Origin of the sequence: Marinobacterium sedimentorum (assembly GCF_024267675.1) — a bacterium.
In the GTDB taxonomy this organism is placed as follows: domain Bacteria; phylum Pseudomonadota; class Gammaproteobacteria; order Pseudomonadales; family Balneatricaceae; genus Marinobacterium_A; species Marinobacterium_A sedimentorum.
Map to the genome: position 1 here is coordinate 1 of NZ_JALDYX010000011.1, position 57671 is coordinate 57671.

A 57671-nucleotide genomic window follows, 5' to 3' on the forward strand; every position below is an offset into this window, starting at 1 on the left:
CTGGGCTGGAAATAGTCGGCATCGTCAACTCCACCCGGGTGCTGTCCCGCAGTGGCTCTATTCTGGAAGATGTGAGCGGATGAAGCGCCGGCTGATCCTGTGCACCCATTCGAGTCTCTATTCGAGTCTGGTACTGGAGGCACTGTTGCAGGCCCCTGGGCTGGAAATAGTCGGCATCGTCAACTCCACCCGGGTGCTGTCCCGCAGTGGTTCTGTGCTGGGCGATGTCCGGCGTCTGCTGCGACGCTCGGGTCTGCGTTATGCACTGCACCTGCTGCTGGCGACCTCGGGTTTCGAGCTGCTGGCACCCAGGCGGCGCCTGCATGCCCGGGCCCGGGCCCTCGATATCCCCCTGCTTGATACAAGGGACATCAATGCCGCCGACGCAGTGAGCTTTATCCGCCGCCTTGAGCCTGATGTCTGTCTATCAGCCTATTTCAATCAGATTGTGGCAGGGCCTCTGCTGGACCTGCCCCGGCTGGGGTGCATCAATATTCACCCATCGGTATTGCCACATAACCGGGGTGTCGATCCGCTGATCCATGCCCGCCTGCGGGGTGAAACAACAATGGGTGTAACGGTACACCGGCTTGATGCCCAGCTGGATACCGGCCCTATACTGGCGCAGCAGAGCAGGGTGCTGAATCCGGATACCAGCCTGATGGCCGGTTACGCCGAGTTGTTTTCCTGTGGCGCGCAGCTGGCCATTGCTGAGCTCGCCCGGCTGGATGACAACCAGAGCGGCGAGCTGCAGCCGGGCGGCGGGAATTACGATGGCTGGCCCCTGGCGCGGGATGTGGCTAGGGTTACCGGCGTGCTGGGCTTGGGTGACTACCTGCGGCTTGTGCGGGCGCCACGGTTGTATTAAACCGGTGGCATTTAACGTCTGTAGAGCCGGTTTAATACTGTGGCGCAGGATGCGCCGCCATTGGCCAATGGCCAATGGCCAATGCGGGCCTTGAAAGTCCAGGGATTTCACAAATTCGCCCGATTTTCAGGGCGATGATGAAACAGGGCGGGACGACCTATTGCATCGCCAGGTTAATAGCGCCGTCCCTGAGTTTCTATCCTACCCTTTTTTCGGCGGCCGCCGCGTGTGCCGCTTCGATGGCAAAAGCCCCCGCCCGGCGCACCGTTTCCAGGTCTATGTACTCGGCGATATCGTTTGGTCGATGGTAGTTGCGCGGTACCTGATTGGCTTCCAGTGACACCAGCGAGACCGCTTCATAGCCGCGTCTTGCCGGCACCCGGCCATCCGTGCCAATCATCAGCTCAATCGGCGTAATCGGCCCCTGGGGGCTGTGTTCAGCCAGTCTTGCTGCGAAGCTGATCGAGGCATCGGAGTAATGTGTCTTTTTGCTGGCGCCTTCGTTGACCGCAAAGTGCAGGTGGGTGCTGCCAACGCTCTCGAAGTTGATAAACAGGCAGCGCTCCCTGGGCCAGTGCTGATGGCGGTTCATGAAGGCCTGCATGCCACGGCTGCCAATTTCTTCGGCTCCGGTGGCGACCACCCAGAGTTCGGTATCGTCCGGAAGTTCGCGGTTAAGCGTTTCGGCGGCCTGCAGCATGGCCGCCACGGCTGAGGCGTTGTCGTTGGCACCGGGCGTGGTCTTGGCCAGTGCCCACTGCAGCCCCAGCGCGCAGACTACCAGCAGTACCAAGCCGATGAGCCAGCGCGCGAGCAATAGCGGCGTTGATGCCGGAAACAGCAGCGATAATCCAAGCATCAGACAGGCCACAATCGCCAGGCGGATAGGAATGCTGTTGGGGCCTTTGGGCGGTTTGCCCCGGTTCTTCGCGGTGGCACGCGTCGCGAAGGTGTTCGCCATCCAGGGATGGAAGATTAGTCCGGCCTGGTTGGTATCTATATGGGCCGACAGAATGATGCGAAAAGGTTCCTCGACGCTGGCGGCCCGGTGGCCGACGGCATTGAGCGAGGTGATGGCGGGCAGGAGCGCTCCTATATTGAACCAGCGTGGTCCGCGTATGGACCAGGCGGCGAGCAATACCAGGCCGGTGCCTATCCAGCCGCCAAGCAGGCAGCCGATGCCGGCGATCAGGGTATGCAGGGCCAGCAGGTAACCGGAGCGCCCCGAGCGTTTGGGTGGTTGGAAGGTTTCGAGGTTGACCTCGGGCAGTCCCTGTTCCCGCATCCAGCCGGCCACCAGTTCAGCACTTTGTCGCTCGCCTGCGGAGCCGGCGTAGCGTTGCGGTACCTGCTCGAGCCCCTTGATCCAGTCGAACAGGCGTTGCTGCTGCGGGCTGCGCGGTTTGTCAGTCAATCCAGAATTCATCAGCACGGCTCCTTGGTGCAACGGGCTGCGCGGCTTGTCAGTCAATCCGGAATTCATCGGCACGGCTCCTTGGTGCATTATTGGGTGGCGTCAAGCAGGCGGCCCGCCAGTGTTTCGACCGTTGACTCGATCGGCTGGCACGGGTTTTGGTTGGCACTGTTTGCCGACCAGATGAGGTAGTCGGTGCAGGGGTCTTCATAGTTGCGTGTCTGATAGATATCGGGCATGCCGGGCACATGGTCACCGTACCAGGCCAGTACTGCGGCTGGATCTTCGTCTGTAAGGTAGCCGGTGAGCCGGTTCAGCATCTGATCGGCATTGTTGAGATGGCGCAGGTAAATGGCGAGATTGTTGTCCGCTGCTGTTGTGGGCTGGCTGAAAAAAGCATTGCGCTCATCTGCGGTAATGGCTTCCAGGTGCAGTGGACCGTGGTTTTCCATGGTGATGGCAAAGATAAACAGCGGTTGGGTCGAGCCGGAAAGCTCGCTGATAATGCGCTCGCAGACAGCGGCATCCGAGGTGTAGGGGCCGGTGCGGTCGGTGGCAGAAAAGCTGCGAATATCAATAAACTCATCGAACCCCAGCTCCGGGTAAATACGATGGCGTGCGAAAAATTCCACCGGGTAGGGATGAATGCAGATGCAGCGATATCCCTGCTGCTTAAGGCTTGCCGCCAGTGATCCCGCTCCGGAACTTTCCACTTTTCCCTGAAAATAACGCAGCGGGTCAAACCGACCGAACCCCAGTGCGGAGTTGGCCTGGCCGGTGAGAAAGGCGAACTCGCTACGCATGGTGTAGGCGCCCCATGCCGGCACCTGCAGACGGCCGAATGCCTGTGCCTGGGTGCACAGGCGGTCAAAGTGCTGCAGTAGATCGCGGCGGATACTGGGGTCCAGGCGCCTTGCATCGAAAAAGGATTCGCTCTGGATAGCGATCAGGTTGGGTCGCGATGGCAGTAACGCAAAGGATCTTGGCTCAAGTAGCGGGGTCTGGCTGGCCTGGCTGGCGTAGATTGCCAGGGTCGGCAGCAGGCCATACTGCGCCGTATCACGGTTGGCGTCCAGGGTCACAGGCCGGCGGGCCGCGAGCTTGATCATCAGTGCAATCAGCAGCGCGGCAATCAGTACAGCGGCAAGGCTGTCGAGCCAGGCTGAGCGGGCAAACAGGGCGCTGGGTGCCTCATAGAGGGTGGCCAGCGTGATACTGCCAAGAATGGCCACTGTCCCGCCAATGGCGGGTCCTGCGCCAAGAAAAGGCAGGTACAGGCGAGGAAAGCGAATGGCCTGCGAATAGAGCGCAAAGTCTGCGAATACCAGGGCTTCGCGCAAGAAACGGACCTTGGCATTGTTGACGATGATCACGATCAGCTGAATACAGACTGCGCTCAGCAGGGAAAAATAGAAGCGTCGTGTCAGGCCATAGGCCGTGAGAAACAGGCTAAGCATGATCAGCAGATGCAGGGTCATTGCGCCAGGGCCCGGGCTGGCAGGCTTGCGCAATCGCTCAAGATTGACTGAGCAGAGCGCTGTGATCATCAGAAAAAAAAGCTGGGTAAACGTCATGATCAGTGCGGGCTCTTGGCTTGTCAGCGGCTGCGGCCATAGCTGATCTGTTGCAAAATAAGGTCCGCCAGGACGGCCGGGAGCATGGCCAGCAGCCAGGTGCCAAGATTGAGCGGAAACGGGAAGGCTATCCTGGGTCTGTTACGGGCCAGGCCTTTGCGGATGATCATGGCGGCCTGGTCGGCGCAGATCATAAAGGGTTTGCGACCGGGAAACGCCCGGCTCATGTCGGAGTCGACGAATCCGGGGCAGATAACCGATACGCCGACACCATCCGCCGCCACCAGGGCGCGCAGTGCTTCGCCATAGGCCTTGACCGCCGCCTTGCTGGCACAATAGGCCGGTGTGATGGCCATGCCGCGATAGGCTGCCAGTGAGCTGACCAGGGCAATCTGGCCCTGGCCGCGGCGGCGCATCGGGGCAATCAGGGGGATTACCGTGGCCAGGGCGCTGTCGACATTGACCGACAGCAGGGCTTTGGTATCGGCCCAGCTCTCTTCTTCGCCGTTAGGGCCTACATTCAGCGTCTTGCCGGCATTGGCGATAACCAGGTCGATGGGCTGCTTGGCATCCTGATCCAGTATCCAGCTCTGCAAGGCATCGATATCGGTTACATCAAGGCTGCTGAATTCGACCCTGGCGCCTTTTTCCGTGCAGGCATGGGCGACCTGCTCGAGCTTCGCAGGGTTGCGTGCGCAAAGGCTCAGCCGCACGCCGTCACAGGCATAGGCGCGGGCCAGCGCCGCGCCTATGCCGCCACTGGCGCCGGTAATCAGCACATGCCCGGGATGGGTTAGCCTTCCCACGAAGGCACGCCAGTGTAGTTCGGTTCGGCTTTGGACAGCGGATTCTGATGAGTCAGACGCCGTACCGAGCCTGCAATTGCCAACTCGATACCACGGGTATTGTAATAGCCGCCGTTGAGCTGAGTGCGGTGAATCACGGTATTGCGAAACGCATGAAACAGCGCCCTGTCAGGCTTTTTCTGCTGTTTCCAGAATGCGTCCAGCGAGTCCTGGAAGCACAACCCCGGCAGGTTGTAGATCGACTGTCCCAGCGCAATTGTCGGCCTGCCATGGTAGAGCGCCGAGAGGCCGACGGTACTGTTGATGGTAATCACGCCGCGGCAGTGGTGCAGTAGCGTTGGCAGGTGGCCGCCATCAATGAAGACGACTCGATTGCCCAGATCAAGCTGTGTTGCAAGCGTGCGAATGTGGGCCCGATAGTTGATCAGGCCGGTATCAAGCGGGTGGTTCTTGATCAGCAAAACAGCATCAGCTGCGGCCTGACTGGCAAAAGATTGCATAACCTCGCTAATGGCCTGGCTGATACCGTCGAAGCGAGAATGCACCTTGATCTGATAATCGGCATCCAGCTGCAGGGGAAACAGATAAAATGGGCGGCGGTGCGCCTGTATCTGCGCAAAGCTGTGTTGCGCTTTGCGTTCACGCCAGGGCAGTTGTGGAAAGCGTCGCGCCCAGCCCAGGTATTCGATATGACTGGCATGGGGGCGATGGGTCCGGTAATGCGGGAATCGCAGTGCATTGGTGATATTGGCCAGATGATAAGCCATATCCTGTCCTGCACGCGCTTTCAGAGAGCCGCCAACGGTGTCGCCATCGGCATAAACGGGAATTTCTTTTGCCTGCTTCAGATACCAGGCAGGATCCCGGGGCAAACCGGAGAACGCATTGGTACCGCCCGCCTCAAGGGTAATCCAGTTCGGCCGGAAATAGCCCTCTTCATAGACAAAAAACGGTATTGAACGCTGTTTTAAGCGGACAATAGCCTGCATATGCAGTGGTCGGCAGTCGCCAAACAGCAGAACGCGGTCTATGCCATGCAGCTCCAGCAAGCCGCTGAGAAAGCCGTCCCATTCGTCAAACGGGCGGTTAAACGCAACAGAAGTCGCCTGGGTTCGAAACAGGGCGTCACCCGCGCAGAAATTGACTTTGCATACCCGATGGCCCTGCTCAAGCAGGGTATCGGCCAGGCGGGCAAAGAAGGGCGTTGCCGGTCCCTGGAGCAATAGAAATGAAAGCCTTTTCATAGCGGGTAATAGTTGCCCGAAGCGCAGAAAATGAATCGGCGATCATAGCAGAAAATCGGTGCGATGGGACCGCTGCCTGAGACAGGATTTCAGTTAAGCAGACGATCCTTGGCTTCGTTGATGCGGGCAGCCAGGTAATTGCTGCCGCCCCGGTCGGGGTGCAGCTTTTGAATCAGGCGGCGGTGGGCGCTGACAATGTCGCTTTCACTGGCGCCGGGTTCGAGACCTAGAATATCGTAGGCTTCATTTTCACTCAGCGGCCCCGCCTGATTGGTGTGGCTGTCTTTGCCGGCGCCGGGATCATCTTCGCGCCAGCTGTCACCAAAGCGCTTGTCGAGATAGGCTTCCAGCAGCTGGGTCGATTCCTGATCATGATCGCGGCAGTACTGCAGCAGTTCAATAAACTGGTCTTCACTCAGCCCGTCCAGCGTCTGGCCGGTTAGTGGTCCCTGCAGTACGGTGCCATGCATGGCGCCAGTATCGTGATCAAGGCTCATTTCCAGAATGGCGCTCTGCACGCGCGAGCGGTTGTTGCTGTTGCCAGGCGGCTGTTGGCGGCGCTTGTAGAGCTGATGCAGGAAGGGCAGGTAACGCAATAGCGGGATAAGCCTGCGGCTGAAGGGCAGCATTACCGCGACCAGGGCTGCGAGCCAGTGCAGGCGCCCGGTGACGCTCAAGTAAAGCAGGAACAGGGCGCACAGGATGATGACAAGCTGCCACTTGGCACGCTCGCGCAACTGCGGCGGCCGTGACTGTATCCACATCATGCCCGCCAGGGCAACCGCACTCAGAATGATCAGGCCAAAAGGATTCAACGCTTACCTCGTTCGTGTCTGGTTTGATTTCAGTTTCGCAGCTGCTGAGTGAGGCGCAGCAGTGCCGCACTCTTGCCCTGGCTGAAGTGTTCCAGCGCCTTGTGGCCGCCGGATGCATAGACCGCGACGGCTCCCAGCAGTTCGCGCATCAACTGTGGACTGTGCTGATCGAACTGGCAATAAGCGCCGCCTGAGAGCTGACTGATCTGCTTGAAGGCCCGTGCTGCAGTGCTTTCCTGGCCTTCATGGAAGATGAATACGGGCACCTGCAACAGGCCCAGTTCACCGGCCAGCGCACAGAGGTTATCTACGGGTTCTTCCACGCAGTCACCGATAAAGATGACCGCCTGGACTTTTTTAAGCCGGGTTTCCTGGCGCACATGGGTCAGCAGACGGGCAATCTGGGTGTGGCCGCCGAGGCAGCGCACGGCGTTCATCTGTTGCATCAGACGGTCGGTATTGCACAGCCAGTCGGTGGCGTGGAACTCGCGGTAACCGCGGTAGTAGCACAGCTGGACGGAGAGCCCGCCGAGGTTGCGGGTCTGCTCGAACATTTCGCTCTGCAGCTGGCAGGCGTGATCCCAGGTGGGTTCCCGGCTGGCAGTGGCATCCAGCGCGAATACCAGCCGACCGCCGCCGCTGGCGGGTGTTTTCGCCAGCTGATGCAGGAACTGGTCAATTTCCCGATGGCTGGAGCGTTGGCTGAGGGATTTATGATCGTCGCCCATGGTGCACTCCTTTTCCGCTCAGTATAGGAGAATACAGTGTTGGAGTGCGCGGGGCGGAAAAAGTTGACGCCGTGCTTGCGGTGCCTGGACGGAATATTCAGGCAGCAGGGCTTTGGCGCAGTGAGGTCGCCTGAGTCTGGCCCAGGTAGCGTTCGCGCTTGCGTTCTTTCAGGTAGTCCAGATCCACCAGAACCAGGCCGTCAACACAGTAGTTGAAGGCGGCATCGACGCCAAAATCGAGAAAGCGCACGCCACCCTCTTCACAGACGTCGCTGTATTGTTTGTACAGCGTGGGCACGGATACGCCGATGAATTCCAGCTGTTCCTTCAGAATGCGAAAGTCGGCGCTGTAGTCGCTACCACTGAATAACTGGCTCAGGTGCTCCCGACTGGCGGCGTCAATGGTGAAAGGGCTCAGGGAGCGGCCCAGGTTGTCATTGTCCGGGAAGTAGTGGCTGTAGAACCAGACCACCAGGTCTCTGGCAGCCTTGGGGTAGCTGTTGCTCAGGCTGACCGGGCCGAACAGATAGCGGATCTCGGGGTGGCGGCGCAGGTAGGCACCGATGCCGTACCAGAGGTAGTCCAGGCTGCGCCGTCCCCAGTAGCGTGGCTGCACAAAGCTGCGGCCAAGCTCGATGCCGCGGGCAAACACCGGCGCCATGGCATCGTTGTAGCGAAACAGACTGGCGCTGTAGAGCGGGGTGTTACTCCTGTCCTCTTGGCCAAGACCCGCGGTTTCGGCCAGCCGGTAGGCGCCGGCAATTTCCAGATCCTCTTCGTCCCACAGAATCAGGTGCCGGTAGTGGCGGTCATAACGATCCAGATCGCGTTTTTCACCGGTGCCCTCGCCAACGCTGCGAAACGCGATCTCGCGCAGACGCCCGACCTCCCGCATGACGGCCGAGTCGGAGCGGTAGTCGAACAGGTAGATTTTCTTGCCATCGCCGGTTTCCCCCAGCAGTTCGGAGGCCTTGAGTTCCTTTTTCAGGTTGCTGCGATTCTGCGGGTGATCGATGGTCTTCTCGGTAATGAACAGTGGCGACTTGTTGCGGGCGATGCGGTACAGGTGCTTTTTCAGAATGCGGGCTTTTTCGCGGGTCGACAGTGGCAACGCATCGATCTGGCTGAAGGCAATAGGCTCCCCGACCCGCACCTCAATGGTGACCGAGCGCTTGTTGAACATCTCCCGTGCCAGCAGCAGGGTCGACAGCGAACGGTTCAGTGCGGATACGCTGTAAAACAGTGACGAGTTCTTGCCGCCCACAAAGACCGGCAGTATGGGGGCATTGGCCTTGCGGGCAAAGTGCAGAAAGCCGCTGTTCCATTTGCCGTCGCGGATACCGGTCAGGCCTGCGCGGGACACTTCGCCGGCGGGGAAAACAATGACCGCCTGATCATCCTGCAGGGCCTGGGTAATACGGGCGATATCCCGCTTGCGGGTGGCCTTGCCAAGGTTGTCCACGGGCAGGAGCAGGGGCTCTAGCGGGTCAATGCTGGAGAGCACATCATTGGCGACGATGCGTACATCGCGCCTTATTTCCCCGACCAGCTTCAGCAGAGCAAGGCCATCCAGCGCCCCCAGCGGATGATTGGCGACGATCAGCACGCGTCCGGTGGCCGGAATGTTCATACGATGCTGATGGCTCAGGGCATAGCTGAAGTTGAAGTAGTCCAGTACCCGGTCAATAAACTCGAAGCCGGTACTGGCGCTGTGTTCGGCCAGGAAATGGTTGATTTCCCGCTCCCTCACCAGGTGGCGCAGGCAGAACAGGGTTGAGCGTTTTACCGGCGCGGGCTTGGCGATAAAGGCGGGAAATTTCTGGGTGACGACCTGCTCTACATTCAGCTGCATCAGGGGTGTCCTCTGTCGGAGGACTCACACTTTATGGCTGGAATGTGACCGGAGCTTGAAAGCAGGGTGACAGCAATATGACAGTCAGGCGCAGGATCGCCAGTCTCGGGGCGGAAAAGGACGGTGGGGGCATCCGGGCGGGGAGCCTGATAAAGCTCCCCGGAAGGCTTTCAGGCCGGTTCAGACGTTGCCTTTGCTCCAGGGATCCTGATCGACCGTGCGGCGGCCGCGGTTTTTGCGCCGGTCGGGTTTGCCGGGTTCGAACCTTACTTCGTCACGGCGGTCGTTTTTCTTGCGTCTATCGGTACCTGAGCGCTGTTCATTACCATTCCAGTTGTTTTTATCTTCATCCGTCATTGTAGGCTCCGTGACCGGGATGCTTTATGGGTATTCGGGTTAAGATTAGCAGTCAGGCTCGATATTGCATCGGGTATTCCCGCGGGTCAATTTCTCGGGGTCGTGACGACAGCTATTCGCAGAGCACTATGGACAGAGAGTTCAACGTGGATCGAAAAATCATTCATTGCGACTGTGACTGTTTCTATGCCGCGGTCGAAATGCGCGACAATCCGGCCTTGCGCGCTGTTCCGCTGGCCGTGGGTGGGCGTGCCGACCAGCGTGGCGTGGTGGCCACCTGTAACTATGAGGCGCGGGCTTTCGGTGTGCATTCGGCCATGTCCACGGCCAGAGCCCTGGCGCTCTGCCCGGACCTTGTTGTGGTGCCTGGCAGCATGGAGAAATACCGTGAGGTGTCGGCCCGGATCATGGCGATCTATGCCGATTACACCCAGGTGATTGAACCCCTGTCGCTGGATGAAGCTTATCTGGATGTGACCGGTACGCAGCGCTGTCAGGGCAGTGCCACGCGCATGGCCGAGGAAATCCGCCGACGCGTGTTCGACGAGGTGGGCATCCGGGTGTCGGCGGGTGTGGCTCCCAACAAGTTTCTGGCCAAGATCGCCAGTGACTGGAACAAGCCCGATGGTCTTTTTGTGCTGCGACCGCAGCAGGTGGAGGCCTTTGTGCAGGCGCTGCCGGTGAAAAAGCTGCATGGCGTGGGGGCCAAGACGGCCGAGAAGCTGGAGCGCATGGGGGTGCACAGCTGTGCGGATCTGCGGGGGCAGGGGGCTGCAGTGCTGATCAGTCGCTTTGGTCGTTTCGGTCAGCGTCTGTGGGAACTGGCCTGGGGACAGGATGATCGCCCGGTACGCACCAGCCGGGAACGCAAGTCGGTGAGCGTTGAGCACACCTATTCCCAGGACCTGCCCGACCTTGATGCCTGTCTGCAGCAGCTGCCGTCACTGCTGGAGTCCCTGGCGGTGCGCTATGGCAGGCTGTCGCGTCCGGCGGATATCGCGGGGGCAGTGGTCAAGCTGAAGTTCCACGACTTTAGCCAGACGACGGTGGAGCAGGCAACCCGGGTTCAGGCCGCGCTGGCGCCGGATATCCTGCTGTACGAGCGGCTGGTGCGCGAAGCCTTCGGACGCGGTGCTCGGCCGGTGCGGCTGCTGGGTGTGGGTTATCGCCTGAGCGAGCACAGCGACAGTGCGCAGCCCGATCAGCTGGCACTGTTCTGAATCGTGTTATTTGGCCTGGCGGCGGGGTCAGCCCTTGCGCGTCAGGACGGCGGCATCGAAGGCCACGCCGTCCCAGCCGGTCGCCATAAAGGCACGAATGTTGCCGTGGTCGGTGCCCTGGGGAGCGTTCAGTACATCGCGGTAAAAGCCACCAAAGCAGGCCAGTGTCTGGGCTTCACTCAGTGCATTCAGCTTGGCGAAGGCGAAAATCTTGCAGCTGCCTTCATTCTGGCCCGCTTCATTACGTATCTTGCCATTGGTGAAACCGCTGGGCTGGTAATCATAGTGGGCCTGAATGACCTCCATGCTGTGCTTGAAATCCAGGCTGTCGTCCTGTCCGATAGCGGCGAGAAAAGAATTCAGGTCCATTGTTGAAACTCCAAAGAAAGGCAAACAGGCTTTCTAACATCTGTTGTCCCGAGGGTAAAGCCTGATGGGTAAAGGTACTGGCCTGAAAGGGAGTGGTGCAGGGGCGGTGCAAGGAAGCAGGCGAGGCAAGTGCCCGTTGAATGCGCTGCGGCGCAGGCATTGAACGGGCGGGTTATGCGGCTCAGTGTTGCAGGATCTGGCTCAGGAACAGCTGGGTGCGTTCATGCTGCGGATTGTCGAAGAATTCATGGGGATTGTTCTCCTCGATAATCTGCCCGGCATCCATGAATATGACACGGTTGGCCACGGTTTTGGCAAAGCCCATTTCGTGCGTCACGCACAGCATGGTCATGCCTTCGTGCGCCAGCTCGATCATGACATCGAGCACCTCCTTGATCATCTCCGGATCCAGTGCCGACGTGGGTTCATCGAACAGCATGACATCGGGGTTCATGCACAGGCTGCGGGCAATGGCCACGCGCTGCTGCTGACCCCCCGACAACTGTCCGGGAAACTTCTTCGCCTGCTCGGGGATGCGTACGCGTTCCAGATATTTCATGGCGTTCGCTTCGGCCGCTTTGCGCGATTCCTTGTTGACCCAGATGGGGGCCAGCACGCAGTTTTCCAGCACCGTCAGGTGCGGGAACAGATTGAAGTGCTGAAATACCATGCCGACATTGCGGCGGATATTCTCGATCTTTTTCAGATCCTCGGTCAGCTCTATGCCGTTGACGATGATGTCACCCTGCTGGTGCTCCTCAAGCCGGTTAATGCAGCGGATCATGGTGGACTTACCGGAGCCCGACGGGCCGCAAATGACGATACGCTCGCCCTTCTGAACCTCCAGGTTAATGTTTTTCAGGACATGAAAATCGCCGTACCACTTGTTCAGATTGCGCAGTTCGACGGCCAGGTTCGCCTGCTTGATTTGTGGCTCAGTCATGGTAATTAGTCTCCAAACGCATTAGTTACGGCCGCCATGACCGGTATGCAGCAGCCGCTCGAGGTGCTGGCTATAACGGGACATGCCAAAGCAGAAAACCCAGAACATCAGGGCAATAAAGATATAACCTTCGGTGGCGTAGCCGATCCAGTCGGGGTCGTTGCTTGCCGCCTGCACAATGGCCAGCAGGTCGAACAGGCCGATAATCACCACCAGACTGGTGTCCTTGAACAGGGCGATAAAGGTGTTGACGATTCCCGGTATCATTAATTTCAGCGCCTGGGGCAAAATGATCATGATCATTTTTTTCCAGTAGCTCAGGCCCAGGGCATCGGCCGCTTCGTACTGACCCTTGGGAATCGCCTGCAGGCCGCCGCGCACGACCTCCGCCATATAGGCTGACTGGAACAGGATAATGCCGATCATGGCCCGCAACAGCTTGTCGAAGTTGATGTCTTCGGGAAAGAATAGCGGCAGCATGACCGATGCCATGAACAGCACCGTAATGAGTGGCACGCCGCGCCAGATCTCGATATAGACCACTGACAGCGAGCGCACGATCGGCATATCCGAGCGCCGCCCGAGTGCCAGCAGTATACCGAACGGCATGGCGGCGACAATGCCGACCACTGCCAGCACCAGGTTCAGACTGAAACCGCCCCACAGATGGGTTTCGACCGCGGGCATGCCAAAGGCGTCGCCGGCCAGCAGGTAGAACGTCACTATCGGATAGATCACCAGGGTGAAGAAGGACACCCAGCCCTTGAAAGGCAGGTTGGGCAGCATGAGCCAGGCAATAAGGATCGCCAGCATGACAAAGGCCAGATTAATCCGCCAGTATTCCTCGGAGGGATAGAAGCCATACAGGAACTGATCTATGCGGGTGATAATGAACACCCAGCAGGCGCCACCGCTGGTGCAGGCTTCGCGGCTGTCGCCGAGCCAGTCGGCATCGATGAACATCCACTGCAGCACTGGTATCAGCCAGTAAACGGCGAGGAATCCTATCACCAGGGTGGCCACCGAATTGATCGGGCCATTGAACAGGTTGCGCCGCATCCAGCCAATAATACCGACCGTACTGGACGGTGGTGGCAGGGCAGCTTCGAGTTCATATTTCATAACGAGATGCTCTCCGGTAATTGGCTAGCGTTCAACCAGCGCCATGCGCTTGTTGTACCAGTTCATGAATAGCGAGGTGAGCAGGCTCAGTGTCAGGTATACCGCCATGGTCATGGATATCACCTCGATGGCCTGGCCGGTCTGGTTCAGCGTTGTGCCAGCAAAGACGGAGACCAGATCGGGGTAGCCGATGGCGGTCGCCAGTGACGAGTTCTTGGTCAGGTTCAGATACTGGCTGGTCAGCGGCGGAATGATGACGCGCATGGCCTGGGGAATCACGATCAGGCGCAGGGTGCGTGTCTTGGGCAGCCCCAGTGCCGAGGCGGCTTCGAGCTGTCCCTTGGGTATGGCCAGGATACCGCCGCGTACCGTTTCTGCGATAAAGGTGGAGGTGTAGATGGTTAACGCGAGCCAGAGTGCGACCAGTTCAGGCAGCAGGGTCATGCCGCCGACGAAGTTAAAGCCCCGCAGTTGCGGCGTATCAAATGACAGTGGCGCACCCATAATGATGAAGGCTAGCAGTGGCAACCCCAGGATCAGGCCGGTACTGGCCCAGCCGCTCGGAAATATCTGCCCGGTCGCGTCCTGGCGCCGGTGAGCCCAGCGTGTCAGCACAAAGCTCAGAACAATGGCGGCAACAAAGGCCCAGAACACCATGCCCAGGCCGTCTTCGGCAATCGGGCGGGGTACGGACAGGCCGCGCACGTTGAGGAAGCTGCCGAGAAACTCGATGCTCTCGCGTGGCGAGGGCAGCGAGCGCAGTACCGCGAAGTACCAGAAGAACATCTGCAGCAGCAGCGGTATGTTGCGAAATATCTCGATATAGATGGTCGAGAGCTTGGCGATCATCCAGTTGTCGGACAGGCGTGCGACCCCGAGTACGAATCCCAGCAGCGTGGCTGCGATGATGCCGAGTACCGACACCAGTACAGTGTTGAGCAAGCCGACAAAAAAGGTGCGGCCGTAGCTGTCGGCTGCGGTGTAATCAATCAGGGAGAGGGGGATGCTGAAGCCGGCTTCTTCGGACAGAAAGCCAAAGCCGGTGGTGATGCCGCGGGTTTCCAGGTTGTTGAGGGTGTTGCTGACGACGGAAAAGAGGAAAAAGCCAATAATGCCGAGCAGAAGCGCCTGGAAGATAAGCGCTCGCTTGGCGGGGTCATTCCAGAAACGGGTCCCGCTGGCAGGTGCGCGCTTGTGGCCCGGCTTGTCGGCCTTGGGTGTGTCTTCGGACATGCTGTCCTCCGTGGGAGCCCGGCCGGCATTGTGTTGTAACGCAATACCGACGGGTTCAGGGACCGATAGGTGTTAATCGCCGGCGAGGCCGGTGACCTTCAGTGCCGGGCACGAATGCCCGGCGTTGTCTGCGGCTTGATTAACGCATCGGTGGCGCGTACTGGAAGCCTCCCTGATTCCAGAGGGCGTTAATGCCGCGGTCGATTTTCAGCGGCGAGTCCTTGCCGACGTTGCGGTCAAAGGATTCAGCGTAGTTGCCCACCTGCTTGATGATCTGGTAAGACCAGTCATCGGCGATGTCCAGCCCCTTGCCCTTGGGGCCATCAACGCCCAGCAGGCGCTTGATATTGGGGTTTTCGCTGGACTTCATGTCGTCGACGTTGGCTGAGCTTACACCCAGTTCTTCGGCGTTGAGCATGGCGTAGAGCGACCACTTGACGACGTTGAACCACTGATCGTCACCCTGGCGAACCACGGGGCCCAGGGGCTCCTTGGAAATGACCTCCGGCAGTGCCACAACTGCATCCGGATCGCTCATGCGGGTACGCAGACCGTAGGCCTGGGAAAGGTCGGTGGTAAAGGAGTCGCAACGGCCGGTATCAAAGCTGGTAGCAGCCTGTTCGTTGGTATCGAATACCACCGGTGTGAAGGTCAGGCCGTTGGCACGGAAGTAGTCGGACAGGTTAAGTTCGGTGGTAGTGCCGGACTGAACACAGACGGTAGCGCCATCCAGCTCCTTGACGCTGGTCAGCCCCAGCTCTTTCTTGACCAGGAAGCCCTGGCCGTCGTAGTAGGTCACGCCGGTGAAGTTCAGGCCCAGCTGAGTGTCGCGGGTCTGGGTCCAGGTGGTTACGCGGGAGAGAACGTCGATTTCGCCGGATTGCAGCGCCGTGAAACGCTCCTTGGCGGTAAGAGGGATATATTTTACCTTGCTGGCATCGCCCAGGGTCGCGGCTGCGACACTGCGGCACACATCAACATCCAGGCCTTTCCAGTTTCCCTGCTCATCCGGTACGGAAAAGCCGGGGACTCCGCTGGTAACCCCACACTGCAATACGCCGCGCGCCTTGACGGCTTCGAGCGTACCTTCCGCTGCAGCCAGTCCCGAGATTGCGGCAGACATGACTATGGCTGTTGCGAGAGTTTTCTTCATCATGGAATGATCCTCCTGAGATCAGGCATGTAATTCTTATTGTCTTCTGTGGATTACCGGACGCTATCCTCATGACAGCGCTAGACTTTAAAGGCCTGCAATGGCCGTGCCACAATCTGTCTGAATTGCCCGGGTTCTACGCTGCTATCGCCTCCTGTTGTCGCCTGATTTATAGACTTAATCGTTCTAACGATAGACCATGCTTTTTGGCCTGTACATGGACTCACGGTAAAGAATTAAGCTTATAGGTACAATTGTTTATTGATCGGATCGTCAATAAAAACGCGGGTGGAACTGGCGTGCCAGTAGCGCGCAACCCGGTTGTTTAAACTGTCCTATTTCCCTGTATTTCGCCTGCCGCCCCGTGCCCGGTTCTTTACGATTACAGCGAGGCGACATCGGACCTCCTGCACGGGTACGACCTTGCTAATGCGGTTCACGGCGGGGTCGTTTCGTGCGCCTGTTTGTCTTGGTCGTATCGATTGCAGGGCATGCGCGCCAGATGAAGCCTGTGTGTGCACCTAATTGTTGCATCTGCATGGGTCCAGCATGCACAGAACAGGCTGACAGCATATAGCTCGGGGGCGTGACCAGCGCGCCGCCGTGAGTCGTTAATTTGCGTAACGCATGCGAGCTTGGCGCGAATGCGCCGAATTGATTGGGAGAAAGGGGTGGCCAGGCGAAGGGGCAGGCAGGCGCAAAGCTGTCGCCAGTTGCAGCACAAGACAGGCTAAATGCAGGTTTTGATGCAGGCAGCAGGGCCCGGTGGGGGGAGCGGGGATTCGGCAAGCAGCCGGGTGGAACAGGCGGAGACCCGCAGGAGTCAGGCCCCGCAATTATTGAAACTGCAGGGCCTGTAAGTACGAACTATTTAATGCGCATGCCAGGCTGGGCGCCTTGGTGGGGTTCCAGAATCCACAGATCCTGCCCACCGGGCCCTGCGGCCAGCACCATGCCCTCTGATAGGCCGAACTTCATCTTGCGCGGCGCCAGGTTGGCCACCATGACGGTCAGTTTGCCTTCGAGCTGTTCGGGTGTATAGGCAGACTTGATCCCGGCGAAGACATTGCGGGTTTCGCCGTCCAGATCCAGTGTCAGGCGCAGCAGCTTGTCGGCGCCTTCCACGTGCTCGGCCTTGGCGATCCTGACGATGCGCAGGTCAACCTTGGCAAAGTCCGCAAACTCGATGGTATCGGCGACAGGCTCCGCTGCCAGCGGGCTTTTCACGGCCGGTACTGTTGGTGCGGGTGCCGGCATGGACTGTTTCGAGTCTTCCACCATCTTGTCGATGGCCTCAGGCTCAACGCGCTGCATCAGCGGCTTGAACTTGTTGATGCGGTGGTTCAGCAGTGGCGTCTGGATGTCATCCCAGGCGAAACCGTCAATGTTGAGGAACTGTGCGGCTTCGGCGGCCACCTGAGGCAGAATCGGTGCCAGGTAGCTGAGAATAACGCGGAACAGGTTAATTCCCAGGGTGCAGCTGTCCTGTACATCCTGCGCCCGCTCCGGCTGCTTGGCCAGCACCCAGGGTTCGGCGGCATCGATATACTGATTGGCCCTGTCGGCGATATGCATGATTTCACGCATGGCGCGGGCATATTCGCGCTGCTCGTAGGCCTGGGCGATGGCCTCGCCCATGCTGACCGCATCGTTGTAGAGTTCGGGCTGCACCAGGCTGGCGCCGAGCTGGCCGTCAAATTTCTTGGCGATGAAGCCTGCGCAGCGGGAGGCGATATTCACCACCTTGTTGACCAGGTCGGCATTCACGCGCATGCGGAAATCATCCAGGCTCAGGTCGATATCGTCGATGCCCGAGCCCAGCTTGGCGGCAAAGTAGTAGCGCAGGTATTCAGGGCGCAGGTGCTTGAGGTAGCTCTCGGCCATGATGAAGGTGCCGCGGGACTTGGACATCTTCTGACCGTTGACGGTCAGGAAACCATGACAGAACACCTTTGTCGGCGTGCGGAAACCCGCACCCTTGAGCATTGCCGGCCAGAACAGGGTGTGGAAGTAGGCGATATCCTTGCCGATAAAGTGGTACAGCTCGGCATCGGAGGATTGGCCCCAGTAGTCGTCAAACTCGACATCGTTGTTGTCGCACCAGTTCTTGAAACTGGCCATGTAGCCAATAGGCGCATCCAGCCAGACATAGAAATACTTGCCGGGCGCATCAGGAATTTCGAAGCCCCAGTAGGGCGCATCGCGGGAGATATCCCACTGCTGCAGACCCGACTCAAACCATTCGTTGAGCTTGTGGATCATGTGCTCTTGTACATGATCATCCGTATTAACCCAGGTACGCAGGAACTGTTCGAAATCACCAAGTTTGAAGAAGAAATGCTCGGAATCCTTCTCGATCGGCTTGGCACCGGAGACGGCGGAGTAGGCGTTCTTCAGTTCGACCGGGCTGTAGGTGGCGCCGCAGGCTTCGCAGGAGTCGCCGTACTGATCGGCGGCGCCGCATTTGGGGCATTCACCCTTGACGAAGCGGTCCGGCAGGAACATCTGCTTTTCGGGGTCGTAGGCCTGGGTAATGGTGCGACGGGCAATATGACCGCCGTCATTGAGGCGCTTGTAGATCAGCGCGGCGAAGTCGCGGTTCTCCGGTGAATGGGTGGAATAGTAGTTGTCGAAGTCCACCATGAAGCCCGCGAAGTCGCGCTGATGTTCGGTGCTGACCTGGGCGATCAGTTCCTGCGGGCTGACACCCAGCTGATCCGCCTTGAGCATGATAGGGGTGCCGTGTGCATCGTCCGCACAGACATAGGTGCACTGATGACCGCGCTGCTTCTGGAAGCGAACCCAGATATCGGTCTGGATGTATTCCACCAGGTGACCCAGGTGAATGGGGCCGTTGGCGTAGGGCAGGGCACTGGTAACGAGGATCTTGCGCGGATTCTGGGTCATAAGTCGGCTAATGGAACCTGGTAGACTGAAACGAAGTTGTCGGATTCTACGCTTTTTGGCGCGGCATATGAACCGATCGCCGGTCGACAAAGCGCGTTTTTGCGACTAAAAAGAGTGAATCACCGTGCATCCAGAGGGACGTTGAATGAGCGCGGCAGTGGGTAGCAGTCAAACCTGCAGGATTCTGTTCTGCGACTCCAAGCTCAGTCATCGCGGCGCGGCCCACGAAGTGGGCAGTCATCCCGGCTGGGATCTCATGTGTCTGGATGATGAGAGTGAAGTCCAGTCGCGGCTGAAATACTACGACTCTCAGGTTCTGATCGTGGTGGCCTATCAGCAGCCCTACAAGGCACTGGGGTTGCTGAAAACGATTGCGGAGGAACGTCCTGGTATTGTACGTATCCTGATCAGCGGCCACCTGACACCGGCGAGCTCCGCCAGAGCCCTGGAGGTGGCCCACCAGACCCTGCCCGACAACAGCAGTGGCGCCCAGGTTATCGCGGCAATCGAGTATGTGCTGAAGATCGAGGGCCTGGTCAACAAGTCAGCCATTCGCGACTACATCAGTGGCCTGGGGCGTCTGCCCACCCTGCCGACGGTGTACCGTACACTGAATGATGCACTGAACTCCGATGTGTCCGATGCCAGAAGCATTGCCAGTATTATCGAACAGGATCCGGCGATTGCTGCCAAGATCATGCAGCTGGTCAACTCGGCGCTCTTCGGTCTGCGGCGCCAGATCAGCCGCATTGATGAGGCGGTGACCATTATTGGGGTGCGCATGATCCGCGATCTGATGCTGGCGACGCACCTGTTCAGCCGTTATCGTCAGCGCGATAGCTGGACCGCTTTTTCGTTCGCCAAACTGCATCAGCGTTCCATGCTGGTGGCACGCCTGGCACAGCAGATTGGCGCCGATGCCGGGTTGGATCGCAATCAGCAGGGTCAGGCATTTCTGGCCGGCCTGCTGCATGATTTCGGCATTTCAGTACTGGCCAACAAGGACCCAGAAGCCTATCAAGCCCTGATGGATAAGTCCGTGCGCATGGGTCAGCCGATGTATGCCATGGAGAAGATGCGCCTGGGGCTGACCCATGCCGAGGCGGCGGCCTATCTGCTGGGGTTGTGGAACCTGCCGTTCAGTGTGGTGGAGGCGGTGTTGTTGCACCACTTCCCGTCGGCTTCGCCGAGTACCCGCTTTGAGCCCCTGAGTGCGGTACACCTGGCCGATGCGCTCTTGCCGGCGATTGCCAATGGGCCCGGGGCCGACCTCTCGTGCCGGCTGTCGGAGTCCTACCTCGAGCGCCTGGGTGTGCTGAAAAATGTCCCTCGCTGGCAAATGATGGCCAACGAGTACCGGCTCAAGCTGGAGGCCGGCAAAGGGGCTCGCTAGGCGTTTACCGTCCAGACGCAATGTCGGGCGGTCGGTGCTTTGATGGCGGCAGCGGGGCTGTTAGAATGCCGCGCTTTCCCGAACGATCCCGGATAGTACTTTCATGGCCATACCCAAGGTTGACCCGACCCGCTACGAGGCGCTGCTGCGCGAAAAGTGCGAATCCGTGCGCGAAGACTTCGCCGCCTTTGCACTGCCGGCGGTTGAAGTCTTTGCGTCGCCGCCCGAGCACTACCGCATGCGGGCGGAGTTCCGGGTCTGGCACGACGGCGATGACCTCTACTACGTCATGTTCGAGGCCGGCGACAAGAAGATTCCAGTGCGCCTGGACACTTGTCCCATGGTGTCGCGGCGCATTCATGATGTCATGTTCGCTATGCTGGACGTGATCAAGGCCGATCCTGTGCTGCGCTTTCGCCTGTTCCAGATCGATTTTCTCAGCACCCTGTCGGGTGAACTGCTGGTGACGCTGCTGTATCACCGCCCCATCGACGAGGCATGGGAAAGGGCGGCCAGGGCGCTGGCCGAGCAGTTTGATATCGAGATTATTGGCCGTTCGCGCAAGAGCAAGATAGAACTGGGGCGTGATCATGTGATTGAGCGTCTGGATATCAATGGCCGCGAGTATCGCTACAAACAGGTGGAAAACTGCTTCACCCAGCCCAACGCCGAAGTCTGTCGTTCCATGATCGGCTGGGCACTGGATGTCACCAAAGGCGCCGGCGGCGACCTGGTGGAACTCTACTGCGGCAATGGCAACTTCACGCTGCCGCTGGCGCAGAATTTTGGCCGCGTCGTGGCCACCGAGATCGCCAAAGTGTCGGTGCGGGCCGCCGAATTCAATATCGCCGAGAATGGTATCGATAATATTGATGTGGTGCGCATGGCATCGGAGGATTTTTCCCAGGTGCTCAAGGGTGAGCGCACAGCGCGACGTACGGCGCATCTGGATCTGACCAGCTGTAATTTCACCACAGTGCTGGTGGATCCGCCGCGCTCAGGGCTGGATGCAGATACAGTGGCGCAGGTCAGCGAGTATCAGCATATCGTCTACATTTCGTGCAATCCCGAGACGCTGAAGGCCAATCTGGCCGACTTGACCCAGACTCACCAGATCGAGCGGTTCGCGATTTTCGATCAGTTCCCTTATACCCATCACCTGGAATGCGGCGTTTACCTTACGCGCAAATAGTTCAGGCCTCCTGCCGCTGGCCTTGGGCGCCGCCTCAGAGCAGGCGGATACCCTGTGCCAGCACCATAACCGCACCGAGCAGCGAAATCGACAACAGCAGCGGCTTGGCGCTCTGCTTGTCGACGTAACGGTCTATGCGTCGTGCGATAAAGACGCCGGCCAACAGGCCCGGCGCCATCTTCAGCGTCAGCAGTAGGGACTCCGGCGGCAGGCTGCCGGTGAACGCCAGCATGGCGAGGGTGATGGGCAGGCCTGCGAGAAAAAAGGCGGCCAGCTCGCTGCGGGCCGTCAGCACATTGGATTCCTGATACACCAGCGCCATGGGTGGCCCGCCCACGGAGGTCGCGGTGCCGATCAGGCCCGAGAAAAAGCCGGCGATGGACAGGGAGCGCGTCGACATTGTGATTCTGAAGCTATTGCGCCAGCTGAGTGCAACGGACAGCAGCAGTGTGCTGCCCAGAATCAGACTCAGGATTGCAGGGGACACCGACGCCAGCAGCAGCGCCCCCAACCAGGAGCCCGGTATGCGCCCGATCAGCGCCGGCATCAGGCGGCGCCAGGACAGGTGATGCCGCCCCTTCGCGACCATGTAACCGGACAGCAGTGCGCCCAGAATAATCAGCGAGACCGGGATATAAAGCGGGTCGATCAGAAACAGCAGCGGCGCTGCCACCAGGCCAAAACCAATGCCGACTACGCCCTGAAGCGCAATGCCGACGGTCACGATAAGCAGGGCCAGTAGGTCCCAGAGGCTGTAGATCATTGCAGGTCCTGTGTGCCGAAGTCGCGAGCTGCAGGTCAGAGTGCCCGGCCGCGGGAGGCGGCATTATAGACCCGTCGGCTGGCCAATGTGCCTGCCAGCCTGGACTTTTGAGTGGGCCCAGGGACAGCGCGCCAGTTAGCGCCCGCCTGCGCCCTGACGCGACGCTTCGGTATTTTCGACCGCTCTGGACGGCACCGCGTATCGCCCTGCAGATGGCGCGTGAACAAAAACTGATCGACTAAGCAAGCGGGCGGGCGGCCCTTCTGGCGCTGCCCGCCGATCCCTGTATGTATTTTGAAAAACGACTCGGGAGCCCCAGGGCCTATGAAACAGATTGTCAAAACCGGCCTCTATGCCTCCAAGGCGCCGCTGGAATGGGCGGTAATCGGTAATGGAACCCTGTATACCGCACAGACTCCCATCGACAGGGCCGGCCAGGTTGTCGAGGGGGTATCGAAGCCCAGAGCCGCCAGACAATGGATAACCTGAAACACTGCATCGAGGCCGCGGGCCTTGGCATGCAGGATGTGACCCAGGTGCTGATCTATGTCACGGATCGTGTTTTTCTGCCGGTGTTCAATCAGGTCTATGCGCAGTATTTCGACGCACCCTATCCCAACCGTGCAGCCATGGTCATTGCAGGTCTCGCCCGTGAGGAAATGCTGGTCGAAGTGGTTGCCTATGCGGCCGTCCCCAGCACGTGATTATCAGCGTCTGATTTAGCAATACAGTGGCCATTTTGCGTACCGCCGCTCCCTTGGGGAGCGGCGGTTTTTTCATTTTAAAGCTGAGTGTGCTGCCAGGAGTGGCGCCTAGCGACGGCCATTGCCCGAGTGGTTACCCGAGCCGGTCTTGGGCTTGGGCTTGGGCTTTTGGGCCGCCTTGCGGGCGATCTCATTCATCAGTCCACTGATATCCAGGCCCTGGCTGGCAGCCAGCTGATCGACGCTTGCATACAGGTTGGTGGGCAGTGGTCGGACGCCGGTGGTGGTCTTGGCGCGCTCTTTCGCTTCGTGCTCCTGACGTTCCTGGCGCTCCTTGTCCAGACGCAGTTGCTCCAGGCGTGCCTGTTCAAGGCGTTCTTGTTCTGCGGCTTTTTCCTGCGCCATTGTCTTTATTGTCGCCTTGAGTTTGTAATCAAGGTCGAGAAGTTCTTCCATGCTGAGTGACATTAGCCACTCGGTTATATTGTCATTGCTCATCAATGTCCGGTTTTTTTGCGTAGCAGCGAGGGGCGAAAATGCCTGTCGCCTATTATGGAAGGGTTGGGCAAAAAATACAGGGTTTTAACGCCTAAAATCAAGCGCAGATTAATCGGGATCGCAGCGCCGGGTCGCCTTTTGCCATGACGGGTGATATTGCGGGGTGGCGGTTTTTTCGAGGATCTGTGTTTACTTACTGAACACTGTTTAGTAATCTCGCCTTTATTCCTGAACGCTGTTTATTAAATAGCTGATCTGCGGAGGCAGTCATGGCCCGACGCCGAGAACATTCCCGTGAGGCGCTCACGGACCTTGCGCTCTGTGCCGCCGAGCGCCTGCTGGACGAGCAGGGCATTGCGGTACTGAGCACCCGTCGCATCGCGGCGGAGATCGGCTATTCGGCCGCAACCCTCTATTCGGTATTCAGTAGCCTGGATGATCTGTGCTGGCAGTTGAATGCCCGCACTCTGGCGCAGCTGCTGAATGAACTGGATGCACTGGGCGAGTTGGCGCCGCGCGAGGCGCTCAAGGCCTATGCACTCTGTTATGTGGCCTTTGCGGCCCGCTGGCCCGAGCGCTGGAGTTTGCTGTTTGAGCATCGCACACCGGAAACGCTGCAGGTGCCAGCCTGGCTGAATGACTCTATCGGGCAGCTGTTTTCGCAGTTAGAGCTTTGCCTCGGCGAACTGGCGCCGCAGGCCTGCGCAGCGGAACTGGCGCTTACTGCCCGTACGCTCTGGAGTGGCGTGCATGGTGTGGCGGTTCTGCAGCTGCGGGACAAACTGTTTTTGCCACCCCAGGGCAAGCAGGAGCAGATGCTGGTAACCCTGGTGGATTACCACCTGGATGGCTGGAGATTGAACAGGGAGAGCAGGGCATGAGTGAACTTTTCAAGCTGCGCGGGTTTCTGGCCTTTGTGTCAGTGGCCTTTATCAATGCCTTTGTGGATCTGGGCCACAAGATCATTATTCAGAATACCCTGTTCAAGACCTTTGATGGCCAGCAGCAGATATTGCTCACCGCCGTCGTCAATGGTCTGATCCTGCTGCCCTTCATCATGCTGTTCACACCGGCGGGCTTTATTTCGGACAAGTATCCCAAGCACCGGGTGATGCGTTTTTCTGCCTGGGCCGGGGTGCTGGTGACGCTGCTGATTACCCTGTGCTATTACCAGGGCTGGTTTGTCGCGGCGTTCGGGCTGACCTTCGTGCTGGCGCTGCAGAGCGCCTTTTATTCGCCGTCCAAGTACGGTTATATCCGCGAGCTGGTGGGGACCAGTCGCCTCAGTGAGGGTAACGGCTGGATTCAGGCGGCCACCATGGTGGCGATATTGTCGGGTATAGTCGTGTTCTCGCTATTGTTTGAGATGCGCCTCGGTGAGCTGCTGCAGTTGCCGCAGGATCCAGCCCAGGTGGTGCAGCAGATTGCACCGCTGGGCTGGTTTCTGGTGGCAGGATCTGTGCTCGAAACCGTACTGGCGCATCGCTTGCCGGCGCTGACGCAGACCGATACCAGTCTGCAGTTTGACTGGCCGGCATACAGGTGCGGTCGCACCCTTGCGAACAATCTGTCCCATATCGCCGCTATCAGGCCCATCTGGCTGTCGATCATCGGCCTGGCGACCTTCTGGTCCATCAGCCAGGTGATGCTGGCGGTGTTTCCGGCCTTTGCCAAGGAAACCCTGGGAGAGCAGAACACCTTTGTGATTCAGGGCACCATGGCGCTGGCCGGCATCGGTATCATGGTCGGCTCCATGCTGGCCGGGCGCCTGTCGCGCCATCATATCAATACCGGCCTGATCCCGCTTGGCGCCGGTGGGGTGGCGCTAGGGCTGGTGCTGTTACCCCATGCCGCGTCTCTGGGCTTCTCGGCCCTGCTGTTCCTGGTGATAGGTCTGTTCGGTGCCCTGATGATCATTCCGCTCAACGCGTTGATCCAGTTCAATGCCGATCGGCACGACAGCGGGCGCATTCTGGCGGGCAACAATTTTATCCAGAATGTGGCCATGCTGAGCTTCCTCGGCCTGACCGTGCTCTGCGCCTATGCCGGCATTTCCGGCCTCTGGCTGCTCTATGCGCTGGCATTGCTGGCCGTGGCCGGTGCGGTGTTCGCCATCATTACCCTGCCTGAAGCACTGATTCGCCTGATCGTGGCGGCGGTACTCAAGCGCAAGTATCGCCTGCAGGTGCTGGGGTTTGAACATATCCCCGAGGATGGACGCGGCACCCTGTTGCTGGGTAACCATATCAGCTGGCTCGACTGGGCCATGGTACAGATGGCCTGCCCGCGGCATGTGCACTTTGTGATGGAGCGCAGTATTTACGAACGCTGGTACCTGCGCGGCTTTCTCGATCTGTTCGGCGTGATACCCATTTCCGGTGGCAACAGCCGTGCGGCCCTGACGCGGGTCCGCGAGTTGTTGCAGGCCGGCAAGGTGGTGTGCCTTTTTCCAGAGGGTTCCATCAGCCATACAGGCCAGCTGGGTACCTTCAAAAAGGGCTTTGAGCACGCCTGCGAAGGCATTGCCGCAGATGGGGGGGCGGTGATAGTCCCCTTCTATCTGCGCGGTCTCTGGGGCAGCCGCTTCTCGCGCTCAAGCAGCCGGCTGCAGGCGAGCCGTCGCAACGGCCTCAAGCGGGACCTGATCGTCGCCTTCGGTACGCCGGCCCCCCTGCACAGTACGGCTGAGCAGGTGAAAAAGCGGGTGTTCGAACTGTCGATCCATGCCTGGAACTGCTACACCGATACCCTGGAAACCCTGCCCAAGGCGTTTATCCGCACCGCGCGCCAGGCGCCGGCGGAGTGGGCTATCACTGATGTGCGCGGCACGCCTTTGGGGTATGCGCGTCTGCTCTGTGCCTGTGCGCTCTTCAGCCGGCGCTTCAGACGCACGGCGGGTACCAATATAGGCCTGCTGTTGCCAACCTCCAGCGCCGGTGCCATCGCCAATATGGCGGCACTGATGGCTGGCAAGGCGCTGGTCAACCTGAACTTTACCGCCTCGCCCCAGGCGCTACTGGCCGCGGCCGATCAGGCCGGGCTTGAGACTATAGTCACGGCGCGCCAGTTTCTGGTACGCCTTGAAGCGCGGGGCATTGATACCCAGGCGATGTTTGCCGGGCGGTCTGTGCTCTATATGGAGGATTTGAAAGAGTCCTTCGGCAAGTGTGAGTCGCTGGCCATGCTGGTGGCGGTACAGGCGCTGCCACTGGCGCTGCTGCAGGCCTGGCTGTGCCGGCGTGCCAGGGTCGATGATACCGCGGCGATCCTGTTTTCCTCCGGCAGTGAGGGCGCGCCCAAGGGTGTGATGCTGAGTCACCGCAACATTCTGTCCAACATCAAGCAGATCGGTGATGTGCTGAACGTCCGTGACGATGATTGCTGGATGGCGACGCTGCCGCTGTTTCATGCCTTCGGCCTGACGGTCACCTGTCTGCTGCCGCTGATCGAGGGGATTCCGGTGGTGTGTCATCCGGACCCCACGGATGCTGTGAATATTGGCAAGGGCGTGGCGCGGTTCAGGGCGACCCTGATGTGCGGTACCTCGACCTTCATGCGTCTTTATACACGTAATCGCAAGCTGCATCCGCTGATGTTCCAGTCCCTGCGCCTGATGGTAGCCGGCGCCGAACGGCTGGACCCCGCGGTGCGTGACGCCTTCGAGGCGCGCTTCCATGTGCCGGTGCTGGAGGGCTATGGCTGTACCGAAACCACGCCTGTGGCCACGGTCAACCTGCCGGATCACCTGGATACGCGCTGGTGGAATGTGCAGACCGGTAGCCGTGACGGCACCGTGGGTCTGGCGTTGCCGGGGTCCACCGTGCGTATCGTGGATCCGCAGACCCTGCTGGAACTGCCCACCGGGGAGGCGGGCCTGGTGCTGATCGGTGGCACCCAGATCATGCGAGGATATTTAAATGATCCAGAGCGCACGGCGGCGGCGATTATCGAGCGCGACGGCCTGCGCTGGTACAACACCGGCGACAAGGGCCGGCTGGATGAGGAGGGCTTTCTGACCATTCTTGATCGCTATTCCCGCTTCGCCAAGATCGGTGGCGAGATGGTCAGCCTGCAGGGGGTGGAAGATGCCGTGGCTGCGAGTCTGGATGCCCGGGACCTTGCCCTGCTGGCGGTGGCGCTGCCCGATGCACGCAAGGGTGAACGCCTGGTGCTGCTGCTGGCAGCTGCGGGGCTGGAGCCCGAGCAGGTGCGTGCTCAGCTGATGCGGACGGTATCGCCGCTGATGCAGCCGTCCGAGATCTATACCGTGGACGAGATCCCGTTGCTGGGCAGTGGCAAGCGAGACTTTGGTGCTGCGCGAGCGCAGGCGCTGCAGCTGAGTGAGGCGGCGGGCAATGCAGTTACGACAGTCGGCTAGGTGTGATTGTTATAGAGCGCTGGCGCCTGCCTCCATGACTGTACTGGACGGCGGCGCTTAAAACGTGAATAATTCCCGAGCAAAACAGTAGGGTATAGCATAGTGTTTGATAAATTATTTGGCCGCCGTCAGGCGACAGGAGCGGAGTCCCCCATGCAGCAAACCCGCACGCGCATTGAAGCAGTCCTGAGTCAGTATCAGGATCCCTATCTGGGCACGGATCTGGCAAGTGCCGGCGCCCTCAGCGACGTACGCGAAGAGGGCGGCCGTGTCGTCGTTAGTCTCACGCTGGGCTATCCCTGCACCGATATCCGCGCGTCAATGAGTACTGAGCTCGAGCTGCGCATCAAGGCGGAAACAGGCCTCGATGCCAAGGTCGAAATCCTGCAGGACATCCAGCCCCACCAGGCGCGGCGCAATCTGCGCAACCTGGATGGCGTGCGCAACATTATCGCCGTGGCGTCCGGCAAGGGCGGCGTTGGCAAGTCCACCACAACGGTGAACCTGGCGCTGGCGATGGCACAGGCCGGTGCAAGGGTGGGTATTCTTGATGCCGACATTTACGGCCCGAGCCTGGGGCTGATGGTGGGTGTGGCGCCGGGCGTGCACCCTGATTCCGATGATGAAAAATACTTCAAGCCGATACAGGCACTGGGTATGCAGACCATGTCCATGGCCTATCTCATCGATGAAAACACGCCCATGGTGTGGCGCGGCCCCATGGTCAGCGGTGCCCTGCAGCAGCTGCTGACGCAGACCTTGTGGGATGATCTGGATTACCTGTTTATCGACATGCCCCCCGGCACCGGCGATATACAGCTGACCCTGTCTCAGAAGGTGCCGGTCACAGGTTCCGTAGTGGTCACCACACCACAGGATATAGCGCTGCTGGATGCCAAGAAAGGTATCGAAATGTTCCGCAAGGTCGACATTCCGGTGCTGGGCGTGGTGGAAAACATGAGTACCCATCTGTGCAGTAACTGCGGCCACGAAGAGCATATCTTCGGTGCCGGTGGTGGCGCCCGCATCGCCAGCCAGTACGATACTGAACTGCTCGGGGCCCTGCCGCTGTCACTGCAGATTCGCGAGCAGACCGATTCCGGCAAGCCGACGGTTGCGGCCGATCCGCAGGGGCAGGCCGCCCAGACCTATCTGTCAATCGCGCGGCGCGTGGCGGGCAAGATAGCCCAGCGCAATGCTACCCAGGGCGGCGCCTTTCCGAATATCTCGGTGCAGAACGACTGATCCTCGCGCCGCAATCGCGGGGAAACGGCGGGTTACAGTAGCGATTAACCCGCCGAGCGGCCCCATACTGGCCTGTTCAGCCGGCCCGCAAACCGGTAGAATACCGCGCCATTCAGATTTCACGACATACGGACAACCTATGGGAATCAAATCCGATCGCTGGATTCGCCGTCAGGCGCAAGAGTGCGAGATGATTACACCGTTCGAGCCAGGTCAGGTGCGTCATACCGACCGCGGGCCGATCGTCTCCTATGGCACCTCGAGCTATGGCTACGACGTGCGCTGCGCCGATGAATTCAAGATCTTTACCAACATCAACTCCACCATCGTTGATCCCAAGGACTTCGATGCCGGCAGTTTTGTTGATGTAAAATCTGATGTTTGCATTATTCCGCCCAACTCCTTTGCGCTGGCGCGCACGGTTGAGTATTTTCGCATTCCCCGTGACGTGCTGACCATTTGCCTGGGCAAGAGCACCTATGCCCGCTGTGGCATCATCGTCAATGTCACGCCGCTGGAACCCGAATGGGAAGGGCATGTGACGCTGGAATTTTCCAATACCACGCCGCTGCCCGCCAAAATTTACGCTAATGAAGGCGTGGCGCAGATGCTTTTCCTGGGTGCCGACGAAGTGTGCGAAACCTCCTACAAGGATCGCAACGGCAAGTACCAGGGGCAGACCGGGGTCGTGGTACCCCGAACATGAATACCGGCAGTGCGGTCGATCCGACTCAAATCATGAAGCACAATCGCGAACAGATTAACGACTTCTGGCAGCAGGTTGAACAGACGATTGACCTGCTGCTGCACAGTCAGCAGGAAAGTCATTTCGAAGCCGACATGCTGCTGAATCAGTACAGCGATATCCTGCGCGAGATTGATTCGAACCTGACCTTTCACTTCGAGCGCGATGAAGATGAAGGTCCGGTGGAGATGATTTTCGGCTGTGATGGCTACCCCGAATCCATCGGCATGGTGCTGAGCCTTGTTGGCGCAGCACCCACGCTCAGTGGTATTCAGTTCAAGGCCTTCAATCACCGCTATGATCCGGTACCCGGGTTTATCAATGTTGGTGACGAGTACTGCGAGCTGAGCGACTACTGGTTTGCCCTGCGTCTGGTGGATGCCAAGCTGCGCCTGGAGGTCTACATGGATGATGTGCCCAAGGAACTGGATCTGGATCCGCGGGTTGAGGCTGTGATGATCTTCCTGGATGCGCTGATCGGCGAATATGAGCTGATGACGCGCATCTGGAGCCTCGACTGGCTCGAACGCCCGGCCGATCCGCACGATTATGGCCTGCGCCCGCTGAGTGAGCTGCGTGAAGTCTTTGACCGGAACAAGAGTGCCGTCTCGCCTATCGGCATGACCATGCATTAAATGTGCTTTGCCCTGGTGCCATGTGGCGCCGGGTTCTGCGTATAACATAAAGGCGCTGTACCTTTCGGGCAGCGCCTTTATTGTGTCTGCTCTATTGTGAGCATGCGGGTATTTTTTATACCGTTATCTATGTTCTGGCTAGCGCCGCTCTGATCACGAATCACGAATCACGAATCACGAATCACGAATCACGAATCACGAATCACGAAAAGGCGCCTTGCCAGGTAGTCTGACTGGCCTAATGCAGCTGCGGCTGTGTCTGGTTTTCATCCGGCAGGATGAGATGGCCACTGCTGTCCCGGGCCAGGGCGCCGCGCTCAGACGCCAGCTCCAGCAGTTGCTGCAGCAGCATATGGGTCAGGTGGCTGCTGATTATGATGCCCGCCGGAGGGTCGCCGTCGAACAGCTCGGCATCCACCATGTCATCGGGTCTGAGGCCCAGCAGCAGCGGGTTCTCGGCGACCAGCGGTGCTATATCGTCGGGGGCAAATACTGAAAACTCAGATGAGGTCTTCAGGGCCAGTTGATAGGCATCGTGGACTTCGTTTTCAAGTAGTCGGCTGTATTCGGATTCTGCCGCCTGGAACAGTTGTGTCAGGCTGCTGACGCCGGGCTTGCCGGCATTTTCCAGTGCTCTTGGCGAGCGGCTGTAATCGACAACCGGCGTCTGGGCGCCAGGCTGACCGAGTTCATCGTCATCCACCAGGATGTTGCCGCTCTCATCCACTGCAAGCCAGTCGTTTTCCACCGCTACCGTCAGTAGTCCATCGAGGGCCGCAGCCATGATATTGCAGCAGATAATCACGCCCACGGCGGGATTGTCACGCTCGCCGGGGTCCTGCACCAGGTCACTGGCGCGGGCGGCCAGCAGGGTGGGATCTTCGTCGATAATGCGCGCCAGGGCGTCGCCATCGATATGCAGCTTCTCGTGACACAGGCGCTCGGCAGTGAGGTAGGGCTGCTGACAGCCGTTATCCTGCATTTCCTGCACATAGGCTACCCGTACTTTTTCCAGAATTCGGGTTAGCAGGTTACTCATGTCGCTTCTCCGGTAGCTCGATTGCGAAATCCAGCGGTTGCGCTAATGTTTTAGTAAGAGTGGTCGATTGCCTTAGTATGCACTTCGCCTGTGCTGAGTGCGATATATAGCAGGAAGGGGTTTAACATGAAAACAATAGAGGGCCCGGCGCCCGATGATGACGAAGACGGCAGTGTTTACGTGCTGTCTGAAAACTGATTAGCTGCATGATAACGTAAAACCGGCGCCCAGGCGCCGGTTTTACGTTCAGGACGAACCCTATGCCGCGGGCGCATGGACGGTTTTTTGCTCCTGCAAAAACCGCAGTTCTGCCATCCCCGGCAGTCATGTGCATGAGCGGCAAGTTCAGGACGAACCCTATGCCGCGGGCGCATGGACGGTTTTTGCTCCTGCAAAAACCGCAGTTCTGCCATCCCTGGCAGTCATGTGCATGAGCGGCAAGTTCAGGACGAACCGCAGAAAACTGCTCCTGCGTTTTCTGTATTTCCACCATCCCTGGCGGTCCACCCATAAATGCTCCTGCGTGATGGGTATTCCCGCCATCCCTGGCGGTCCACCCATAAATGCTCCTGCAAAAACTGCCGTCATGCCAGGTCCTGGCTCAGCCCTTGGGGGCTTCGAGCCAGGTATCCAGGGTGTTCAGGTCATCCGGGCTCAGGGTGCCGAGCTGCTGCTTGAGGCTGAACAGGTTGGAGATGAAATCCAGCCGGGCATTGGCGTAGTCGCGCTGGGCAGAATAGAGAGTACGCTCGGCGTTCAGCACATCGACCACGTTACGGGTGCCGACATTGAATCCTTCCTGAGTGGCCTGCAGTGCGGTTTCGCTGGAGCGGATGCTCTGTGCCCGGGCCTTCACGCTCTGGACGTTGGTGCTCAGGTTGCGCAGCAGACTGCGGGTTTGCTGGGTGACGGCCAGCAGCCTGTCCTGGCGGTCCTGCATGGCCTTGTCGAGCAGCGCCTCGGCTTCGCGGGACTGGGAGCTGGTCAGGCCGCCCTGGAAAATGGGCACACGCAGTGCCAGTCCGACGGTACGGGTGTCGCCGGTATCAAAGCCCGACACGCTGCTGGTGTCGCTGTCATAGCTGGCGTTGAGATCCAGCGTCGGGTAATGCCCGGCGCGGGCGGATTGCGCCGAGCGCCGTGCCACTTCAATGCTGTTGTCGGCGATGAGCAGGCCCAGGTTGTTCTGCCAGGCTTTTTCCAGCCACTGCTCTGGTTCTGCGGGTTCAGGGTTTTCCACCGGATAGTCGGGCTTGAGGGCGTCGACGTTGCGAAACGGCGAGCCTGCAAGACGGTCGAGGGCTTCGTAGCTGTTATCCAGCTCGCCTTCGGCTTCAATGAGGCGCACCACGGAGTTGTCATAGGTGGCCTGGGCTTCCTGCACGTCTGTGATGGCAATCAGGCCGACTTCGAACTGGGCATTCACCTGATCGAGCTGGCGCTGAATGGCGCGCACTTCCGCCTGGGCGCTGTCGAGGTTGTTGATGGCGCGCAATACCGCAAGATAGGCGCTTACGCTGCGCAGCACCAGGGTCTGCTGGGCCTGGTCGAATACCAGCCCCGCCTGTTCGGACAGTACTTCACCGCGGCGCAGGTTATACCAGCGTGCGGCAGAAAACACCGACTGGCTCAGGGTGAGAGTAACGCCCGTGCTGTCGTTGCTGCCGGCCTTTTCAGTGTGAACCCAGTTGGCGTCGGCCCCTGCAATCACCTCGGGCAGCAGGGCGGCACGGGCCTGGGGCAGTGCTTCCTGCCCGGCCTGCAGGCTGGCGGCGGCTGATTTCAGTTGCGGGTCGTTTTCCAGCGCCCGCTGGTACAGATCGGCAAGGCTGCCGGCCTGTGTCTGGACGCTGATCAGGCCTAGAGCTAGTGACAGAAGGAGCGGGCGACTTGAGTGGGAGAGCGATTTCACAGGAGGCATCCTTGATTACAATTGAGACAGTGGGGCAAGGTCCCTGAAGGTGCGCTTGCCGAGGAAACTGTAGACAGTGGGGATAACGAACAGCGTTAGCAGGGTGCCGAAGGTCATGCCGCCGACGATGACCCAGCCGATCTGCTGGCGCGATTCGGCGCCGGCACCAAAGGCGATGGCCAGCGGCAGTGCCCCCAGCACGGTAGCGCCCGTGGTCATCAGGATGGGGCGCAGGCGCAGGCTGGCGGCCTTGAGAATGGCGTCGCGCACGGTCATGCCCTGATCCTGCAGCTGGTTGGCAAACTCGACGATCAGTATGCCGTGCTTGGTGACGAGTCCGACCAGGGTGATAAGGCCGATCTGGCTGTAAACGCTGAGGGTGCCGCCACTGTAGTAGAGTGCCAGCAGGGCGCCGCCGAGGGCCGGCGGTACCGACAGCAGTATGATCAGCGGGTTCTTGAAGCTTTCAAACTGGGCGGCCAGCACCAGGAAGATAAAGCACAGCGCCAGCGCAAAGGTGACCTGCAGGCTGCTGCTGGATTCCTTGAATTCCCGCGACGGGCCTGTGTAGTCAAAGCTTGCCTCGGGTGCTATTTCCGCCAGGTTCTGTTGCAGGAACTGCAGCGCTTCGCCCAGGCTGTAGCCCGGCGTCAGCAGGGATTGCAGCTTGACCGCGCGCACCTTGTCGAAGTGGTTGAGCTCCTTCGGTGCCACGGTTTCGCTGAGCTCCACCAGGTTGGCCAGCTGTATCATGTCGCCCGCGGGGCTGCGTACATAAATATTGGTCAGGTCGTCCGGGGTGCGTCTGTTGGCGTCTTCGATCTGGACAATGACGTCGTACTGTTCGCCGTCGCGCTTGAAGCGGGTGACGTTGCGCCCGGCCATATAGGTCTCCAGCGTACGGCCTATGCTGTCGACCTCCAGGCCTATGTCCGACACCTTGTCACGATTGACCACCAGCTGCAGTTCGGGCTTGTTGAGCTTGAGGTCACTGTCGGCCTGGACAAAGCCCGGGTTCTGCCTTACCCGGCTGAGCAGCTCGTCGCTGATACGCTTGAGCTCGCTGTAGTCGGCCTGGGACTTGATCACGAACTCCACCGGGCGGGAAATAATGCTCTGTCCCAGGGAGGGCAGGTTCATGGCGAAGGACATGGTGCCCGGCACGCCGCCGTAGAGTTGCGGCGTGAGGGATTCGACGATCGCCTGCTGGTTGCGGGTGCGGTCTTCCCAGCGACTCAGGCCGATAAAGGTCAGGGTGTTGGTTTCGGTGGGGAAGCCCACCACCGTGAAGTAGCGATTCTGCTCCGGCACACCATTGATGATGCCCTCGATCTGGCGTGCATAACGGTCGACGTAGTCCGGTGTGGAGCCCTCGGGGGCGATGGAGAACGACATGATGGTGCCGCGATCCTCGTAGGGTGCCAGTTCTTGCGGCAGCTGCTGATAAAAGAAGATGCCGGTGCCGATGCTCGCCAGCATGATGATCAGTGTCAGCAGACGGGAGTGCAGCACGCGTTCCAGCAATGCCTGGTAGCCCCGGGTCAGGGCCAGCAGCCAGCCCTCGATCAGGTTGAACAGCGCCGAGTGGCGGGTCTCGTGGTGCAGCATGCGCGACGCCATCATGGGCGACAGGGTGAGCGCCACGAAAGTGGAGACCACCACGGCGCCTGCCAGCGTCAGGGCGAACTCGGTGAACAGACGTCCGGTGCGACCTTCGGTAAAGGCCACGGGGGCAAAGACCGCGACCAGGGTCAGGGTGGTGGCGATGACGGCGAAGGCGATTTCCTTGCTGCCCTTGAACGCGGCCTGGATCGGGTCCAGACCGTCCTCCACATGGCGATAGATGTTCTCCAGCATAACGATGGCATCGTCCACCACCAGGCCGATGGCCAGTACCAGAGCCAGCAGGGTCAGGGTGTTAATGCTAAAGCCCATCAGATACATCATCGCAAAGGCGCCCACCAGGGACAGCGGAATGGTGATGACCGGAATCAGGGTGGCACGCAGGTTGCGCAGGAAGAAAAAGATCACCAGCACCACCAGGGCGCCGGCCTGCAGCAGAGTCTGGTACACCGACTTGATGGACTCGGCGATAAACACCGATGAATCATAGGCGACCTCGACCCGCATGCCGTCGGGCAGGCTGCTCGCCAGCTGTTCGAGTTCGTCGCGGATGCCTTGCGAGACATCCAGCGGGTTGGCGGTGGCCTGCTTGACGACGCCCAGCGCCACCGCACTTTCACCGCGAAAGCGGGTGATGATGCGCTCGTTCTGCGGCGCGATCTCCACCCGTGCGACATCGCGAATGCGCACCGGGTAGTTGTCGATATTGCGGATAATAATGCGCTCGAACTCATCCACCTCGTTGGTATCGGTGCGGGTCAGGATGGTGAACTCGCGGTCCTGGCTTTCGATGCGCCCGGCCGGAATTTCAACATTCTGTTTGCGCAGCGCCATTTCAATATCCGCCGGAATCAGGCTGTAGGCTGCCATGCGGTAAGGGTCCAGCCAGATGCGCATGGAATAGCGCCGCTCGCCGAAGATCAGCACATTGGCCACCCCGGCCACCGTCTGTAGTCGGTCCTTCACCTGCTGATCGGCGATGCGGGTGATTTCCATCGAGTTGTGGTGGTCGGAGGCGAAGGACAGATAGATGATGGGCTGGGCATCGGCCTCGGTTTTGGATACCACGGGCTCGTCGATATCCTCCGGCAGCTGGGCCCGGACGCGGCCAACGCGATCGCGCACGTCATTGGCGGCCTGGTCGGGATCGCGTTCGATCTTGAACGTAATGGTGATCTGGCTCTTTTCGGTGCGGCTGATCGAGTTCATGAAGTCGACTCCCTCGATGCCGGACAGCGAATCCTCGATAATCTGGGTTACCTGGGACTCGATGATGGAGGCACTGGCGCCGGGGTAGCTGGTTTCAACGGTGACCACCGGCAGATCGATCTTGGGGTATTCGCGCACGGTCAGGCGGTCATAGCTGATAAAGCCGATCAGCAGAATCAGCAGGCTCATGACCGTCGCCAGTACCGGGCGCCGGATACTGATGTCGGGCAGGATCACTGCACTGGTTCCTGCGGGCGGGCGGCATCACTGGAGCCATCGACGAACACCGGGGTGACCGGCATGCCGGGAAAGAGCTTGAGATGCCCGGCGGTCACAATGGTATCGCCGGCCGAGGCGCCGGAAAGAATCTGTACCTTGCCCGGGCGTCGCTGCCCCAGAGTGACGGGCACGATTTCAACCATGCCCTGGCTATTGACCCGCATCAGGCTGAAGGCCCCTTCCTGCAACAGTATGGCTTGCTCGGGTACCAGCAGCGCCTGGGCCTGGGTTTCGCCCTGCAGTTCTACACGGGCAAAGAGGCCCGGGCGCAGAGTGCCATCGGTGTTGGGGATGCGTGCGCGCAGTTCCAGGTTGTGGGCTCTGGCATCGCTGCTGGGGGCCAGGGCGTAGATCTCGCCGGCAAAACGTTGCCCGGGAAAGGCATCGACCTCTACCGTGACCGGCTGGCCGGGTGCCACGGTCGCAAGGTATATCTCGGGTATGCGGAAGTCCACCTTGAGGCTGCTGTTGTCGATCAGCTCCACCAGATCCTGTCCGGTGCTGACGTAATCGCCGGGGCTGACCTGGCGCAGGCCGGTGATGCCGGCAAAGGGGGCGCGGATGTTCATTTTCTCAATACGGGTACGGGCCAGAGTGACTTCGGCCTCGTCGACCCGCAGCTGTGCCATGGCCGCATCACGGTCGTTCTGGGAGCCCACTTTGCGTTGCAGCAGGCTCTGGGCGCGGCTGTACTCCTGCTGGCTCAGGCTGACCCGCGCCTTCGACTGGGTCAGGGCGGCGTCGTAAAGCGCCGTATCGAGCTGAAACATCAGTTCGCCGGCCTTGACGGCCTGGCCTTCGAGAAAGAGTATTTTGCGAATCTGACCGCTTTGCTCCGGGCGTATGATCACGCTTTCGTTGGCCTGCAGGTTCCCCACAGCCTGAATAACTGGTGTCAGTGGCTGGGGCTTCAGCAGCACTACTTCGGCCGGCAGGCCGCGGGGCTGTTGCTGCCCTTCTTCGCTGGCCCAGGCTGAGCTGGGCAGTGCCAGCAGGAGCGGCAGGATCAGATCGCGTGTTTTCATGGTGTGGGGCTCGCATCCTTGTGGGGGCCGGTGTGGGGTGGCAGTACCCGTTCCCACAGCAGCTGTACCATGCTGCTGAGGGGGGCGGTGGATTCCTCCACCTGCACGCGCAGCAATGCGCCCTGCCAGCAGTTCCAGATCAGCTCGGCCAGCGCTCTGGCGTCAAGGTCCGTGCGTACCGAACCTTCCTGCTGACATTGGAGCATGTCCTGCTCGAGGGCATCAAGGATGCGATTCGTGGCGCCGAGAATGGCGTTGCGAAAGGCATCGGAGGCTGCGCCTATTTCACCGGACAGGTTGGCCAGCAGGCTGCCCATGCGAAAGCAGTGCGCCTGGCTGGTCTGAATCTCGGTTTCAATCTTGTGCCGCAGGCGGGCCGCGTGACAGCCCGGTGGCTGGTCGGCCTGCAGGTTCCAGCAGTCAAAGGCTCTGGCCTGGAAATGGCGAATTATTTCGATGGCAAAGTCTTCCTTGCTGCCAAAAAAATTATAGAAGGATCCCTTGGAAACCTGGCAGGCATCGAGAATTTCTTTCAGGCCGGTACCGTGATAGCCATTGCGATCAAACAGTTCCATGCCCATTTCCAGAATGCTGTCGCGGCAGTGTTCGGGTTTGCGTCCGCGGTTCATTTTAACTAGACCGGTCAGGCTAAAAATAAGCTGGCATTTTAGCGTGCTGCGATCCGTATTAAAACCGTAATTGATTACGCCAGGGTTGCAGGAGCCTAAGGAGCGAAGTGCGAGGAAAAAGGGGCAGGGTGCAAGGTGCAAGGAAACTGTGCGGTACAGCGGGCGCTGCGGATGTCGGAATTTGCTACGCTCATTACCAACCTACGGGGTGCCGTTGTAGCCTGGAATGAGTCTGCGAATTCCGGGAAATGAGCCCCAGGCGAATTTCGAGGTGTGTGTCCACTTTTGTGGGGTCACGTCAGGTTACAGGCGCGATACAAAAAACGGGCCCCGCAGGGCCCGTTTTTAGTGCTGTGGTGGTAGCAGAATCAGCCCGCCAGCGCCTTGCTGATGCGGCCGATGGCATCCTGCAGGGTTTCAAGGCTGGTCGCGAACGACAGGCGCATGTTGCCAGGCGCGCCAAAGGCAGAGCCCGGAACCAGTGCGACGCCGGCTTCGTTCAGCAGGAACTCGGCCAGATCCAGATCGTTCTCGAAGCGCGGATCGGCGTCGATTACGCCCTGGAAGCTCGGGAAGGCGTAGAAGGTGCCGTCCGCTGCAATGCATTCCACGCCGTCGATAGCGTTGAGGGCTTCAAGCACATAGTTGTGGCGCTGGCGGAACGCCTTCACCATCTCGGTGACGCAAGCCTGATCGCCTTCAAGCGCGGCCTGGGCTGCAACCTGGGCGATGGAAGTCGGGTTCGAGGTGCTCTGGGACTGCACCTTTTTCATGGCGCCGATCAGCTTGGCAGGGCCTGCGGCATAGCCGATACGCCAGCCCGTCATGGAGTAGGCCTTGGACACGCCGTTGAGCACTATGGTGCGATCGTAGAGTTCAGGACAGGCGTTGAGAATGTTGCAGAACGGCTGATCGTTGAACAGGATGTGCTCGTACATGTCGTCGGTTGCAATCAGTACCTTGGGGTGCTTTTTCAGCACGTCGCCCAGGGCTTTGAGTTCTTCAAGGCTGTAGGCCACGCCGGTCGGGTTGGACGGGCTGTTGAGAACGACCAGGCGGGTGCGTTCGGTGATGGCGGCGTCGAGTTGCGCGGCCGTCATCTTGAAGCGCTGTTCCTGGGTGGTGGTCACGATGACCGGTTTGCCGTCAGCAACCAGCACCATGTCCGGGTAGGAGACCCAGTAGGGCGCCGGAATCACCACTTCGTCGCCGGCATTGAGCAGCGCCAGGGTGAGGTTGAAGAAACTCTGTTTGCCGCCACAGGACACCAGAATCTGGTTGGGCGCGTATTCCAGGCCATTATCCTGCTTGAACTTGTTAATAATGGCTTTTTTCAGACCAGGGGTGCCGTCGACGGCGGTGTACTTGGTGAAACCTTCGTTCAGGGCGCGGATGGCGGCCTGCTTGATATGATCCGGGGTGTCGAAATCGGGTTCGCCTGCGCCCAGACCAATAATGTTCTTGCCGGCCGCACGCAGTTCGGCTGCACGGTTGGTAACCGCAAGCGTCGGGGACGGTTTGATACTGTTTACACGGTCTGAAAGTTGAACGTCCAAGCCACAATCCTCTATTAGTCGGTACTGGATTTGCTGCTTTTTCAAGCCGATCAATGATAGCGGAATCCCTTGCCAGTCTAAATCCTTGTACCGAAAAAATGCTGTTTTTGACGCATAAAACTGCAGCTTCGAGACTTTTGTGCGCAGGACCCGCACCGCAGGTGAGCTTTGAGGGCCGCCACGCAATGGATTGGCCGTTGAATGCCTAGCTTAGATAGGACTGTAGGGCCTGACGGCCAGGTAGGTTAATATATGCGGTCGCGTTGTCAGGCAGGTGGGTTAATGAAACAGCGATTTAAAATTCAGTCCAGCTTTAAGCCCTCGGGAGATCAGCCGGGCGCCATTGCGACCCTGGTGGATGGTATTGAGTCGGGTCTGGTGGCCCAGACCCTGTTGGGCGTTACCGGGTCGGGCAAGACTTTTACTATTGCCAATGTGATTGCGCAGATTCAGCGGCCAACCATCATTCTGGCCCACAACAAGACGCTGGCGGCGCAGCTGTATGGCGAGTTCAGGGAGTTTTTCCCTGACAACGCCGTCGAATACTTCGTTTCCTATTACGACTACTACCAGCCTGAAGCCTATGTGCCGTCGTCCGATACTTTTATCGAGAAGGATGCCTCGATCAACGATCATATCGAGCAGATGCGCCTGTCGGCCACCAAGGCGCTGCTGGAACGGGACGATGCCATTATAGTGGCGACGGTCTCGGCCATTTACGGTCTGGGCGATCCGCAATCCTACCTGTCGATGATGCTGCATCTGGATAGGGGCGAAGAAATCGACCAGCGTGACATTCTGCGCCGCCTGGCGGAGCTGCAGTACACGCGCAACGATGTCGAGCTGCACCGTGGCAACTACCGGGTACGGGGTGACGTGATCGATGTGTTCCCGGCGGAGTCCGAAACCGAGGCGGTGCGTATTGAGCTGTTTGACAGCGAAGTGGAGCAGATCAGCTACTTCGATCCGCTGACCGGCGCGGTGCTGCGTCGCGTGCCCCGTGTGACGATTTATCCCAAAACGCACTATGTGACACCCCGTGAAGTACTGCTGGGTGCCGTCGACAAGATCAAGGACGAGCTGCACGGTCGCCTCAAGCAGCTGCGTGATCATGGCAAGCTGGTGGAAGCACAACGCCTCGAACAGCGCACCCTGTACGACATGGAAATGATCATGGAGCTGGGCTATTGCTCCGGTATCGAGAACTACTCGCGCTACCTGTCTGGGCGCGAGGTGGGGGGGGCACCCCCAACGCTGTTCGATTATCTGCCCGACAACGCCCTGGTGGTGATCGATGAATCCCATGTCACGGTGCCCCAGCTCGGCGCCATGTACAAGGGCGACCGCTCGCGCAAGGAAACCCTGGTGGAATACGGTTTTCGGTTGCCGTCGGCGCTGGATAACCGGCCGCTCAAGTTCGAGGAATGGGAAGCGCTGGCACCACAGATGATCTTTGTCTCCGCCACGCCGAGCAAGTACGAAGCGGCCAATGCCGGCCAGGTTGCCGAGCAGCTGGTACGCCCCACCGGCCTGATTGACCCCCAGGTGGAGGTGCGTCCGGCCCTGACCCAGGTGGACGATCTGCTGTCCGAGATCGGCAAGGTCACGGCCAACGAGGAGCGCGTAATCGTCACGGTGCTGACCAAGCGCATGGCGGAGGATCTGACCGACTATCTGGCCGAGCATGGCGTACGGGTGCGTTATCTGCATTCGGATATCGACACCGTGGAACGGGTCGAAATTATCCGCGATCTGCGCATTGGTCAGTTCGATGTGCTGGTGGGCATCAACCTGCTGCGCGAGGGTATTGATATGCCGGAGGTGGCGCTGGTGGCCATACTGGATGCCGACAAGGAAGGCTTTCTGCGCTCCGAAACCTCGATGATCCAGACCATAGGCCGGGCTGCCCGCAACGTAAACGGCCGCGCCATTCTCTATGGCGACCGCATTACCGGTTCAATGCAACGTGCCATGAGCGAAACCGAACGGCGACGGGAAAAGCAGGTTGCCTACAACCTGGAGCACGGCATAGTCCCACGGGGAATTTACAAGTCTGTGGCCGATATCATGGAAGGCGCCAGCACGATTCCGGGCCGCAAGGCCACCCGTGGCGCGAAGAAAGTGGCGGCCCAGGCGGAGAATACCCAGTTTGATCCCTCGACCATGACGGCCAAGCAGCTCGCCAAGGCCATGAGCCAGCTGGAAGACAAGATGTACGAAGCGTCGAAAAACCTGGAGTTCGAGCTGGCCGGACACTACCGCGACGAGTTGCAGCGCCTCAAGCACTCAGCCTGAGTATTCTTCTCTTTCTTGCCCCGGCCCAGAGCGCCGGGGCGGTTTCATTGGCTGTTGCTGGGGAAGCAGTGTGCGTAGCGGGCAATCCACTCGATGGCGGCTTCCTCGCTGCTGTAAGCGATGCCTGATTGCCGGAAGGCCTGCTGGCGGAAACTCTCTATATGGCAGACCTGCTCTACCATGCGCACCGCAAAGGCGGTTTCTTCGTCAACAAAGCATATACCGAGCAGCGCATCCTCCTGCGCCTGGTAATGGCACCAGCGTACCCGGCCGGTGGCGCTGAACTCCGGCATCAGCAGCGGAATGCGAATAATGATTTCGGTATTGTCGGGCAGGCAATGGTGGGTGTGGACGCAGAGCCCGCCGAGGCTGACGTTCGACATCCTGTGCGAATGGGGCTGGCCGGCCAGCACAATCTGAATGGGGATCTCGGACGGGTGGCGGATATATTGGCGAGACATGGGCAGGTCCTTTCTCCACGGCGGCGCTGTGGCCTGCAGTATAGACGCTGTACCGATGCCGCTTGGGGTGTCAAGCCAGGCCTGACGCCCTGACGCTTGTCAAACCCCGTCAAATCTCCCCGGTGCGAATCTTCTCGGCCCGGGCACGCAGATATTCAATGGTCAGAAGCATCAGTGCCGACAACACGACGAGTAACACCGCCACGGCGAGAATGGTGGGGTTGATCTGCTCACGCAGCCCCGAGAACATCTGTCGCGGAATAGTGCGCTGCTCCGGGCCCGCCAGGAACAGAATCACCACCACCTCGTCGAAGGACGTGACAAAGGCGAACAGGGCGCCGGAAATGACGCCCGGTCGGATAAGCGGCATGATGACGTTGAAAAAGGTGTAACCGGGTGTCGCGCCCAGGCCCAGGGACGCGCGCATGAGGGAATAGTCAAACCCCGACAGTGCAGCATTGACGGTGATGATGACAAAGGGGGTGCCCAGGGCTGCATGGGCGATGATAATGCCCAGGTAACTGCCGGACAGCCCCAGCTGAGTGTAGAAAAAGTACATGCCGGCGGCGGTGATGATCAGTGGCACTATCATCGGGGACAGCAGCATCGCCATGATCAGGCGCTGAAACGGCATGACCGGATTGGACAGCCCGATGGCGGCCAGAGTGCCGAGCACAGTGGCGATTGCGGTCGCACAGAGGCCGATAAAGAAGCTGTTCTTGATGGCCAGCATCCACTTGTCGTCGTTGATAATCTCGGCGTACCACTTAAGCGAGTAGGCATCTGAATCCAGCGACAGCATGCCGGCGGTGAAGGTGAAATAGGGCTCAGCGTTAAATGACAGGGGCACTATGACCAGGATCGGAATCATCAGAAAGGCCAGCACCGCCCAGGCGGTGAGACGCAGACTGTGCATGCCAACCTTCTGCCAGAAGGTGAAATACTTTGGAAACTGCATGCTGTTATTCCCCGTCCTGTCTGGCTGAAAGAATCTCGGATGGCTTCATGCCGTTACCCCAGCTTGATGTTGCTGACGCCGACCAGGCGGTCGTATATCCAGTACAGCAGCAATATCAGGCCCAGCAGCAGCGACCCCAGAGCCGCGGCCAGTTCCCAGTTGTTCGATGACTGCATGTGGAAGGCAATGATGTTGCTGATCATCTGGCCGTCGGTGCCGCCCACGAGCGCAGGGGTGATGTAGTAGCCAATGGAGATAATAAACACCAGCAGGGCGCCTGCGCTGAGTCCCGGCACCGTCATGGGCATGTAGATGCGAATAAAGGCCGGTATCGGTTTGGCCCCCAGTGACAGGGCGGCGCGCAGATAACTGGGGTCAATACCTTTCATGACGCTGTAAAGCGGCAGGATCATGAAGGGCAGCAGAATGTGGGTCATGGCAATGACGGTGGAAAACTGGGTATAGAGCAGCTCCAGTGGTTCGCCAATTGCGTGGATTGATTGCAGAAAACTGTTAACTACGCCATTGGTTTGCAGCAGGGCAATCCAGGAGGTGGTACGTACCAGCAGTGAGGTCCAGAAGGGCAATAGCACGAACACCATCAGGGTGTTGGCGGTGCGGGTCGGCGCCGTGGCCAGGTAGTAGGCCAGCGGATAGCTGATGATGCCGGTGAGCAGGGTGATCAGTAGCGCGATCCACAGGCTCTTCATGTACAGCTTGACGTAGATCTGGGTGTCCCGCGCCACTATGTCGCCCTGGGTATTGTGCATCAGGTCCAGTGCGGTGAGATAAAAGTCGTTGGTAAAGAGAGCGCCTGCCAGCTTCATTTCCCGCCAGATCTCGACCTGCTGCCACTGCGGCTGCATGGCAAGCAGCTTGCTGGCACCGTCACGGGACAGCATTTCGGGATCGAGAGGTTTGATTTTTCGGGCGCTGGATTTGATCAGGCTGGAGCTGCCGGGCAGGGAGCGGTTGATCTCTTCGGCGAGCTTGCCCGAGCGACGATCGTCCGCGAGTAGTTGCAGCTCGACGGTAAAGATATTCAGGGCACTGTCACTGGGCCGGGCCTCACCGGTTTCGTCCCAGTCGGCCAGTACGGCCAGAGTCTCGGGAATCAGCTGCGCCACGGTCGGATGGTAGACGCTGCGATACAGCATGGTGCCGATGGGGGCCACAAAAGCGATCAGCACGAAAATAATCAATGGCGCAACGAAGGCCAGGGTAAGCAGCTTGCGCCGGCGCATGACCCTGCGGCTTTGAGATTTTTCCGCCGCACTCAGCCCTGAGTGGGGGGGCAACCCGGGGGTTGCCCCACCGCCTGATGCCCCGGTTGAGGCGGCAGAAAGCTCGGCTCGATGCATGGATAAAACCCCTTCTTCATACAGCGCCGGGATCGGCAGACCCCGGACATCGGTTGGGCTGGGCGCCGGTGCGGGTGTCGCCGCCGGCGCTCAGTTCAGCGGGTGCGGCTTACTTCAGCAGCCACTCGTTGAATTTTTCACCCAGAGATTCACCGTAGTCAGCCCAGAATTCACCGGAAGCCTGCAGGCCTTCATCGAGGTGAGCCGAGGGCAGCTTGGGCAGAATGGCTTTATCGACATAGGCATAGGACGACTGGCGCGTGGGGCCGTAGGCAACGTCCTGCATGCCGCTTTCGGGTTTTGAACTGGTGGCGAAACGAATGAAGTCTTCCGCCAGTGCCTTGTTCTTGCTGCCCTTGACGATGGCCCAGACATCCAGGTCGAAGATATGGCTGTCCCAGACCATTTCAAACGGTTTCTTGTCGCTCTGAATGGCATCAAAGATACGCCCGTTGGCCGACTGCACCATCACGGCGCCGCCATCGTTCAGCAGCTGCGGCGCCTGGGACCAGCTGTCGAACCAGACCAGATCGTCCTTGATGGTATCCAGCTTGGCGAAGGCACGGGCCTGGCCTGCGTCTGTGGCCAGCAGATCATAAACTTCCGCAGGCGGTACGCCGTCTGCGATCAGGGCCCATTCCATGTTCACCTGTGGGCGTTTGCGCAGGGCGCGTTTGCCAGGGTAAGTACTGGTATCGAACAGGTCGCCGATGGTGCTCGGCTTGCCGCCCTGAATAGTGTCGTTGTTGTAGGCGTAGAGCACCGTCCAGACGATATTGCCGACACCGCATTCATTGGAGAGCGCCTGGGGCGAAAAGTCTTCGCTGGCGGGCGTGCCGTCATCGCCGGGGGGGAGGCTGTCGTGGGGGAAGACTTCGAGCAGACCTTCAGAGCAGGCGCGTTCAAGGTCGATGACTTCGATGTCCACCACGTCCCAGAGAATATTGCCGCTTTCGACCTGGGCCTTGAGCTCGGCGATGCCGCCGGAGTAGTTTTCAAACAGGATCTTGTGGCCTGACTGCGCCATATAGGGATCGAGCATGTGCTTTTGCTGGGCGGCACCGTAGGCGCCGCCGAACGACACCGCGGTGAACTGGTCAGCCAGTAGCGGGCTGGCCGCCGTGCAGAGTGCGAGTGCCACGCCTAGCCGCTTGAGAGTATGCATCGTTATTGTTCCTTCTGCGCGTTGTGTTGGGTGCTGCTGTGAATGCTCGAGTCAGATGGCGCGATCCAGCGCCAGGCCGTCGGCCAGGTCCCAGGTCAGGCGAGTCAGGGCACCGGGTGTGAGAACCGGGGCCTGACTGTCGTTGAGTGCCTTGACCATGAGTTCTGCGCCGCTGCTCATCTTGAAGAAGTAACGGATAGAGTCGCCGACATAAAGCCGGGTGGTGAAACTGGCCTCAATGCAGTTATCGCGCAGGGTGTCGCCGGCGATAAAGAGGTTTTCAGGGCGAATGGTCAGCATGCAGGGCTCGCCCGGTTGCGGGCAGTTGGGGTTCAGCGTAGTGGCGCTGCTGCCATCGGCCAGGCTGATCTGGGCGCGCCCGCCTTCAATGCGGGCGACGGTGCCGGGGATGCGGTTGTTCTCACCGATAAAGTCGGCCACAAAGGAGTTGGCGGGGCGCTCGTACAACTCTTCAGGAGCGGCGCACTGCTCGACGATACCGTCGTTGAATACGGCGATGCGATCGGACATGGTGAGAGCTTCGGTCTGATCATGGGTGACATAGATGGCGGTAAAACCCAGGTCTTCGTGCAGGCGCTTGATCTCGAATTGCATCTGTTCACGCAGGTTTTTGTCCAGCGCACCCAGAGGTTCGTCCATTAACACGATACTGGGTTCGAAAATCAGCGAGCGGGCCAGGGCGACGCGCTGTTTCTGGCCGCCGGACAGCTGGCCGGGGTAGCGCTTGCCAAAATCCGCCAGTTCAACCAGCGCCAGGGATTCCTTGACGCGACGCTTGACCTCATCGGCGGATTTTTTGCGCACCTTTAACGGGTAGGCCAGGTTTTCACTGATTGTCATGTGAGGAAACAGGGCATAGTGCTGGAAGACCATGCCAATATTGCGGTGGTAGGGCGCAATATTATTGACCGGCTCGCCGTTAATCAGAATGCTGCCACTGGTAACATCTTCGAACCCCGCCAGCATCATCAGACAGGTGGTTTTGCCGGAGCCGGACGGCCCCAAAAGGGTGACGAACTCACCTTTGCGGGCATCGAGGTTAAAGTCTTTGACTACCAGATTGTGCTGGTCGTAGCTTTTCTTGACGTTGATAAAGCGGACATACTGGTCATCGGAGGAAGGGGCCTGGCCGGTGGTCGAGGTATCTGTCATTGAATGCGCTACTCCAAGCCTGTTTATATCGCAGTGCTGCCTGATACCATGCCAGTTCAATACTGAAGCTGATTTATGCTGCACTGAGTGTAGATGCTAATGGCTGAACATGCCGCCTTGGAATAACGCTTGAACGCCAAAATTTAACTGCAGATACAAGCCTTTGAGCAGTATGCGACAGTGGCAAATTAAAGCCGGCGAAGGATGATGGCAGCGAGCCTGTTATTAACCTGGCTGGCAAATAGCTTCCCTCCCTATTTGCCCGTTATGTACAGGAAGTACGGTCCCTTAACTTTTGCTCCTGCAAAGTAAGGATTTCCGCCATCCTTGGCGGTCATGCTGCACACGCATGGATGCGTATGTGCGGTCACCCCACAACAACAGGTGCACGTGCGTGGACGTGCTGCGCTCTTTCGAGAGAACGGGTGGGGTTCGCATTGGGCCATCGGTTCAACAGAAGGCCCAATGATGAAGCGTCCCTGCTGCATGTATGAACCTGCCGGGTTAATACATGCATGCCGTCGTTTTCCGTTTTCCATTTTTATTGTTGTGTTGGTCGTGTCTCTTTGCTCCACAGGCTGTAGCCTGTGATGCGATCCAGATGCTTAAAATAGCTCTGCCGTTCGCTGCAGCTATAGATCCAGCACCAATGGGCTCCGGCTCCAGCCATTTATATTATAAGAACATTGTTTTAGAGCTTTTTATTCGGCGGGTTTCAGTTAACCGGCCGGGCAAAGGCTGGTTTTTGCGTCCCGACCCCTGAACCCCAGGCGGCTGCACAGGGTTCAGGGCGCTTGTGAGTTACAGGCGCTCGGTCGAGGTCTGTAACGGTTATTGCATGCAGGCCCAGTCAGTTCAATAAAGCTCAGCTCAGCTGGCGACGCAGCTGCGTACAGTACTGTCGGCCGTTGTTGCTGCAGCTGGCTCGGCGCACCTGGGGTCAAAGACACGAATCGTTGCGACCGTGCTCTGGGTAAAGAAGTCGATGGCATCCTTGCCCTGTACCTTGTTGTTGCCCACCAGGGAGCCCTTGATGCCGCCAAAGGGCAGATAGGGATGGGGGCGCAGATGCCGATGTTGACACCGACCATGCCGACATCGGCCTCGTTGATGAATTTCTCGGTGTAGAAGCTGTTCTGGGTAAAGATGCAGGCGCCATTGTCCAGCGGGTGCTTGCGGGTCATGCGCAGGGCGCCGTCGATGCAGCTCACCTTGATAACATTGAGCACGGGCCCAAAGATTTCCTCCTGGGCGATACCCATGCAGGGGGTCACATCGGTAAAGATGGTGGGGCCGACGAAATAACCGTCCTGATTGGCTTCGGGCAGTTGCGGGTTGCGCCCATCCAGCGCCAGGGTGGTGCCTTCTGCCAGGCCAATGTCGGTAAAGTCGTGAATCCGTTTCCTGGCGCTGGCGGAGATCACCGGGCCCATGAACACATCGGGATTCATGGCATCGCCCAGGGTGACCCGGCGCGAGGCTTGCAGCAGGCGGGCGAGGAAGTCGTCGTAGATTTCCGGCACTACGGCAATAATGAGAGATGTTCTGCAACAACAAAGGCGAGCCGCATGAAGCGCGAAGCGAACAAGACAGGCGTCCTGCAGCGTGATCCCACCGGTTGCTGGTGGGGGCTGGCGGTGCTGGCAACGGCGGTGCTGCTGGCCATGACCACCTGGTTCTCGGCCACGGCGGTGGTGCCGCAACTGGTGCAGCACTGGGGGCTGGTGGATGGCCAGGCCGCCTGGCTGACCATTGCCGTGCAGCTGGGCTTTGTCGCGGGTGCGCTGGGGTCGGCGCTGCTGAATCTGGCCGATCGCATTGCGCCAAGACGGCTGATGCTGCTGGGTGCCGTGCTGGCGGCGCTGGCCAATGCTTTGCTGTTGCTGGCGCCCGGGCTCTGGAGCGCCATCCTGTTACGTGCCATCACCGGTGCCTGCCTGGCGGCGGTGTATCCGCCGGCCATGAAGGCCATGGCAACCTGGTTTCGATTCAAGCGCGGGACGGCGCTGGGCATTATGGTGGGGGCGATTACCCTCGGCTCGGCGGCGCCCCATCTGGTGAATGGTCTGGGTGGGCTGGAATGGCAGCGGGTAATAGTGGCCACCTCCTTGCTGACCCTGGCGGGCGGGCTTATTGCCGAGTTTCTGGGGCGTGATGGTCCTTTCCCGTTTCCCGGTGCTCCCTTCGATCCGCGCAAGGCCTGGCAGGTGTTTACCGATCGCAGGGTGCTGCTGGCCTCCCTGGGATATTTCGGTCACATGTGGGAGCTGTACGCCATGTGGGCCTGGTTTTCTGTGTTTTTTGCCAGCACCCTGGCGCTGCACGGGGTGGAGCAAGCCGGCCGATGGGCGGCCTTCGGCACTTTCGCCGTGATCGGTGTCGGCGCTGCGGGCTGCCTGGTCGGTGGCTTGCTGGGGGATCACTGGGGACGCACCAAAGCGACGGCGCTCGCCATGGCACTTTCCGGCGGCTGTGCGCTCATTATCGGCTTCATGCAGCAGGCGCCGGTACTGCTGGTTTTGCTGGTGGGGCTGGTGTGGGGCTTCTGGGTGGTGGCGGATTCGGCCCAGTTTTCCACCCTGGTGACGGAGGTGGCGGACCAGAGTTACGTCGGCACGGCGCTGACGCTGCAACTGGCGATCGGCTTTATCCTCACGGTGCCCACCATCTGGCTGATACCGGTTATTCAGCAGGCGGCAGGTTGGGGCGCCGCCTTTGGCTTGCTGGCATTGGGACCCCTGGCCGGCATATTTGCCATGCGGGCGCTGGAGCGGGACACCGAACAGCGCGATGCCCAGCTGGCAGATTCCTAGTCGATCAGCAGGGTTCTCACCTTTAGCGGACCTTCGAGGGTTTTGTGCACCGGGCTTCAGCAGGCGCTGGGTGGTTGCTTCAGCCAGTAGTGATTGATCAGCTGGATGACGATAACCCCTAGCAGCAGCAGGCCGCCGTAGGCCAGCAGGATCTGACTCCAGTGGGTGCTGAAATTCAGCTCCTTGCAGGCACCCAGTGCCAGGGGTGTGAGCCAGGACACCACTGAGATTACCGAGGCGCAAAGCATGGCCGTCTGTCGGCGCCGGCTGCAGTCATGGAACAGGGTCTTGCCGATTCGGGCCTCTATATGGGGCAGGATGAAGCGGTGAATCAGCATGCCGTTCAGAGTCAGAATGGCGACGATAATGATTTTCGCCCAGACCTTGGGGTTGTGCAGCCCCTGTTCAAAATAGGCCAGGTAGTGCAGCAGGTAGCCTGCGCCCGATATCCAGAGCAGGCCCAGACCCAGGCTAACGACACGGGTTGACTGGCGCAATATGTCGAATTTTTCCCGGCTAATGCTGCGCCGGTGGAAGAAATTGAAAATGATCAGATCCAGCAGCAAGGCGCCGCCAATGCCCAGGGCCAGGCCAAACAGGTGTGTAATCTTGATCAGGGTTTTCAGCTCGAAATGGATATCAAACATCATCTGCCTTCTGTACTTTTGCGCTTGCTATTGTTTTTTATGAGTGGACGCAGCGCTGCCAGGTACGGGCTGCCCATGAAGGCGGCAGCGCACTGAGGCGGGAAAATATACAATATCAAAAAATAATGCAAATCATTATCGTTTAGTTTTTGGTTCATGATTTGCTTGGCTGCGGGCCGACAAGCCGGCTGGCCGCTGCAGTGCAAGGTGCGGGTTCGCTGTCAGCTACACTGATAGGATGAGTTTAATCACCAAAAAGTGCAGTTAAATGGCCGACAAACAGCCCGGAAATACACCGTCAGGAATGAGCCCAGTGCAGGGGCCGAGCTCCGGTGCGCGTCTGATCATCTGGTTCTTGACGGTGCTGCTGTTCTCCTTTTTCTGGCTCGATGCGTCAAAACGTCAGCATCAGGCGGATCTGTCCTACACCGCCTTCAAGGACCGGGTGCGGGCGGAGCAGGTGGCCAGCGTTACCCTGCAGGGGGAGCAGGTCAGCGGCACCTTTCGCAAACCGGAGCCAGGCTCGCAGGCGACGGGCAACCAGGAGGTGAAGCAATTCATCACGACCCTGCCACCGATCGATGATCCGGGCCTGATGCCCCTGCTGGAGCAATATGATGTCGAAGTGCGGGTGCTGTCCGAAGGGGGGAGCTGGTGGCAGCGACTGCTGATCGGGTTGGTGCCCTGGCTGCTGATTATCGGTCTATTCTGGTATGTCAGCAGCCGGATGCAGGAGCGCATGATGGGGGGCGGTGGTGCCGGCGGGATTTTTGGTTTTGCCAAGTCCAGGGCCAAGCGTTTCGATAAAGGGCAGTCCAGCGTGACCTTCGACGATGTTGCCGGATTGGACAATGCCAAGCGGGATCTGCGTGAAATCAGCGATTATCTGCGCGACCCGCAACCCTACCGCAAACTGGGGGCCAAGATTCCGCGGGGTGTTTTGCTGATGGGACCTCCCGGTACCGGCAAGACCCTGCTGGCCAGAGCCGTGGCCGGTGAAGCCAATGTGCCTTTTTTCAGCATAAGCGCGTCCGAGTTCATCGAGATGTTTGTGGGTGTCGGGGCTTCACGGGTGCGGGACATGTTCCAGAGCGCCAAGAAAGAATCGCCCTCCATCATCTTTATTGATGAAATTGATTCTATCGGCCGTGCCCGCGGCACGGGTCTTGGTGGCGGCCATGACGAGCGCGAGCAGACGCTGAACCAGATTCTCAACGAAATGGATGGGTTCGAACCCCATGAGGCGGTCGTGGTGCTGGCGGCGACCAACAGGCCTGATGTGCTCGATGCTGCGCTGATGCGCCCGGGTCGTTTTGACCGCAAGGTGACGCTGGACTTGCCGGACAGGACGGCGCGCCAGGCCATTCTGAAGATCCACTCCCGCGCGGTGCCACTGGCGGGCGATGTTGATCTGGTGCGTCTGGCGGCGCTGACGGTGGGTTTTTCGGGGGCGGATCTGGAAAACCTGATAAACGAAGCGGCGCTGCTGGCCGGGCGCAAGGGGAGCAGCGAGGTTGGCATGGCGCTGATGCTTGAGGCGCGTGACAAGGTCGTGCTGGGCGGTCTGCGCGAGATGCTGCTCAGCGATGACGAGAAACAGCTGGTGGCCTTCCATGAAGCCGGTCATGCGGTGGTTGCCAGCCTGCTGCCCCATGCCGATCCACTCGACAAGGTCACCATCATTCCGAGAGGGCGTGCACTGGGGGTGACTGAGCAGATTCCCGAAACCGAGCAGCACAATTTCAAGCAGAGTTACCTCCATGACCGCATCGGCGTCATGCTGGGCGGCCGCTGTTCCGAGAAACTGATTTTCGGTGAAGTGAGTTCCGGCGCCGAGGAGGATCTTAAGCAGGCCACATTGCTGGCGCGCCATATGGTGACGCACTGGGGCATGAGCGAGAAAATCGGCCCGGTCGCCTTCCATCGTGGCGAGGAGCATATTTTTCTGGGGCGTGAAATGGCGCAGCAGCGGGACTTCAGCGAGCATACCGCCGAAGTAATTGATGATGAACTCAGCCAGCTGTTGAAGCATCGCGAGGTCGAGATTTCGCAGTTGCTGAACAGCAACCGCGTGCTGCTGGAGTCAGTAGCCAAGGCCCTGCTGGAGAAGGAAACGCTGGAAGCGGACGAAATCCGTGCCCTTATCGATGCCTGTCCCAAAACTGCCCGCGGGGCAGCCAAATAGACCCGGCGGCAGGCTGCAGGAGTCTCTGGCGCCCCGGTACCAGTTATGCCGTCTCTTTCATCAGCGCATCCTGCAGGCAATCGAAAAACGCCTCTACCACCAGGTTGCGTTCGGTGCGGGGTTTGGTAATGGCGTAGAAACTGTTGCTGTAGCTCAGTTCGCTTTCCAGCAGGGGCTGCATTTCCGAGCCCCAGCCCCAGTTTTTCACCAGGTGACACGGCAGAAAGCCCAGATAATGGCCGGTAAGAATCAGGGTGGCGCGGGCTTCCTGATGGTGGGCGCTGACCTGCTTGTTCCAGCCGCTCATGGCCGGGTGCAGCTCACGGCCCGGCAGCAGGCGGGGCGACTCGACAAAGCGGTAGGCCTGCAGGTCTTCAAGCCGGATATCCGCTTCACTGCGGCCATGCAGCGGGTGGCCGCGGCTGCAATAGAGTGACATCTGTTCATCGTACAGTTTCAGGCTTTTGAGCCCCGGCATGTCGCCATGCAGCACAGTGATACCGATCTGCACCCGGCCGTCCATCACCGCCGGCACCACCTCGTCCGAGGCCATGGTGGCGATGCGCATGCGCACATCCGGGGCCTTGTCGGCGAAACGGCCCAGCGCATCCACCAGAAAGCTGCGCGGCAGCCCCAGCATGTGCTCGGCGCAGCCCAGGTCCAGCTGACCCATGATGCGGTCGTGGGACTGGTTAACCCGGTTGCGAAACTGATCCAGCGCCGACAACAGTTCCTGGGTTGCCTCGTACACCACCTTGCCCTGTTCGGTGAGTCCAAAGCCTGCCCGGCCCCGTTCGCACAGGCGCATGTCCAGGCGTTTTTCCAGATCCGCCATGTAGTTGCAGATGGTGGAATTGGCCAGGTTGAGTTCAACCTCGGCGGCGGTAAAGCCGCCGCAGTCAGCTACAGTTTTAAATACCCGCAGCAGACGCAGATCCATATCAGCCAGCTGGCCACTGATTGCCGTTTTGCGCTTGCCCATAGAGCACCTGGATACGGTTAATACAATTGTGAATACAAAGGTATGATTCTTTAAATCATCATATTAAGCAAGGCTAGCCTGTCCTATAACTAGAACCCTGATTTTGAGTCGGCGCCGATACAGGGCGCCGGCCAGCCAAACCCATCGAGGCGACACGCTATGAGTATCAAATTGCAAGATCCCGGCCTGCTGAAAACCCAGGCCTATATCAATGGCCAGTGGGTCGATGCTGACGATGGCGCCACCTTTGCTGTCACCAACCCGGCCAACGGTGAACACCTGGCCGATGTGGCATCGGTGGGGGCGGCTGAAACCCGTCGCGCCATCGAGGCGGCGGATCTGGCGATGCAGGACTGGAAAGCCCTCCCGGCCAAGGCGCGTTCGGCTGTGCTGCGTCGCTGGTACGAACTGATCATGGCGAACCAGGAAGACCTGGCGCTGCTGATGACCCTGGAACAGGGCAAGGTGCTGGCCGAATCGAAGGGTGAAATCGCCTACGGCGCGTCTTTCGTGGAGTGGTTCGGCGAGGAGGCCAAGCGTGTTTACGGTGATGTGATCCCGGCACAGAGCGATCGCCGTTCCATCGTGATCAAGCAGCCGGTCGGTGTAGTGGCAGCAATCACCCCATGGAATTTCCCCAATGCCATGATTGCCCGCAAGGTGGCGCCGGCGCTGGCCGTGGGCTGTTCGATCGTGGTGAAGCCTGCCGCCGAAACGCCGCTGTCCGCGCTGGCCATGGCCGAGCTTGCGGATCGCGCCGGCGTGCCTGCGGGCCTGCTGAATGTGGTGCCAGGTGCCGATGCGCCCGCCATTGGTGGCGAGATGACCTCCAACCCCATCGTCAAGAAGGTCACCTTTACCGGTTCCACTCCGGTGGGAAAACTGCTGATGAAGCAAAGCGCCGATACCGTCAAGCGCACCTCCATGGAGCTGGGTGGTAATGCGCCTGTGATAGTGCTGGATGATGCGGACCTGGATGCGGCCGTGGCGGGCGCCATCGCCGCCAAGTACCGCAACTCCGGCCAGACCTGCATCTGTGCCAACCGTATCCTGGTGCAGAGCAGCATTTATGATGCCTTTGTGGAAAAGTTTACCGCCAAGGTCAAGGGCTTCCGTCTGGGCAATGGGCTGGATGCAGACGCCACCCACGGGCCGCTGATCACCGCCAAGGCGGTACGCAACGTGCAATCGCTGGTGGATGATGCCGTCGCCAAGGGGGCGAAGGTTGAGATCGGCGGTCAGGTTGATGCCCTGGGCGATCACTTCTACCAGCCCACGGTGTTGAGCAATGTGGTTGCGGGCATGCGCGTGGCCCGGGAAGAAATATTTGGCCCGGTGGCACCGATCTTCCGCTTTGAAACCGAAGCCCAGGCCATTGCGATGGCCAACGATACCGAGTTTGGCCTGGCCGCCTATGTGTTTACCCGCGATGTGGGCCGGGTTTGGCGTGTCAGCGAAGGTCTGGATTTTGGCATGGTCGGCGTCAACGAGATTGCCCTGGGCTCCGATGCCACGCCCTTTGGTGGCATGAAGCAGTCCGGCCAGGGCCGTGAGGGTTCCAAGTACGGTCTGGACGATTATCTGGAAGTTAAATTCATCTGCATGGGCGGCCTCGGTCAGTAATCGGCAACCTGGAGAAACATAGAATGAGCGCTGTTATTTATCCAACCACCAACTTCAAGGCCATCGAGCAGCTGACGATCGAGCGCGGCGAAGGCGTCTATGTCTACGACAGCAACGGCAAGCAGTATCTGGAAGGCATGGCCGGTCTTTGGTGTACCTCCCTGGGCTATGGCAACCGCGAACTGATCGAGACGGCCGCCGAGCAGATGGGCAGCCTGTCCTTTTCCCACATGTTTGGTGGCAAGACCCACAGTGTCGGGATGGAGCTGGCAGACAAGCTGGCCTCAATGGTGCCGGTGGAGAATGCCAGGGTGTTCTTTGGCAGCTCGGGCAGCGATGCCAACGATACCCATATCAAGATGCTGCATTACTACTTCAGTGCTATCGGCAAGCCGCAAAAGCGCAAGATCATTGCCCGCGAACGCTCCTACCACGGGGTGACCGTGGCGGCGGCCTCGCTGACCGGGTTGCCGGTGAACCAGGCGCATTTCGACCTGCCGGTCGAGGCGCTGGGAATCCTGCGCACCGATGCGCCGCACTACTACCGGGGCGCCCTGGCCGGTGAAAGCGAGGCGGATTTCGTCACGCGCATCACCAACAATCTGGAGCAGCTGATACTGCGCGAAGGGCCCGATACCATCGCGGCCTTTATCGCCGAGCCGATCACCGGCGCCAGTGGCGTGATAGTGCCACCGGCCGGCTACTACGAGAAGGTGCAGGCGATCCTGAACAAGTACGACATCCTGTTCTGGGCCGACGAGGTGATCACCGGCTTTGGTCGTACCGGCAATGATTTTGGCTGCACCACCATGGGCATCGAGCGCCCGGCGCTCATGACCCTGGCCAAGCAGCTGTCCTCGGCCTACATGCCGATCAGCGCCTCGGTGATTAGCGGCGACCTGTACGATGCCATGGTTGAGCCGAGCAACAAGCTGGGTGTGTTCGGGCATGGCTATACCTATTCGGGGCATCCGGTCGCCTGTGCAGTGGCACTGAAAACCCTCGAAATCTACCAGCGCGACGATATCTTTGGCCGTGCCGCCCGCATGGGCGAGTACCTGCAGCGTCGCCTGGCGGAGTTCCGTGATCACCCGCTGGTGGGTGAAGTGCGTGGCAGCGGCATGATCGGCGCCCTGGAACTGGTGGCTGACAAGGCCAGCGGCAAGGCGTTTGACGGCGGTGCCGTGGGTGCCTTTGCCCAGCGCGCCTGCGAGCAGCACGGCCTGATCACCCGGGCGGTGGCCGGCTCCAGCATTGCCTTCTGCCCGCCGCTGATTATCAGCGAAGCGCAGATTGATGAACTGATCGAGAAGTTCGGCAAGGCCCTGGCCGACACCCAGGACTTCGTCACCCGCGAGAAACTGGTGGCCTGATCACCTCAGCCTGACGTTGTACCCGGTAACCGCACCCCATGCCTCTGGGGGCGGTTACGCAGTCAGATCGGTGTTGCATCCCGATCATCCTTTGCCGCCGAACTCCCGTTCGGCGGCTTTTTTATGTACAGGATGTACGGTATGCCACGGGCGCAGGGATGCGCAGGAGTGGCGATGTACAGGATGTACGGCAGAAAAATGCTCCTGCATTTTCTGCATTCCCGCCATCCATGGCGGTCGTATGCCACGGGCGCAGGGGCCGTTTTTTGCTCCCGGCAAACAGGTCAAATGTAATGTCTAGCGTAGCCGGTGCGTTTGTAGGTTGGGTGAAGATCCGAAGGATCGTAACCCAACAGCGGGGTTGCACTGCCTTCTTCCAGCGTTGTCGAATTATTGGAGTTTTACCGGTGTCGGATAATCCTGGTTTCGCCTGTTGGCGCGTTACTTTCTTTGCTCGCGCGAAAGAAAGTAACCAAAGAAAGCGCCCGAAGAAGCCGCGACACTGCGCGCTGACATTATTTTCCGGGCACCGCTGACAGCACATCCTTGTGCCGCATCGGCGGCTCGGCATCCATGCCTCGCCCCTGACGGGCCTGATCGGAAAATAACCCCAGTGCTCGTCGGCTTCTAACGGGAAAGGGGTGCCAACGTCAGGCGTAGGGTGCACTGATTGGAGCGAACTGCGCCATTGAACCCTACAGCGGCTAACGGCACAGCGCGTATATTGGTGATCTGGGAAATAGGTATACTGTCCCCGGAATTCCGCGAACAGGCTGTGGCAACGGCATCAGGAAGTTACGCCGAGCCGAAAGGGGTCTTATCTGTCACTGCTCCAGTCTTGTTTGGTCAGATACATATAGCGCCTATTCTGACGGAATATTTGCAACAGAATCCGTCTGTAGCAGTAAGAGCGGTTTTCTACGATCGCATCAGCAATATACTCGATGAGGGTTTGGACGTAGCCATCCGGATTGGCCATCTTAAAGACTCAAGTGTTTTTGCCACTCCAGTAGGAAGCATTCAGCGGCTTGTGTGCGCTTCGCCCATATATTTAAAAAAATACGGCATGCCCGGGCATCCTTCGGATCTCATAGATCATGAAATTATTCAGGCCTCGACGGTTGAGCCTTCAACGACGTGGCAGTTTGAATCATCGACAGGCACGGAGTCGGTAAAAGTCTCCCCGCGTCTGCAGTGTTCACAGA

Annotated in this window: 47 protein-coding genes (1 of these 47 running past the window's edge); 17 read left to right on the forward strand and 30 right to left on the reverse strand. The window is 59.4% G+C overall.

Annotated elements, in window-relative coordinates:
* The first annotated feature begins 79 nt into the window (after nucleotides 1-79).
* Nucleotides 80-868, forward strand: coding sequence for a formyltransferase family protein (locus tag MRS74_RS11310; RefSeq protein WP_254580397.1), 789 nt, complete (start codon nucleotides 80-82; stop codon nucleotides 866-868).
* A 196-nt stretch (nucleotides 869-1064) separates the two neighbouring features.
* On the opposite strand, the gene MRS74_RS11315 is transcribed toward MRS74_RS11310, so the two are convergent.
* The 8 genes from MRS74_RS11315 to MRS74_RS11350 all read right to left on the reverse strand — a co-directional run bounded on the left by MRS74_RS11315 (nucleotide 1065) and on the right by MRS74_RS11350 (nucleotide 9658).
* Nucleotides 1065-2294, reverse strand: a complete 1230-nt coding sequence (locus MRS74_RS11315) for a M28 family metallopeptidase (RefSeq protein ID WP_254580398.1) — start codon at nucleotides 2292-2294, stop codon at nucleotides 1065-1067.
* Nucleotides 2295-2371: 77 nt separating this feature from the next.
* On the reverse strand, nucleotides 2372-3856 hold the full coding sequence (locus MRS74_RS11320; protein WP_254580399.1) for an LTA synthase family protein: 1485 nt from the start codon (nucleotides 3854-3856) through the stop codon (nucleotides 2372-2374).
* Between the two features lie 23 nt (nucleotides 3857-3879).
* Complete coding sequence (locus MRS74_RS11325) at nucleotides 3880-4662, reverse strand: SDR family NAD(P)-dependent oxidoreductase (RefSeq protein ID WP_254580400.1); 783 nt, start codon at nucleotides 4660-4662, stop codon at nucleotides 3880-3882.
* Nucleotides 4650-5906 (reverse strand): capsule polysaccharide biogenesis protein, encoded by a 1257-nt coding sequence (locus MRS74_RS11330; protein ID WP_254580401.1) that lies wholly within the window; start codon nucleotides 5904-5906, stop codon nucleotides 4650-4652. The genes MRS74_RS11325 and MRS74_RS11330 overlap by 13 nt, the downstream gene beginning before the upstream one ends.
* Nucleotides 5907-5995: 89 nt before the next feature.
* Complete coding sequence (locus MRS74_RS11335) at nucleotides 5996-6721, reverse strand: DnaJ domain-containing protein (RefSeq protein WP_254580402.1); 726 nt, start codon at nucleotides 6719-6721, stop codon at nucleotides 5996-5998.
* Between the two features lie 29 nt (nucleotides 6722-6750).
* On the reverse strand, nucleotides 6751-7449 hold the full coding sequence (locus tag MRS74_RS11340; protein ID WP_254580403.1) for a VWA domain-containing protein: 699 nt from the start codon (nucleotides 7447-7449) through the stop codon (nucleotides 6751-6753).
* Between the two features lie 97 nt (nucleotides 7450-7546).
* Complete coding sequence (gene olsF / locus MRS74_RS11345) at nucleotides 7547-9301, reverse strand: bifunctional ornithine lipid synthase OlsF (protein WP_254580404.1); 1755 nt, start codon at nucleotides 9299-9301, stop codon at nucleotides 7547-7549.
* A 180-nt stretch (nucleotides 9302-9481) separates the two neighbouring features.
* Nucleotides 9482-9658 (reverse strand): hypothetical protein, encoded by a 177-nt coding sequence (locus tag MRS74_RS11350; RefSeq protein WP_254580405.1) that lies wholly within the window; start codon nucleotides 9656-9658, stop codon nucleotides 9482-9484.
* 128 nt (nucleotides 9659-9786) lie between these two features.
* On the opposite strand from MRS74_RS11350, the gene dinB reads away from it, so the two are divergent.
* Nucleotides 9787-10878: a DNA polymerase IV gene (dinB, locus tag MRS74_RS11355; protein WP_254580406.1), complete on the forward strand. Its 1092-nt coding sequence runs from the start codon at nucleotides 9787-9789 to the stop codon at nucleotides 10876-10878.
* Nucleotides 10879-10905: 27 nt separating this feature from the next.
* On the opposite strand, the gene MRS74_RS11360 is transcribed toward dinB, so the two are convergent.
* The 6 genes from MRS74_RS11360 to metG form a co-directional block, all read right to left on the reverse strand.
* Nucleotides 10906-11247 carry a HopJ type III effector protein gene (locus MRS74_RS11360; protein WP_254580407.1) on the reverse strand — a complete coding sequence of 114 codons (342 nt, stop codon included), beginning with the start codon at nucleotides 11245-11247 and terminating at the stop codon, nucleotides 10906-10908.
* Nucleotides 11248-11428: 181 nt separating this feature from the next.
* Nucleotides 11429-12190: an amino acid ABC transporter ATP-binding protein gene (locus MRS74_RS11365; protein ID WP_254580408.1), complete on the reverse strand. Its 762-nt coding sequence runs from the start codon at nucleotides 12188-12190 to the stop codon at nucleotides 11429-11431.
* 21 nt (nucleotides 12191-12211) lie between these two features.
* Entirely contained in the window at nucleotides 12212-13312 is a 1101-nt protein-coding gene (locus MRS74_RS11370) for an amino acid ABC transporter permease (protein WP_254580409.1), read from the reverse strand.
* Nucleotides 13313-13336: 24 nt separating this feature from the next.
* Nucleotides 13337-14545: an amino acid ABC transporter permease gene (locus MRS74_RS11375; protein ID WP_254580410.1), complete on the reverse strand. Its 1209-nt coding sequence runs from the start codon at nucleotides 14543-14545 to the stop codon at nucleotides 13337-13339.
* Between the two features lie 139 nt (nucleotides 14546-14684).
* Complete coding sequence (locus MRS74_RS11380; protein ID WP_254580501.1) at nucleotides 14685-15698, reverse strand: amino acid ABC transporter substrate-binding protein; 1014 nt, start codon at nucleotides 15696-15698, stop codon at nucleotides 14685-14687.
* 867 nt (nucleotides 15699-16565) lie between these two features.
* Nucleotides 16566-18605: a methionine--tRNA ligase gene (metG, locus tag MRS74_RS11385; protein ID WP_254580411.1), complete on the reverse strand. Its 2040-nt coding sequence runs from the start codon at nucleotides 18603-18605 to the stop codon at nucleotides 16566-16568.
* Nucleotides 18606-18762: 157 nt separating this feature from the next.
* Between metG and MRS74_RS11390 the strand changes: the two genes are divergently transcribed.
* Complete coding sequence (locus MRS74_RS11390) at nucleotides 18763-19998, forward strand: HDOD domain-containing protein (RefSeq protein WP_254580412.1); 1236 nt, start codon at nucleotides 18763-18765, stop codon at nucleotides 19996-19998.
* 103 nt (nucleotides 19999-20101) lie between these two features.
* The gene (trmA, locus tag MRS74_RS11395) at nucleotides 20102-21190 is read left to right on the forward strand and encodes a tRNA (uridine(54)-C5)-methyltransferase TrmA (protein ID WP_254580413.1); all 1089 of its coding nucleotides are present in this window, start codon (nucleotides 20102-20104) and stop codon (nucleotides 21188-21190) included.
* Between the two features lie 34 nt (nucleotides 21191-21224).
* Here trmA and MRS74_RS11400 read toward each other — a convergent pair whose 3' ends face one another.
* Nucleotides 21225-21953 (reverse strand): sulfite exporter TauE/SafE family protein, encoded by a 729-nt coding sequence (locus MRS74_RS11400; protein ID WP_254580414.1) that lies wholly within the window; start codon nucleotides 21951-21953, stop codon nucleotides 21225-21227.
* A gap of 324 nt (nucleotides 21954-22277) precedes the next feature.
* Here MRS74_RS11400 and MRS74_RS24100 point away from each other — a divergent pair, with 324 nt between their 5' ends.
* On the forward strand, nucleotides 22278-22442 hold the full coding sequence (locus tag MRS74_RS24100) for a hypothetical protein (RefSeq protein WP_306421989.1): 165 nt from the start codon (nucleotides 22278-22280) through the stop codon (nucleotides 22440-22442).
* Nucleotides 22430-22657, forward strand: a complete 228-nt coding sequence (locus tag MRS74_RS24105; RefSeq protein WP_306421990.1) for a RidA family protein — start codon at nucleotides 22430-22432, stop codon at nucleotides 22655-22657. Before MRS74_RS24100 ends, MRS74_RS24105 begins: the two co-directional genes overlap by 13 nt.
* A 108-nt stretch (nucleotides 22658-22765) precedes the next feature.
* Here the strand turns inward: MRS74_RS24105 and MRS74_RS11410 are convergent, their stop codons facing one another.
* Nucleotides 22766-23155, reverse strand: coding sequence for a hypothetical protein (locus MRS74_RS11410; protein ID WP_254580415.1), 390 nt, complete (start codon nucleotides 23153-23155; stop codon nucleotides 22766-22768).
* Nucleotides 23156-23424: 269 nt separating this feature from the next.
* Here MRS74_RS11410 and MRS74_RS11415 point away from each other — a divergent pair, with 269 nt between their 5' ends.
* The 5 genes from MRS74_RS11415 to MRS74_RS11435 all read left to right on the forward strand — a co-directional run bounded on the left by MRS74_RS11415 (nucleotide 23425) and on the right by MRS74_RS11435 (nucleotide 30158).
* On the forward strand, nucleotides 23425-24036 hold the full coding sequence (locus MRS74_RS11415; protein ID WP_254580416.1) for a TetR/AcrR family transcriptional regulator: 612 nt from the start codon (nucleotides 23425-23427) through the stop codon (nucleotides 24034-24036).
* Nucleotides 24033-27533 (forward strand): acyl-[ACP]--phospholipid O-acyltransferase, encoded by a 3501-nt coding sequence (locus tag MRS74_RS11420; protein WP_254580417.1) that lies wholly within the window; start codon nucleotides 24033-24035, stop codon nucleotides 27531-27533. The genes MRS74_RS11415 and MRS74_RS11420 overlap by 4 nt, the downstream gene beginning before the upstream one ends.
* Before the next feature lie 153 nt (nucleotides 27534-27686).
* Entirely contained in the window at nucleotides 27687-28778 is a 1092-nt protein-coding gene (gene apbC / locus MRS74_RS11425; protein WP_254580418.1) for an iron-sulfur cluster carrier protein ApbC, read from the forward strand.
* A gap of 139 nt (nucleotides 28779-28917) precedes the next feature.
* Nucleotides 28918-29484 carry a dCTP deaminase gene (dcd, locus tag MRS74_RS11430; protein ID WP_067295970.1) on the forward strand — a complete coding sequence of 189 codons (567 nt, stop codon included), beginning with the start codon at nucleotides 28918-28920 and terminating at the stop codon, nucleotides 29482-29484.
* A complete protein-coding gene (locus tag MRS74_RS11435) occupies nucleotides 29481-30158 on the forward strand; it encodes a hypothetical protein (RefSeq protein ID WP_254580419.1) in 678 nt (225 codons plus the stop codon). The genes dcd and MRS74_RS11435 overlap by 4 nt, the downstream gene beginning before the upstream one ends.
* A gap of 238 nt (nucleotides 30159-30396) precedes the next feature.
* On the opposite strand, the gene MRS74_RS11440 is transcribed toward MRS74_RS11435, so the two are convergent.
* The 6 genes from MRS74_RS11440 to MRS74_RS11465 form a co-directional block, all read right to left on the reverse strand.
* Nucleotides 30397-31197 (reverse strand): hypothetical protein, encoded by an 801-nt coding sequence (locus tag MRS74_RS11440; RefSeq protein ID WP_254580420.1) that lies wholly within the window; start codon nucleotides 31195-31197, stop codon nucleotides 30397-30399.
* Between the two features lie 601 nt (nucleotides 31198-31798).
* Nucleotides 31799-33109, reverse strand: a complete 1311-nt coding sequence (locus MRS74_RS11445) for a TolC family outer membrane protein (protein ID WP_254580421.1) — start codon at nucleotides 33107-33109, stop codon at nucleotides 31799-31801.
* Between the two features lie 15 nt (nucleotides 33110-33124).
* The gene (locus MRS74_RS11450) at nucleotides 33125-36178 is read right to left on the reverse strand and encodes an efflux RND transporter permease subunit (protein WP_254580422.1); all 3054 of its coding nucleotides are present in this window, start codon (nucleotides 36176-36178) and stop codon (nucleotides 33125-33127) included.
* Entirely contained in the window at nucleotides 36175-37245 is a 1071-nt protein-coding gene (locus MRS74_RS11455) for an efflux RND transporter periplasmic adaptor subunit (protein ID WP_254580423.1), read from the reverse strand. Before MRS74_RS11455 ends, MRS74_RS11450 begins: the two co-directional genes overlap by 4 nt.
* A complete protein-coding gene (locus tag MRS74_RS11460; protein WP_254580424.1) occupies nucleotides 37242-37874 on the reverse strand; it encodes a TetR/AcrR family transcriptional regulator in 633 nt (210 codons plus the stop codon). The genes MRS74_RS11455 and MRS74_RS11460 overlap by 4 nt, the downstream gene beginning before the upstream one ends.
* Before the next feature lie 368 nt (nucleotides 37875-38242).
* On the reverse strand, nucleotides 38243-39430 hold the full coding sequence (locus MRS74_RS11465; RefSeq protein WP_254580425.1) for a pyridoxal phosphate-dependent aminotransferase: 1188 nt from the start codon (nucleotides 39428-39430) through the stop codon (nucleotides 38243-38245).
* Nucleotides 39431-39712: 282 nt separating this feature from the next.
* Between MRS74_RS11465 and uvrB the strand changes: the two genes are divergently transcribed.
* The gene (uvrB, locus tag MRS74_RS11470) at nucleotides 39713-41725 is read left to right on the forward strand and encodes an excinuclease ABC subunit UvrB (RefSeq protein WP_254580426.1); all 2013 of its coding nucleotides are present in this window, start codon (nucleotides 39713-39715) and stop codon (nucleotides 41723-41725) included.
* A gap of 44 nt (nucleotides 41726-41769) precedes the next feature.
* On the opposite strand, the gene MRS74_RS11475 is transcribed toward uvrB, so the two are convergent.
* From MRS74_RS11475 to MRS74_RS11500, 6 genes are all read right to left on the reverse strand, one after another.
* A complete protein-coding gene (locus MRS74_RS11475) occupies nucleotides 41770-42186 on the reverse strand; it encodes a PilZ domain-containing protein (RefSeq protein ID WP_254580427.1) in 417 nt (138 codons plus the stop codon).
* A gap of 109 nt (nucleotides 42187-42295) precedes the next feature.
* Nucleotides 42296-43144, reverse strand: coding sequence for an ABC transporter permease (locus MRS74_RS11480; RefSeq protein ID WP_254580428.1), 849 nt, complete (start codon nucleotides 43142-43144; stop codon nucleotides 42296-42298).
* Nucleotides 43145-43197: 53 nt separating this feature from the next.
* Complete coding sequence (locus MRS74_RS11485) at nucleotides 43198-44505, reverse strand: ABC transporter permease (RefSeq protein WP_254580429.1); 1308 nt, start codon at nucleotides 44503-44505, stop codon at nucleotides 43198-43200.
* A 109-nt stretch (nucleotides 44506-44614) separates the two neighbouring features.
* Nucleotides 44615-45670, reverse strand: coding sequence for an ABC transporter substrate-binding protein (locus tag MRS74_RS11490; RefSeq protein ID WP_254580430.1), 1056 nt, complete (start codon nucleotides 45668-45670; stop codon nucleotides 44615-44617).
* A gap of 51 nt (nucleotides 45671-45721) precedes the next feature.
* Entirely contained in the window at nucleotides 45722-46843 is a 1122-nt protein-coding gene (locus tag MRS74_RS11495) for an ABC transporter ATP-binding protein (RefSeq protein WP_254580431.1), read from the reverse strand.
* Between the two features lie 785 nt (nucleotides 46844-47628).
* Nucleotides 47629-48453 carry an aldehyde dehydrogenase family protein gene (locus MRS74_RS11500; RefSeq protein WP_368671264.1) on the reverse strand — a complete coding sequence of 275 codons (825 nt, stop codon included), beginning with the start codon at nucleotides 48451-48453 and terminating at the stop codon, nucleotides 47629-47631.
* Between MRS74_RS11500 and MRS74_RS11505 the strand changes: the two genes are divergently transcribed.
* A complete protein-coding gene (locus tag MRS74_RS11505; protein ID WP_254580433.1) occupies nucleotides 48412-49656 on the forward strand; it encodes an MFS transporter in 1245 nt (414 codons plus the stop codon). The genes MRS74_RS11500 and MRS74_RS11505 overlap by 42 nt on opposite strands.
* A gap of 56 nt (nucleotides 49657-49712) precedes the next feature.
* Here the strand turns inward: MRS74_RS11505 and MRS74_RS11510 are convergent, their stop codons facing one another.
* Entirely contained in the window at nucleotides 49713-50306 is a 594-nt protein-coding gene (locus MRS74_RS11510; protein ID WP_254580434.1) for a hypothetical protein, read from the reverse strand.
* Nucleotides 50307-50607: 301 nt separating this feature from the next.
* On the opposite strand from MRS74_RS11510, the gene ftsH reads away from it, so the two are divergent.
* Nucleotides 50608-52488 carry an ATP-dependent zinc metalloprotease FtsH gene (ftsH, locus tag MRS74_RS11515; RefSeq protein WP_254580435.1) on the forward strand — a complete coding sequence of 627 codons (1881 nt, stop codon included), beginning with the start codon at nucleotides 50608-50610 and terminating at the stop codon, nucleotides 52486-52488.
* A 43-nt stretch (nucleotides 52489-52531) separates the two neighbouring features.
* Here the strand turns inward: ftsH and MRS74_RS11520 are convergent, their stop codons facing one another.
* Nucleotides 52532-53470: a LysR family transcriptional regulator gene (locus tag MRS74_RS11520; protein ID WP_254580436.1), complete on the reverse strand. Its 939-nt coding sequence runs from the start codon at nucleotides 53468-53470 to the stop codon at nucleotides 52532-52534.
* Between the two features lie 159 nt (nucleotides 53471-53629).
* Between MRS74_RS11520 and MRS74_RS11525 the strand changes: the two genes are divergently transcribed.
* The 3 genes from MRS74_RS11525 to MRS74_RS11535 all read left to right on the forward strand — a co-directional run.
* Nucleotides 53630-55093 (forward strand): NAD-dependent succinate-semialdehyde dehydrogenase, encoded by a 1464-nt coding sequence (locus MRS74_RS11525; protein WP_254580437.1) that lies wholly within the window; start codon nucleotides 53630-53632, stop codon nucleotides 55091-55093.
* Nucleotides 55094-55116: 23 nt separating this feature from the next.
* Entirely contained in the window at nucleotides 55117-56466 is a 1350-nt protein-coding gene (locus tag MRS74_RS11530) for an aminotransferase (protein ID WP_254580438.1), read from the forward strand.
* Between the two features lie 670 nt (nucleotides 56467-57136).
* Nucleotides 57137-57671, forward strand: partial view of a LysR substrate-binding domain-containing protein gene (locus MRS74_RS11535; RefSeq protein ID WP_254580439.1) — the 5' portion only. The gene runs 239 nt beyond the window's last position; 535 of the gene's 774 nt are visible here — the first part of the coding sequence; the start codon lies at nucleotides 57137-57139; its stop codon lies beyond the right edge, outside the window.

Bases quoted from the DNA above. Each gene is read 5' to 3' on its own strand.
- MRS74_RS11310 (WP_254580397.1), top strand. From the start codon at position 80: ATGAAGCGCCGGCTGATCCTGTGCACCCATTCGAGTCTCTATTCGAGT.
- MRS74_RS11315 (WP_254580398.1), bottom strand. From the start codon at position 2,294: ATGAATTCTGGATTGACTGACAAACCGCGCAGCCCGCAGCAGCAACGC.
- MRS74_RS11320 (WP_254580399.1), bottom strand. From the start codon at position 3,856: ATGACGTTTACCCAGCTTTTTTTTCTGATGATCACAGCGCTCTGCTCA.
- MRS74_RS11330 (WP_254580401.1), bottom strand. From the start codon at position 5,906: ATGAAAAGGCTTTCATTTCTATTGCTCCAGGGACCGGCAACGCCCTTC.
- MRS74_RS11340 (WP_254580403.1), bottom strand. From the start codon at position 7,449: ATGGGCGACGATCATAAATCCCTCAGCCAACGCTCCAGCCATCGGGAA.
- olsF (WP_254580404.1), bottom strand. From the start codon at position 9,301: ATGCAGCTGAATGTAGAGCAGGTCGTCACCCAGAAATTTCCCGCCTTT.
- MRS74_RS11350 (WP_254580405.1), bottom strand. From the start codon at position 9,658: ATGACGGATGAAGATAAAAACAACTGGAATGGTAATGAACAGCGCTCA.
- dinB (WP_254580406.1), top strand. From the start codon at position 9,787: ATGGACAGAGAGTTCAACGTGGATCGAAAAATCATTCATTGCGACTGT.
- MRS74_RS11360 (WP_254580407.1), bottom strand. From the start codon at position 11,247: ATGGACCTGAATTCTTTTCTCGCCGCTATCGGACAGGACGACAGCCTG.
- MRS74_RS11365 (WP_254580408.1), bottom strand. From the start codon at position 12,190: ATGACTGAGCCACAAATCAAGCAGGCGAACCTGGCCGTCGAACTGCGC.
- MRS74_RS11370 (WP_254580409.1), bottom strand. From the start codon at position 13,312: ATGAAATATGAACTCGAAGCTGCCCTGCCACCACCGTCCAGTACGGTC.
- MRS74_RS11375 (WP_254580410.1), bottom strand. From the start codon at position 14,545: ATGTCCGAAGACACACCCAAGGCCGACAAGCCGGGCCACAAGCGCGCA.
- MRS74_RS11380 (WP_254580501.1), bottom strand. From the start codon at position 15,698: ATGAAGAAAACTCTCGCAACAGCCATAGTCATGTCTGCCGCAATCTCG.
- metG (WP_254580411.1), bottom strand. From the start codon at position 18,605: ATGACCCAGAATCCGCGCAAGATCCTCGTTACCAGTGCCCTGCCCTAC.
- trmA (WP_254580413.1), top strand. From the start codon at position 20,102: ATGGCCATACCCAAGGTTGACCCGACCCGCTACGAGGCGCTGCTGCGC.
- MRS74_RS11400 (WP_254580414.1), bottom strand. From the start codon at position 21,953: ATGATCTACAGCCTCTGGGACCTACTGGCCCTGCTTATCGTGACCGTC.
- MRS74_RS24100 (WP_306421989.1), top strand. From the start codon at position 22,278: ATGAAACAGATTGTCAAAACCGGCCTCTATGCCTCCAAGGCGCCGCTG.
- MRS74_RS24105 (WP_306421990.1), top strand. From the start codon at position 22,430: ATGGATAACCTGAAACACTGCATCGAGGCCGCGGGCCTTGGCATGCAG.
- MRS74_RS11410 (WP_254580415.1), bottom strand. From the start codon at position 23,155: ATGAGCAATGACAATATAACCGAGTGGCTAATGTCACTCAGCATGGAA.
- MRS74_RS11415 (WP_254580416.1), top strand. From the start codon at position 23,425: ATGGCCCGACGCCGAGAACATTCCCGTGAGGCGCTCACGGACCTTGCG.
- MRS74_RS11420 (WP_254580417.1), top strand. From the start codon at position 24,033: ATGAGTGAACTTTTCAAGCTGCGCGGGTTTCTGGCCTTTGTGTCAGTG.
- apbC (WP_254580418.1), top strand. From the start codon at position 27,687: ATGCAGCAAACCCGCACGCGCATTGAAGCAGTCCTGAGTCAGTATCAG.
- dcd (WP_067295970.1), top strand. From the start codon at position 28,918: ATGGGAATCAAATCCGATCGCTGGATTCGCCGTCAGGCGCAAGAGTGC.
- MRS74_RS11435 (WP_254580419.1), top strand. From the start codon at position 29,481: ATGAATACCGGCAGTGCGGTCGATCCGACTCAAATCATGAAGCACAAT.
- MRS74_RS11440 (WP_254580420.1), bottom strand. From the start codon at position 31,197: ATGAGTAACCTGCTAACCCGAATTCTGGAAAAAGTACGGGTAGCCTAT.
- MRS74_RS11455 (WP_254580423.1), bottom strand. From the start codon at position 37,245: ATGAAAACACGCGATCTGATCCTGCCGCTCCTGCTGGCACTGCCCAGC.
- MRS74_RS11460 (WP_254580424.1), bottom strand. From the start codon at position 37,874: ATGAACCGCGGACGCAAACCCGAACACTGCCGCGACAGCATTCTGGAA.
- uvrB (WP_254580426.1), top strand. From the start codon at position 39,713: ATGAAACAGCGATTTAAAATTCAGTCCAGCTTTAAGCCCTCGGGAGAT.
- MRS74_RS11475 (WP_254580427.1), bottom strand. From the start codon at position 42,186: ATGTCTCGCCAATATATCCGCCACCCGTCCGAGATCCCCATTCAGATT.
- MRS74_RS11480 (WP_254580428.1), bottom strand. From the start codon at position 43,144: ATGCAGTTTCCAAAGTATTTCACCTTCTGGCAGAAGGTTGGCATGCAC.
- MRS74_RS11485 (WP_254580429.1), bottom strand. From the start codon at position 44,505: ATGCATCGAGCCGAGCTTTCTGCCGCCTCAACCGGGGCATCAGGCGGT.
- MRS74_RS11490 (WP_254580430.1), bottom strand. From the start codon at position 45,670: ATGCATACTCTCAAGCGGCTAGGCGTGGCACTCGCACTCTGCACGGCG.
- MRS74_RS11495 (WP_254580431.1), bottom strand. From the start codon at position 46,843: ATGACAGATACCTCGACCACCGGCCAGGCCCCTTCCTCCGATGACCAG.
- MRS74_RS11505 (WP_254580433.1), top strand. From the start codon at position 48,412: ATGAAGCGCGAAGCGAACAAGACAGGCGTCCTGCAGCGTGATCCCACC.
- MRS74_RS11510 (WP_254580434.1), bottom strand. From the start codon at position 50,306: ATGATGTTTGATATCCATTTCGAGCTGAAAACCCTGATCAAGATTACA.
- ftsH (WP_254580435.1), top strand. From the start codon at position 50,608: ATGAGCCCAGTGCAGGGGCCGAGCTCCGGTGCGCGTCTGATCATCTGG.
- MRS74_RS11520 (WP_254580436.1), bottom strand. From the start codon at position 53,470: ATGGGCAAGCGCAAAACGGCAATCAGTGGCCAGCTGGCTGATATGGAT.
- MRS74_RS11525 (WP_254580437.1), top strand. From the start codon at position 53,630: ATGAGTATCAAATTGCAAGATCCCGGCCTGCTGAAAACCCAGGCCTAT.
- MRS74_RS11530 (WP_254580438.1), top strand. From the start codon at position 55,117: ATGAGCGCTGTTATTTATCCAACCACCAACTTCAAGGCCATCGAGCAG.